Annotated in this window: 57 protein-coding genes, 3 tRNA genes and 1 riboswitch (2 of these 61 cut by a window edge); of the genes, 18 read left to right on the top strand and 42 right to left on the bottom strand. The window is 59.7% G+C overall.

The annotated features are described in order from the left end of the window. Both ETHHA_RS10455 and ETHHA_RS10460 read left to right on the top strand, forming a co-directional pair. A protein-coding gene (locus ETHHA_RS10455) for a chemotaxis protein CheC (RefSeq protein WP_013485949.1) crosses the window boundary here: on the top strand, nucleotides 1–280 show its end. The gene continues 344 nt to the left of window position 1, outside the view; only the last 280 of its 624 coding nucleotides appear in the window; its start codon lies beyond the left edge, outside the window; it ends in the stop codon at nucleotides 278–280. Beyond that, entirely contained in the window at nucleotides 271–747 is a 477-nt protein-coding gene (locus tag ETHHA_RS10460; protein ID WP_041686820.1) for a chemotaxis protein CheD, read from the top strand. The genes ETHHA_RS10455 and ETHHA_RS10460 overlap by 10 nt, the downstream gene beginning before the upstream one ends. A gap of 92 nt (nucleotides 748–839) precedes the next feature. Here the strand turns inward: ETHHA_RS10460 and ETHHA_RS14680 are convergent, their stop codons facing one another. The 13 genes from ETHHA_RS14680 to ETHHA_RS15920 form a co-directional block, all read right to left on the bottom strand. Further along, entirely contained in the window at nucleotides 840–1,925 is a 1,086-nt protein-coding gene (locus tag ETHHA_RS14680) for a polysaccharide deacetylase family protein (protein WP_013485951.1), read from the bottom strand. A 250-nt stretch (nucleotides 1,926–2,175) separates the two neighbouring features. Continuing rightward, nucleotides 2,176–2,757 carry a ribonuclease M5 gene (locus tag ETHHA_RS10475; protein WP_013485952.1) on the bottom strand — a complete coding sequence of 194 codons (582 nt, stop codon included), beginning with the start codon at nucleotides 2,755–2,757 and terminating at the stop codon, nucleotides 2,176–2,178. Further along, nucleotides 2,754–3,791 carry a DNA polymerase III subunit delta gene (gene holA / locus ETHHA_RS10480; protein ID WP_013485953.1) on the bottom strand — a complete coding sequence of 346 codons (1,038 nt, stop codon included), beginning with the start codon at nucleotides 3,789–3,791 and terminating at the stop codon, nucleotides 2,754–2,756. The genes ETHHA_RS10475 and holA overlap by 4 nt, the downstream gene beginning before the upstream one ends. Nucleotides 3,792–3,957: 166 nt before the next feature. Next, a complete protein-coding gene (locus ETHHA_RS10485) occupies nucleotides 3,958–6,177 on the bottom strand; it encodes a ComEC/Rec2 family competence protein (RefSeq protein ID WP_013485954.1) in 2,220 nt (739 codons plus the stop codon). 28 nt (nucleotides 6,178–6,205) lie between these two features. Next, nucleotides 6,206–6,748, bottom strand: coding sequence for a phosphoribosyltransferase family protein (locus ETHHA_RS10490; RefSeq protein WP_013485955.1), 543 nt, complete (start codon nucleotides 6,746–6,748; stop codon nucleotides 6,206–6,208). Nucleotides 6,749–6,791: 43 nt separating this feature from the next. After that, on the bottom strand, nucleotides 6,792–7,130 hold the full coding sequence (locus ETHHA_RS10495; RefSeq protein ID WP_013485956.1) for a histidine triad nucleotide-binding protein: 339 nt from the start codon (nucleotides 7,128–7,130) through the stop codon (nucleotides 6,792–6,794). Nucleotides 7,131–7,174: 44 nt separating this feature from the next. Beyond that, nucleotides 7,175–9,799: an alanine--tRNA ligase gene (alaS, locus tag ETHHA_RS10500; protein WP_013485957.1), complete on the bottom strand. Its 2,625-nt coding sequence runs from the start codon at nucleotides 9,797–9,799 to the stop codon at nucleotides 7,175–7,177. A gap of 201 nt (nucleotides 9,800–10,000) precedes the next feature. Continuing rightward, on the bottom strand, nucleotides 10,001–10,987 hold the full coding sequence (locus ETHHA_RS10505) for an ABC transporter substrate-binding protein (RefSeq protein ID WP_013485958.1): 987 nt from the start codon (nucleotides 10,985–10,987) through the stop codon (nucleotides 10,001–10,003). 36 nt (nucleotides 10,988–11,023) lie between these two features. Beyond that, nucleotides 11,024–12,037, bottom strand: coding sequence for an ABC transporter substrate-binding protein (locus tag ETHHA_RS10510; RefSeq protein WP_013485959.1), 1,014 nt, complete (start codon nucleotides 12,035–12,037; stop codon nucleotides 11,024–11,026). Nucleotides 12,038–12,082: 45 nt separating this feature from the next. Further along, nucleotides 12,083–13,114: an ATP-binding cassette domain-containing protein gene (locus ETHHA_RS10515; protein WP_013485960.1), complete on the bottom strand. Its 1,032-nt coding sequence runs from the start codon at nucleotides 13,112–13,114 to the stop codon at nucleotides 12,083–12,085. Nucleotides 13,115–13,124: 10 nt separating this feature from the next. After that, nucleotides 13,125–13,805: a GTP-binding protein gene (locus ETHHA_RS10520; RefSeq protein WP_013485961.1), complete on the bottom strand. Its 681-nt coding sequence runs from the start codon at nucleotides 13,803–13,805 to the stop codon at nucleotides 13,125–13,127. Nucleotides 13,806–13,983: 178 nt separating this feature from the next. Then, nucleotides 13,984–14,475 carry a superoxide dismutase family protein gene (locus ETHHA_RS10525; RefSeq protein ID WP_013485962.1) on the bottom strand — a complete coding sequence of 164 codons (492 nt, stop codon included), beginning with the start codon at nucleotides 14,473–14,475 and terminating at the stop codon, nucleotides 13,984–13,986. Between the two features lie 56 nt (nucleotides 14,476–14,531). Continuing rightward, entirely contained in the window at nucleotides 14,532–14,915 is a 384-nt protein-coding gene (locus ETHHA_RS15920; protein ID WP_159033370.1) for a hypothetical protein, read from the bottom strand. A gap of 75 nt (nucleotides 14,916–14,990) precedes the next feature. Here ETHHA_RS15920 and ETHHA_RS15925 point away from each other — a divergent pair, with 75 nt between their 5' ends. The 3 genes from ETHHA_RS15925 to ETHHA_RS15625 all read left to right on the top strand — a co-directional run bounded on the left by ETHHA_RS15925 (nucleotide 14,991) and on the right by ETHHA_RS15625 (nucleotide 16,806). Continuing rightward, nucleotides 14,991–15,860, top strand: coding sequence for a polysaccharide deacetylase family protein (locus tag ETHHA_RS15925; protein ID WP_049776603.1), 870 nt, complete (start codon nucleotides 14,991–14,993; stop codon nucleotides 15,858–15,860). Between the two features lie 119 nt (nucleotides 15,861–15,979). Then, nucleotides 15,980–16,501 (top strand): hypothetical protein, encoded by a 522-nt coding sequence (locus ETHHA_RS10535; protein WP_013485964.1) that lies wholly within the window; start codon nucleotides 15,980–15,982, stop codon nucleotides 16,499–16,501. A gap of 110 nt (nucleotides 16,502–16,611) precedes the next feature. Next, nucleotides 16,612–16,806 carry a hypothetical protein gene (locus tag ETHHA_RS15625; protein ID WP_156793976.1) on the top strand — a complete coding sequence of 65 codons (195 nt, stop codon included), beginning with the start codon at nucleotides 16,612–16,614 and terminating at the stop codon, nucleotides 16,804–16,806. Between the two features lie 75 nt (nucleotides 16,807–16,881). Here ETHHA_RS15625 and ETHHA_RS10545 read toward each other — a convergent pair whose 3' ends face one another. After that, nucleotides 16,882–18,180, bottom strand: coding sequence for an MFS transporter (locus ETHHA_RS10545; protein WP_013485966.1), 1,299 nt, complete (start codon nucleotides 18,178–18,180; stop codon nucleotides 16,882–16,884). Nucleotides 18,181–18,468: 288 nt separating this feature from the next. Between ETHHA_RS10545 and folE the strand changes: the two genes are divergently transcribed. Genes folE through ETHHA_RS10570 form a run of 5 tightly spaced genes read left to right on the top strand, consistent with a single transcriptional unit; the run spans nucleotide 18,469 to nucleotide 22,325 of the window. Next, on the top strand, nucleotides 18,469–19,038 hold the full coding sequence (folE, locus tag ETHHA_RS10550) for a GTP cyclohydrolase I FolE (RefSeq protein WP_013485967.1): 570 nt from the start codon (nucleotides 18,469–18,471) through the stop codon (nucleotides 19,036–19,038). Between the two features lie 17 nt (nucleotides 19,039–19,055). Further along, nucleotides 19,056–20,255 (top strand): dihydropteroate synthase, encoded by a 1,200-nt coding sequence (gene folP, locus ETHHA_RS10555; protein WP_013485968.1) that lies wholly within the window; start codon nucleotides 19,056–19,058, stop codon nucleotides 20,253–20,255. Next, a complete protein-coding gene (gene folB, locus ETHHA_RS10560; protein WP_013485969.1) occupies nucleotides 20,248–20,613 on the top strand; it encodes a dihydroneopterin aldolase in 366 nt (121 codons plus the stop codon). The genes folP and folB overlap by 8 nt, the downstream gene beginning before the upstream one ends. Further along, entirely contained in the window at nucleotides 20,582–21,097 is a 516-nt protein-coding gene (folK, locus tag ETHHA_RS10565) for a 2-amino-4-hydroxy-6-hydroxymethyldihydropteridine diphosphokinase (protein ID WP_423219391.1), read from the top strand. The genes folB and folK overlap by 32 nt, the downstream gene beginning before the upstream one ends. A gap of 1 nt (nucleotide 21,098) precedes the next feature. After that, nucleotides 21,099–22,325, top strand: coding sequence for an MFS transporter (locus ETHHA_RS10570; protein WP_423219393.1), 1,227 nt, complete (start codon nucleotides 21,099–21,101; stop codon nucleotides 22,323–22,325). Nucleotides 22,326–22,512: 187 nt separating this feature from the next. Here the strand turns inward: ETHHA_RS10570 and ETHHA_RS15630 are convergent, their stop codons facing one another. The 21 genes from ETHHA_RS15630 to ETHHA_RS10670 form a co-directional block, all read right to left on the bottom strand. Further along, entirely contained in the window at nucleotides 22,513–22,656 is a 144-nt protein-coding gene (locus tag ETHHA_RS15630; protein ID WP_013485972.1) for a hypothetical protein, read from the bottom strand. 240 nt (nucleotides 22,657–22,896) lie between these two features. Further along, a complete protein-coding gene (locus ETHHA_RS10575; RefSeq protein WP_013485973.1) occupies nucleotides 22,897–23,556 on the bottom strand; it encodes a thiamine diphosphokinase in 660 nt (219 codons plus the stop codon). After that, nucleotides 23,553–24,479: a ribosome small subunit-dependent GTPase A gene (gene rsgA, locus ETHHA_RS10580; protein WP_013485974.1), complete on the bottom strand. Its 927-nt coding sequence runs from the start codon at nucleotides 24,477–24,479 to the stop codon at nucleotides 23,553–23,555. Before rsgA ends, ETHHA_RS10575 begins: the two co-directional genes overlap by 4 nt. After that, nucleotides 24,476–26,467, bottom strand: a complete 1,992-nt coding sequence (gene pknB / locus ETHHA_RS10585) for a Stk1 family PASTA domain-containing Ser/Thr kinase (RefSeq protein WP_013485975.1) — start codon at nucleotides 26,465–26,467, stop codon at nucleotides 24,476–24,478. The genes rsgA and pknB overlap by 4 nt, the downstream gene beginning before the upstream one ends. Nucleotides 26,468–26,472: 5 nt before the next feature. Further along, entirely contained in the window at nucleotides 26,473–27,213 is a 741-nt protein-coding gene (locus ETHHA_RS10590) for a Stp1/IreP family PP2C-type Ser/Thr phosphatase (RefSeq protein WP_013485976.1), read from the bottom strand. A gap of 18 nt (nucleotides 27,214–27,231) precedes the next feature. Beyond that, entirely contained in the window at nucleotides 27,232–28,260 is a 1,029-nt protein-coding gene (gene rlmN, locus ETHHA_RS10595) for a dual-specificity RNA methyltransferase RlmN (RefSeq protein ID WP_013485977.1), read from the bottom strand. Nucleotides 28,261–28,291: 31 nt separating this feature from the next. Continuing rightward, nucleotides 28,292–29,602 (bottom strand): 16S rRNA (cytosine(967)-C(5))-methyltransferase RsmB, encoded by a 1,311-nt coding sequence (rsmB, locus tag ETHHA_RS10600; protein ID WP_013485978.1) that lies wholly within the window; start codon nucleotides 29,600–29,602, stop codon nucleotides 28,292–28,294. Between the two features lie 3 nt (nucleotides 29,603–29,605). After that, nucleotides 29,606–30,535 (bottom strand): methionyl-tRNA formyltransferase, encoded by a 930-nt coding sequence (gene fmt, locus ETHHA_RS10605; RefSeq protein WP_013485979.1) that lies wholly within the window; start codon nucleotides 30,533–30,535, stop codon nucleotides 29,606–29,608. Nucleotides 30,536–30,742: 207 nt separating this feature from the next. Beyond that, nucleotides 30,743–31,225 (bottom strand): peptide deformylase, encoded by a 483-nt coding sequence (def, locus tag ETHHA_RS10610; protein WP_013485980.1) that lies wholly within the window; start codon nucleotides 31,223–31,225, stop codon nucleotides 30,743–30,745. Nucleotides 31,226–31,249: 24 nt separating this feature from the next. Then, on the bottom strand, nucleotides 31,250–33,691 hold the full coding sequence (gene priA / locus ETHHA_RS10615; protein ID WP_013485981.1) for a replication restart helicase PriA: 2,442 nt from the start codon (nucleotides 33,689–33,691) through the stop codon (nucleotides 31,250–31,252). Between the two features lie 27 nt (nucleotides 33,692–33,718). Beyond that, on the bottom strand, nucleotides 33,719–34,039 hold the full coding sequence (locus ETHHA_RS15265; RefSeq protein ID WP_013485982.1) for a DNA-directed RNA polymerase subunit omega: 321 nt from the start codon (nucleotides 34,037–34,039) through the stop codon (nucleotides 33,719–33,721). Between the two features lie 119 nt (nucleotides 34,040–34,158). After that, entirely contained in the window at nucleotides 34,159–34,755 is a 597-nt protein-coding gene (gene gmk / locus ETHHA_RS10625) for a guanylate kinase (RefSeq protein WP_013485983.1), read from the bottom strand. Then, nucleotides 34,748–35,044 carry an extracellular matrix/biofilm regulator RemA gene (gene remA, locus ETHHA_RS10630; protein WP_013485984.1) on the bottom strand — a complete coding sequence of 99 codons (297 nt, stop codon included), beginning with the start codon at nucleotides 35,042–35,044 and terminating at the stop codon, nucleotides 34,748–34,750. The genes gmk and remA overlap by 8 nt, the downstream gene beginning before the upstream one ends. Nucleotides 35,045–35,101: 57 nt before the next feature. Further along, on the bottom strand, nucleotides 35,102–35,980 hold the full coding sequence (locus ETHHA_RS10635) for a YicC/YloC family endoribonuclease (RefSeq protein ID WP_013485985.1): 879 nt from the start codon (nucleotides 35,978–35,980) through the stop codon (nucleotides 35,102–35,104). 140 nt (nucleotides 35,981–36,120) lie between these two features. Then, entirely contained in the window at nucleotides 36,121–36,852 is a 732-nt protein-coding gene (locus tag ETHHA_RS10640) for a pseudouridine synthase (RefSeq protein ID WP_013485986.1), read from the bottom strand. Nucleotides 36,853–36,926: 74 nt separating this feature from the next. After that, nucleotides 36,927–38,096 carry a D-alanyl-D-alanine carboxypeptidase family protein gene (locus ETHHA_RS10645; RefSeq protein WP_013485987.1) on the bottom strand — a complete coding sequence of 390 codons (1,170 nt, stop codon included), beginning with the start codon at nucleotides 38,094–38,096 and terminating at the stop codon, nucleotides 36,927–36,929. Between the two features lie 105 nt (nucleotides 38,097–38,201). After that, nucleotides 38,202–38,615, bottom strand: a complete 414-nt coding sequence (ytfJ, locus tag ETHHA_RS10650) for a GerW family sporulation protein (RefSeq protein WP_013485988.1) — start codon at nucleotides 38,613–38,615, stop codon at nucleotides 38,202–38,204. Then, complete coding sequence (locus ETHHA_RS10655) at nucleotides 38,612–39,223, bottom strand: DUF2953 domain-containing protein (protein WP_013485989.1); 612 nt, start codon at nucleotides 39,221–39,223, stop codon at nucleotides 38,612–38,614. Before ETHHA_RS10655 ends, ytfJ begins: the two co-directional genes overlap by 4 nt. Beyond that, nucleotides 39,223–39,771 (bottom strand): SMC-Scp complex subunit ScpB, encoded by a 549-nt coding sequence (scpB, locus tag ETHHA_RS10660; protein WP_013485990.1) that lies wholly within the window; start codon nucleotides 39,769–39,771, stop codon nucleotides 39,223–39,225. The genes ETHHA_RS10655 and scpB overlap by 1 nt, the downstream gene beginning before the upstream one ends. Beyond that, nucleotides 39,762–40,469, bottom strand: coding sequence for a segregation and condensation protein A (locus ETHHA_RS10665; RefSeq protein ID WP_013485991.1), 708 nt, complete (start codon nucleotides 40,467–40,469; stop codon nucleotides 39,762–39,764). Before ETHHA_RS10665 ends, scpB begins: the two co-directional genes overlap by 10 nt. 23 nt (nucleotides 40,470–40,492) lie before the next feature. Then, nucleotides 40,493–41,170, bottom strand: coding sequence for a site-2 protease family protein (locus ETHHA_RS10670; RefSeq protein ID WP_013485992.1), 678 nt, complete (start codon nucleotides 41,168–41,170; stop codon nucleotides 40,493–40,495). A 143-nt stretch (nucleotides 41,171–41,313) separates the two neighbouring features. Here ETHHA_RS10670 and ETHHA_RS10675 point away from each other — a divergent pair, with 143 nt between their 5' ends. Continuing rightward, a complete protein-coding gene (locus tag ETHHA_RS10675; RefSeq protein WP_013485993.1) occupies nucleotides 41,314–42,309 on the top strand; it encodes an SPL family radical SAM protein in 996 nt (331 codons plus the stop codon). A 90-nt stretch (nucleotides 42,310–42,399) separates the two neighbouring features. Here the strand turns inward: ETHHA_RS10675 and ETHHA_RS10680 are convergent, their stop codons facing one another. From ETHHA_RS10680 to ETHHA_RS10690, 3 genes are all read right to left on the bottom strand, one after another. Then, nucleotides 42,400–43,734, bottom strand: a complete 1,335-nt coding sequence (locus tag ETHHA_RS10680; RefSeq protein WP_013485994.1) for a DNA recombination protein RmuC — start codon at nucleotides 43,732–43,734, stop codon at nucleotides 42,400–42,402. A gap of 76 nt (nucleotides 43,735–43,810) precedes the next feature. Further along, nucleotides 43,811–43,885, bottom strand: a tRNA-Cys gene (locus ETHHA_RS10685). A gap of 64 nt (nucleotides 43,886–43,949) precedes the next feature. Then, nucleotides 43,950–44,025, bottom strand: a tRNA-Phe gene (locus ETHHA_RS10690). Between the two features lie 158 nt (nucleotides 44,026–44,183). Here ETHHA_RS10690 and ETHHA_RS10695 point away from each other — a divergent pair. The 3 genes from ETHHA_RS10695 to fliD all read left to right on the top strand — a co-directional run bounded on the left by ETHHA_RS10695 (nucleotide 44,184) and on the right by fliD (nucleotide 45,889). Further along, nucleotides 44,184–44,260 (top strand) — tRNA-Val (locus ETHHA_RS10695). Nucleotides 44,261–44,769: 509 nt separating this feature from the next. Beyond that, the gene (locus ETHHA_RS10700; RefSeq protein ID WP_013485995.1) at nucleotides 44,770–45,108 is read left to right on the top strand and encodes a hypothetical protein; all 339 of its coding nucleotides are present in this window, start codon (nucleotides 44,770–44,772) and stop codon (nucleotides 45,106–45,108) included. A gap of 103 nt (nucleotides 45,109–45,211) precedes the next feature. Further along, nucleotides 45,212–45,889, top strand: coding sequence for a flagellar filament capping protein FliD (gene fliD, locus ETHHA_RS10705; RefSeq protein ID WP_159033371.1), 678 nt, complete (start codon nucleotides 45,212–45,214; stop codon nucleotides 45,887–45,889). A 341-nt stretch (nucleotides 45,890–46,230) separates the two neighbouring features. On the opposite strand, the gene ETHHA_RS10710 is transcribed toward fliD, so the two are convergent. Continuing rightward, the gene (locus ETHHA_RS10710; RefSeq protein WP_013485997.1) at nucleotides 46,231–47,361 is read right to left on the bottom strand and encodes a DUF4317 domain-containing protein; all 1,131 of its coding nucleotides are present in this window, start codon (nucleotides 47,359–47,361) and stop codon (nucleotides 46,231–46,233) included. Between the two features lie 85 nt (nucleotides 47,362–47,446). After that, entirely contained in the window at nucleotides 47,447–47,809 is a 363-nt protein-coding gene (locus ETHHA_RS10715; RefSeq protein ID WP_013485998.1) for a winged helix-turn-helix transcriptional regulator, read from the bottom strand. 333 nt (nucleotides 47,810–48,142) lie between these two features. Here ETHHA_RS10715 and ETHHA_RS10720 point away from each other — a divergent pair, with 333 nt between their 5' ends. Continuing rightward, nucleotides 48,143–48,631, top strand: coding sequence for a YcxB family protein (locus ETHHA_RS10720; RefSeq protein ID WP_013485999.1), 489 nt, complete (start codon nucleotides 48,143–48,145; stop codon nucleotides 48,629–48,631). A gap of 1,132 nt (nucleotides 48,632–49,763) precedes the next feature. Here ETHHA_RS10720 and ETHHA_RS10730 read toward each other — a convergent pair. Continuing rightward, entirely contained in the window at nucleotides 49,764–50,408 is a 645-nt protein-coding gene (locus ETHHA_RS10730) for a hypothetical protein (protein ID WP_013486001.1), read from the bottom strand. Nucleotides 50,409–50,429: 21 nt separating this feature from the next. Continuing rightward, nucleotides 50,430–50,711 (bottom strand): hypothetical protein, encoded by a 282-nt coding sequence (locus tag ETHHA_RS10735; RefSeq protein WP_013486002.1) that lies wholly within the window; start codon nucleotides 50,709–50,711, stop codon nucleotides 50,430–50,432. Between the two features lie 130 nt (nucleotides 50,712–50,841). Between ETHHA_RS10735 and ETHHA_RS10740 the strand changes: the two genes are divergently transcribed. The 3 genes from ETHHA_RS10740 to metE all read left to right on the top strand — a co-directional run. After that, nucleotides 50,842–51,561, top strand: a complete 720-nt coding sequence (locus ETHHA_RS10740; protein ID WP_013486003.1) for a response regulator transcription factor — start codon at nucleotides 50,842–50,844, stop codon at nucleotides 51,559–51,561. Next, nucleotides 51,542–52,963: a sensor histidine kinase gene (locus tag ETHHA_RS14685; protein ID WP_013486004.1), complete on the top strand. Its 1,422-nt coding sequence runs from the start codon at nucleotides 51,542–51,544 to the stop codon at nucleotides 52,961–52,963. Before ETHHA_RS10740 ends, ETHHA_RS14685 begins: the two co-directional genes overlap by 20 nt. Before the next feature lie 222 nt (nucleotides 52,964–53,185). Then, a riboswitch (cobalamin riboswitch) is annotated at nucleotides 53,186–53,370 on the top strand. Between the two features lie 78 nt (nucleotides 53,371–53,448). Beyond that, nucleotides 53,449–55,577, top strand: partial view of a 5-methyltetrahydropteroyltriglutamate--homocysteine S-methyltransferase gene (gene metE / locus ETHHA_RS10750; RefSeq protein ID WP_013486005.1) — the 5' portion only. The gene runs 151 nt beyond the window's last position; 2,129 of the gene's 2,280 nt are visible here — the first part of the coding sequence; it begins with the start codon at nucleotides 53,449–53,451; its stop codon lies off the right edge, out of view.

The raw sequence follows: 55,577 nt of genomic DNA on the forward strand, positions 1-55,577 counted from the left end.
GGAGATCGGCAACATCATGGCCGGCTCGTATGTGAACGCCATCGCCGCATTGACGGGTCTTTCCATTACCATTACACCGCCGCAGATCGCCATCGACATGGCCGGTGCTATCCTGAGCTATCCCGCCGCCCTGTTCGGCGTCATGGGAGACAAGGTGCTCTGCATTGAAGAAGATTTCATGCGGGAAAATGAGCAGATCCGCAGCCATCTCCTCATCATGCCCGATTCGGAATCACTCTCCAATATCTTAAAGCGGCTGGGTGTTACGGAATGGCATTGATCGTGGTAGGCATCTCGGACTATAAGACCGCCAGGCGGCCGGACAGGCTCATCACCTATGCGCTCGGCTCCTGCGTGGGCACCTGCCTGTTCGATGAGCGAAGCGGCGCAGCCGGCCTCTCCCATATCCTGCTGCCAGACTCGACCATCAACAGAACAGACACCAATATCATGAAATACGCCGACACGGCCATTGAGGCGCTGGTGCGCGAAATGGAGCGGCAAGGCATTCGCCGCACACAACTGAAAGCCAAGATTGCGGGCGGCGCAAATATGTTCGCCGCTCAATCCAAAAGCATGAATATCGGGGAACGCAACGTCGCCGCCGTGAAAGAGCATCTGCGGCGCCTGGGCATTCGCCTGCTGGCGGAAGACACCGGGAAAAATTATGGCCGCACTGTGGAATTCGATCCGGAATCCGGTGCGATGTCCGTCAAATCTGTCCTGCACGGCGTGCATGTGTTCTAGGTGCCAAAAGGGACCCGCTTGCGAGTGTGTACTCGCAGGCGGGTCCCTTTTGGGCGTTTTTAGCCGGGATGGCGCTGCACTGTACGGTCATTTTATTTTGATTGTACAATCTGTATGAAATCATTGAGAGTGTTTTTGGCACTCACGTAAGAGCGCGGCACCTCCAGCACCGGGTCGGTCACTTTGGCCGTGCCGCCGTCTTCCAGGAACCCGAGCTTATACCCGATGGCCGTTGCCGCGCGCAGGGTATTCGCATCATAGTCCCCATACGGATAAGCCACATAATCCACGGATTTTCCCGTGATCTGCTCAAGGGCCTTCTTGGAATCCTGCAACTCCGAGACCTGCTGGTCATAGGTCATTTTGCTCAGATAGCCGTGGGTGACCGTGTGATCCTCGATATCAATGCCGTTCTGGCTCATTTCTTTGAGCTGGCTCTCCACCAGATAATTGGACGTACCGATCTTCCCTGAGATGACAAACACGGTCGCTTTCAGCCCATATTTTTTCAAAATGGGGTAGGCATTGCTGTAATTATCGAAATACCCGTCGTCCAGCGTGATAACCGCCGTTTTGTCCGGCAAAGCCGTGTGCGCGTTCATATGCGCATATAACTCATCCATACTCAGTGTGGTGTAGCCGTTGGTATGAAGCCAGTTCATTTCGGAATCAAACAGATCGGGCGGAACACAGAGATTGTTTCCGCTCACCACACTGATGGAATGATACATCAGGATCGGCACTTTCGTGTTTGTCCACGCGGGATTGGAGACGGCCACCGATGCGGATGATGCCGTGGAAGAAGATCCACCGGACTGACTGGTCACGGTGACCGCGCAGTCGGTGCTTTTGCCGCCGCCTGTAACCTTCACGGCTGCCTTCCCGGGCGCGACAGCCTTTACAAGACCGTTTGCGTCCACAGTAGCCACGGCGGTGTTGTCGCTTTCATATGTGAATGTAGTATTCACCGTGGGCGGATCGGCCAGCGGATAAATGGCATAGGTACCGCCCACAGAGAGCGAGACTGCCGTTTTGGGCAGATGGACGGCCGTCACCCCCGTTGCTGTGTGCGGCTTGCTGCAGGAAACAAGCCCCACCAGCATAAACGCCGCCAAAAACAGCAGCAGGAAAAAGCGCGGCCGGATGGCCTTTCCGCCGATGCGTGCAGATTGCTTCATATTTTGTACCTTCCCCGTCGTCAAATTATCCAATTTTATTATAAGCCGGAAAACGGCTGTTGTCCAGCATCGGCATAGCGCCGCCCCGCTACACACGGAGCCTGTCCACGCACGGGAAAAACAGGGATATGCGAGAAAATCTGGTGCAGAGTGATGCAGAGAAGACGGGCATACCGATGTATTCCAACCGCATTGCCACATTGCACCAAATGGCCGCAGCCCCTTCCATGTTTCTTTCAGGAACAGACTCTTATTGTTCCGCGACTGCACGCTTGTATTCTTCATACGAATACATGGCGTTGAGCATATCCAGCAGGCCGTTGGCCGAAAGGCGCTCCGGCAGTTGCAGCTTGCGGAGCAGAGCGCGGCGTTTCTCCGCGCTCTGCTCCCCGCCTGAAAGACCATCGGCAAACAGATCCGCTTTGGTTACGCGCCGCCTGGGCGCTTCGGTCTGCTCGGCCAGCACGCCCGCGCGCGCCAGGCTCTGCACGATCACGTCCGGCGGGATGCCCTCCACGCCCAGCTTTCCTTCTTTGGACGGCGCGGTTTTGCGCTTTTCCTTGCCAAAAATATCCGGCATATACGCGTGCCGGACCTGCCCGGTGGGCAGCGCGCCGCTCAGAAAACCGCGGATCTTAAAACCGGCCGCGTCGCTGTCGGTGAGGATGAGCACCCCGCGTTTCTCCGCCAGGCGGCGGATAAGCGCAAGTTTCTCGGCATCCTTGAAGATGGCAAACCCATCTGTCTCGATAATAACCGCGTCGATCAGGGAGGAAAGTTTAATCTTATCGTATTTTCCTTCCACGATGACGGCTTCCCGGATATGGATCAACCCGCAATCCCCCGCTTTCTCAAATGTGTAAGGTCCACGCAGAGCCGTTCCAGCGCCAGGCGGCTATCGGCGCCGGAGGACTTGAGCTGGTGGTCGGCGGCGAGCAGCCGATCCAGCGCCGCGCGCAGATACCCTTCCGAAAGGCCGCGGCAGTCGCGCAGCGCGTTGCGGATGCGGAATTCCCGCCCCCTGTAGGGAAAATCCGCCGCCAAATCGGCCTGCCCTTTGCCGGCGGAAACAGCGACGGCCGCGCGGTAGAGGTCGCAGAACGCCTGCGACAGGGCGGACAGGATGACGACCGGTTCCTCTTTGCGGTCGAACAATCCCCCCAATGTTTCCAATGCGGCGGGCAGCCGCCCGGCGAGTACCGCGCGGGCCAAGTCATAGATGGAGCACTCGATATTCTTGTGCACCAGCGCATCCACCGCTTCCCGGCCAATCTCCCCGCCCGCCGCATAAGCGGCCAGTTTTTCCATTTCCGCCGCCATGCGGTTCATGTCCGCGCCGCAGGCTTCCGCCAGTGCGTCCGCCGCCGCCGCAGAGATGGACGCGCCCGCCCCGCGCGCGCGTTTGGCCAGCCACTTTTCCAACTCGCGTTTGGTCGGCACGGCAAACTGCTCGGCCACACCGCTCTTTTTGGCCAGCTCGATGAGCGCTTTCCAGTGTGCGCTTTTCTTATCATACGACACATGCGTAAACGCCAGCACCAACACACAGCTTGCCGGAGCATCCGCAAGCAGGGCCAGAAACTCTTTCCACTCTTTGGCTTTCAGCGTGTCGGGGTCGATATCCTGCAAGACCACACAGGTGCGTTCGGCCATCAGCGGCAGGTGCTCCACCGCCGCCGACAATTTGGAAAGATCGAATGTGTCCGCAGAAAAGCGGTGCAGGTTGAATTCCCGCACCGACGGGATGGCACGCTCAGAAAGGGCGCGGGCATAATGCGCCGCCAGATACCCCTCCTCGCCGTACAGCAGGTACAGCCGCGCAAGCTGTCCGCTTTTGATCTGGCTGTCCAGTTCGCGCGTGCTCATTCCATCGCTCCTTTCTACGGTAAACGGACTTTTCGCGGTGACGCCGTTTGGATCTGCACGGCCATCCGGGGAAAACGCTTCCTGCTTTTATCTTACCAAAATGCGTTCGAAACCGCTATTGCTTTTTGCCGGAAATGTGCGCAGACGCACGATCGTTTTTTCACGATCAGGTGACCTGCAGGAACGCGCCGCCGCGCGTGCGCACCAGCAAAGCCTGCCCGCTCACGCCGCGCAACGTGCAGCCGCGTGCGCTCAGTGCACCGCCGGCCGCCGAGCCCGCAGACACGTTCCCGGAAAAAACAGCGGATTGGGGAGAAACATCTTGTATAAAATCATTAGACAGTTCCCCTCCGTAAAACAATTGTCCCGCCGCAAGCGCCCGTTCCGGCAGCATATACGCCGCCGTGTCCGCTCCCGTCCCGCCGGTCAGCAACGCGCGGGCGGTGCCATAACGCATGGCGGTGAGCAGCGTTTTACCGTCGGCAGACGGATACAGCGTCAGCACCGCGCCGCACCAGGACAACGACACAGCGGAAGCGACCGGATGGCCGCCGCCCGGCGCCTGTGCGCGATACGCCCCCGGCAGATAGACCGCGCGCACCGGCACCGTCAGTTCCGACAGGTTGTTCTCCCGTTTCTGGTCCCACACGGGCAGGATAAGTGCATCCACCTGTGCGACGTTGTGCGTTTTCAGCCAGCGCGAGGTCAGATAAGCGGCGTCATACCCGGCCAGATCGACTACCACGGCGTGCCCGCCGTTCAGCAGCACCGTGCAGTTGCCGTCCGACGCCGGCAGGGCGGCGAACTCCAGCACGCCCCATGCGGCGGCGGCATGGCTGGCCATACCTACGGAAAGCGCGAACGCCACGCACAGGGCCGCGGCACGCCAATCCGCCCCCCGCCCCCGCATCCGCCAAAGCAGGAACGCCGCGGCGGCCGCCAGCAGCAGGATCGGATAGATAAACCCATAATCGGTGGAGACCGATGCAAACGGCAAATCGGCCAACAGGTGCGCATAGCCGATCATCGTCGCGCAGCAAAACCGCAGCAGCAGAGCCGCCGGTGTGACCAGCCAGCCAAACGCCCAACCATCGGGCAGCAGCGAGACCATGGCGGAAAGCAGCGTGGCCAGCAGCGAGACCGGCACTTCCAGCACATTGGAGAAAAACGTGACCAGCGAGATCTGCCGGAACGTGACCAGAATCACCGGCAGGGTGCAAAGTGTGGCGCCGGCCGTTTCGCAGAGCACCGCGGCAGGCATGCGCAACAGGCGACCCGCCCTTTCCGGCAGACGCTTCATTCCAACATTGATCCACCTCGTACATCTGCCGGACACCAGCACCAACCCAAGCGTGGCCGCAAAAGAAAGGAGCAGGCCCGTATCCGTAGCGGCAAAAGGGTTGAGCAGGCAGAGCACCAGCACCGACGCCCCCAGCGAATTGAGCGCATCGGCCTCACGCCCCAGTATCAGCCCGCCCAGAAAGAGCAGGGACATCACGCCCGCGCGGCTGACCGACGGGGAAAAACCCGTTACCGCCATGAACCCGAGCACCACGGCGGCCGTGGCCAGGGCGGACAGTCGGCGCGGCAGGCGCAAACAGGCAAACAGCCACAGCAGTGCCTGCATGATGAGCGAAATCTGCGTACCGGAAACCGCCAGAATATGCGAAATGCCGGTGGCGGTGAAATCGCCTTTGACCCACGCGGGCAGGTTGGAAACATCGCCGATGAGGATACCGGACGAGAGCGCGCCCCATACCCCGCCCACACGCGCCTGCAGCCGCGCGGAAAGCAGCTGCCGTACCTGGATGGCCAGCGCATAGGGGTGAAAACCCGCGGCGGCGGAAATCTGCACCGTGCCCTGCGGCGTGGCGAACAGGTAAACGCCTTTGGAACGATAATACTGACGGCTATCAAAGCCGCTTGCTGTCCCGTCGGGCGGCAGTGAAAGCGCGGCGGTAAACGCCACCCTTGAAAACGGTGCGATGCCGCCCTCCTGCGTTTTGACGCGCAGCGTGACCCCCCGCGCCGCCGTTTTGCCATTCACCGTAACCGTGTCCGCTTTCACCAGATAATACACGGTCTGGCCGGACGTAGCGGGCGCGTCGGTCACCACGCCCTGCACCCGCGCCGTTTTCCCCGCCAGCGAAGCCGCCGGCCAATAGGCAAAATGCCACACGGCGGCATAAACAGCAAACGCCGCGCCCGCCGTGCAAAGCACGGTGAGGAGCACGGCGCGCCGCCCAAACGGCCCGAAGCCCAGCAGCACCGCCGCACCGGCGGCACAGAGCAGGGCCAACGCAACGCAGACCGCGGCATCGAGCTGCGCGGCAAGGCATAAAACCGCAAGATATGTAAAACCGATGGCAGCAAGCGGGCGTTTCATCGCCCACCTCTTTCCCGCGCGGAGCGCGTCAGTTTTTCACAAAGATCGGCAGCGGCGCAAGGAACGTGATGTCGTCGCGTTTCTGCGCGTCGCCCTCGGCAAGCACCGCCATACGGCCCACGACGTTGCCGCCCGCCTTACTCACCAGCGCTTCCAGCGCGTTCAGCGATTCGCCGGTGCTGATGACGTCGTCCACAATGAGCACGCGGCGGTCGCGCATCTGGCCCGCGTCGTTCTCGTCGATGTACAGTGTCTGCACCTTGGCGGTGGTGATGGATTTGACCGACACGCTGACGGGGTTGTGCATGTAGACCTTCACGCCCTTGCGCGCGATCAGATAGCCGTTTTCGTTGTTCTGGCGCGCCATCTCATAGGCCAGCGGGATGCCCTTGGCTTCGGCGGTGATGATGACATCGTGCTCCGGAGCGCGCTCAAGCAGATGCCGGGCGCAGTTGACCGTCAGTTCCACGTCGCCGAACATGATGAACGCGGCGATATCCACCGTATTACTCACCGCACAGATGGGCAGTTCACGCACCAAACCCGCGACTTCAAGCGAATATGTTTCCATAACCAAGCTCCATTCTCTTTTGTCCGTGCCACCAAGGCAGCCGTTACGCCATATCCGGATAGAGCGGACGGCCCGCCAGCACATGGAAGTGCAGATGGTGCACCGTCTGCCCCGCGTCCGGACCGCAGTTGGTCACGACCCGGTAGCCGTTTTTCAGCTCAAGCTGTGCTGTCAGTTTGGCAATCACTTCAAAAACACGCGCGACCACGGCGCTGTTTTCGGCTGTAATCTCGCTTGCCGACGCGAAATGCGCTTTCGGGATCACAAGAAAATGCACCGGCGCTTTGGGCTCAATGTCGTAAAATGCCAGCACCTGTTCGTCTTCATACAGTTTTTTGCAGGGAATTTCCCCCGCCGCGATCTTACAAAAAATGCAGTCCATTCCGCCGCCTCCATTTGTCCGATACATTGGACGTCTTGGGCAATTTACTTTTTAACAGCTTCCAAGCCAGCCTCCACGCTCTGGAGAGCTTCCGCGACGCGGGATGCGTCGCGCCCGCCCGCGGTGGCACTATCCGGCCGGCCGCCGCCGCCGCCGCCGGTGATCTTCGCGGCCGTGCGCAAGAGATTGCCCGCGTGCGCGCCGTTTTTCACCGCTTCTTTGCCGCAGGCCGCGGCAAACACCACCTTGCCCCCGGCCATGCCCGCCAGCACGATCACCGCCTGCGGGTCGCTCTCGCGCACCCGGTCGGTAATCATCCGCAGTCCGTCCACATCCATCTCTTTCAAGCTGGCGGTGATAAGGCGGAACACGCCGACCTCTTTGGCCGCCGCAAGCAGCGCATCCATCTGCATGGCCGCGATGCGGCCCCGCAGCGTCTCGATCACGCGATCTTTTTCGCGCAGCTCACCTGCGACCTGCGCCGCCCGCTGCGGCAGTTCGGCAGGCGCGGCTTTCAGAACCTGCGCGGCTTCTTTGATGGCGATGTCCTGCCCGCGCAGGAGTTCGAGCACGTTGGTACCGGTCACGGCCTCGATGCGGCGCACGCCTGCGGACACCGAGGTTTCGGATACGATGCGGAACAGGCCGATCTTGCCGGTGTTATCCACATGGGTGCCGCCGCAAAGTTCCTTTGAAACATCGCCCATCTGCACCACGCGCACCACATCGCCGTATTTCTCGCTGAACAACGCCATGGCGCCGGTTTTTTTTGCTTCTTCCACCGCCATCGTCCGCGTGACGACCGGCAGAGCCGACAGAATGGCGGTATTGACTTCTTTTTCCACAGCGGCAAGCTCGTCCGCCGTGAGAGCCGCGAAATGCGTGAAATCAAAACGCACATGGCGGTCGTTCACAAGCTGCCCGGCCTGTTGGACATGCGTGCCAAGCACGCTGCGCAGTGCCGCTTGCAGCAGATGCGCGGCACTGTGGTTGCGCATGACGGCCCGACGGCGCGGCGCATCTACCTGCGCCTGCATGGTCTCGCCCGCCGAAAGGCTGCCCTCCACCACCTTGCCGATGTGGAGAAAACGCCCGGTGGGGGATTTTCGGCAATCGGTGACCTGCACGCAGACCCCGGCGGCGGTGAGCAGACCGGTGTCGCCCACCTGCCCGCCGCTTTCCGCATAAAACGGGGTGGTATCGAGCACGACGGAGACCGTGCTGCCCTGATCCGCCAGCCCTACGCGCTCACCTTCGGTGATAATAGCCGCGACTTTGGCCGCGCAGCTCAGCTTTTCATAGCCGACAAACCGTGTTTCGGGCGTGTCCTCGTCCTTGGAGTCCTCCCACGCGGCGCCCATCCCGGCGGCGCGGGCGGCACGGGCACGCGCGCGCTGCTCTTTCATCCGCTTCTCGAAACCGTCGGCATCCACCGAAAAGCCGCGCTCCTCGAGGATATCGCTGGTAAGGTCGAGCGGGAAACCAAAGGTATCGTATAATTTGAACGCGTCGTCTCCGGAAAGCACGCCGCCAGCGGGCAGCGCGGCAATGCGCTGCTCAAGCAGTTGAAGCCCCTGGTCGATGGTGGCGGCGAAGCGCTCTTCCTCGGCCTTGATGACACTTTGAATATAGCTCTGTTTTTCCACCAGATCGGGATAGGCGGCGGCGTTTTCATGCACCACCGTCTCCGCGACCTGATAAAGAAAAGGCTCGCGGATGCCGAGCAGACGGCCGTGACGCGCGGCCCGGCGCAACAGGCGGCGCAGCACATAGCCGCGTCCCTCGTTCGAGGGCAGAACGCCGTCGCCCACCAGAAACACGGTGCTGCGGATATGGTCGGTGATGACGCGCAGGGAAATATCGGCCTTTGCGTCCTCCCCATAGGTCACGCCCGCAATCCGCCCGGTGTGCTTCATGATATTCTGGACGGTGTCCACCTCAAAGAGATTGTTCACGTCCTGCATCACGCAGGCAAGGCGCTCCAGCCCCATGCCGGTGTCGATATTCGGCTTGGCCATGGGGGTATAAGTGCCCTTGCCGTCGCTGTCGTACTGCGAGAACACGATGTTCCAGAACTCGACATAGCGGTCGCAGTCGCAGCCCACGCCGCAGGTGGGCTTGCCGCAGCCGTGCTCCTCGCCGCGATCGAAGTAGATCTCCGAGCACGGGCCGCACGGGCCGCTGCCGTGCTCCCAGAAATTGTCCTCTTTGCCCAGACGGACAATGTGCGAGGGGTCTACCCCCACCTCTTTGGTCCAGATGTCGAACGCCTCGTCGTCATCCAGATAGATGGTAACATAGACCTTGTCTTCCGGCAGCTTGACCACTTTGGTAACAAACTCCCAGCCCCATGCGCACGCCTCGTGCTTGAAATAATCGCCGAATGAAAAATTGCCCAGCATCTCAAAATAGGTGCCGTGGCGGTCGTCCTTGCCCACATGCTCGATATCCGGCGTGCGGACGCATTTCTGACAGGTGGTCACCCGCTTGCTCGGCGGCGTGACCTGCCCCAGAAAGTATTTCTTCATCGGTGCCATGCCGGAATTGATGAGCAGCAGGCTGTTGTCCCCCTGCGGCACCAATGGGAAACTCGGCAGGCGCAGATGCCCTTTGCTTTCAAAAAACGCGAGATATTTTTCCCGCAGCTCGTTTAATCCCGTCCACTCCATGAAACGCGACAGCCTCCTGTTGATCGGGTCCCGCTTCGAAAAGCAGCCCCGGATATGCCCACGGCTGTTTCCGCAGGCATATTTCATTATAGCACAGGCAAATTGCAAAGTTCAAGCGCCGAAGCGGCGCCCTTCCGCTTTTCCGCCCGCGCCGGGCAAAACAAAAGGAGCCGGACAAATATCCGGCCCCCTGCGGGCGGTTTACCGATAATATCGGAGAAAAAGCGGGTTGAGCCCGGCAAGCACGTCCCCGATGTCGGGGTTGGAAAGATACTCCCAGCCAATCCAGTGATACGTCCGGTCTTTAAGCAACGTCTGATCCGCTCCCGCACAGGTACTGAACAAACCCGCGCAGTTGAACGCGGCCGCGGTCTCCGGGCCCGTAAGGAACTCAAGAATCTCTTTGTGTTCCCCGGCCTTGCCGGTTTTCACCATCAGGAAGACCGGATTGAGCAGCGCACCCTCTTTCGGCCAGATGATGCGGGCATTCGGGTTCTGCACGGTGCGGGCGTAAAAGTACGGCACCACGTAAACGCTGGGCTGGCCCGGCTTGGGGCGGGTGAGCTGCACGACCGCCTGCGCGGGGTGCATGCCCTCTTGCACCGAGCGGGCCAGACGGCGGATGCCGTCTTCCCCATAGTGCTTGTCAAAATAGGTCAACAGGGCGTCGCAGAACGATTTGCCGTCCCCGCGCACGCCCAACTGCTTCTCCAGCCGCTCGTCCAGCAGGTCGTCCCAGCTCTCCGGCACAAACGGTGCGCGCGTCTCATCCGCCATGATGACCAGCGTGTTCATGGCCAGCAGAGAGTAGTTCCCGCCCGGGTCGCGCAGGCCGTTTTCCAGCAAAGACGGCTCATACGCCAGACAATCGGAGAAAACGCCGGTTCGGACAAAGCGCTGCTGAAAGTTCTTTTCAAAAAACATATTGTAGCCAGGCGCAAGCAGAATGTCCGGCAGCCGGTCCGGGTCCTCCACCGTGTTGAGATAGTCCCGAAACGGCACGTGATGGTTGGCGTTGCCTTCAATATAATACGCCAGCCGCCGCCCCTGCTCCGTAAACGTCCGGCGCGCAAACGTGCGGAAACGGTCCTCAAACGGCACCTTGACCGGGCAGGGCAGCAGGCCGAAGAACGAAAGCCCGCCGACCGCGTAGTCCTCGACCTGCACGGCGGATTGCGTGGAGCTCATACGATTCCTCCTTTATTCAGACAGACACGAACCGGATCAGGCAGTCAGATCGTCAAAAAAGGCTTTGACGGCCGCGATACGGTCTTCCAACGGCGCGGAACGGATAAAATCCCAGCCCAGCCAGTTGAACGCCGCGCCCGCGGGCAGGTCGTTTTCCACCGCGGGGTTGGCCGCCGGATAACAGTGCGCCGCCGAAGCCGCGCCCAGCTCCCTGCCGGTGATGGCATCCACCAGCGGGCGGTACAATTTGCGCTGCCCACGCTGCACCAACAGAAATGTCGGCTCTACCAGCGCGCCGTCCTCCGGCCAGACGATCTCAACATCCGGGCTGGAGCAGGCTTGGGCAAAAAACCACGCCACCACATACACCGCCGGGCCTTTCAGCGTCCTTCCCGCGTCGCGGATCATGTCGGTGGAATGCATGGCGCCGCGCGCCGCGCGCCGAAGCGCAGCCAGCCCTTCTTCGCCATGGTCGCGCAGAAGGGTGAGCGGCAGCAGCGTGGAGACCGCGCCGTGCGCGGCGGGCAGCGCCACATCGCCCGCGAACGCCGGGCCGAGCAGATCGTTCCAGCGGTGCGGCACCGGCCGGTCGCCCAGCATTCTTTTATCCACCAGCATCACGGTGGGCATCACCGAGAAAATGTGAAATTCCCCGTTCGGGTCGCGCAGGCCGGCCTGTTCAAATTCCGGATGCACCGGCAGATCCAGCCGCTCAAAATACCCTTTCCCCGTGAATTTGGAAAGAAAACGGCTGAAAAAATAATCGCCGAATTTGAAAGACATGAGGACGTTCGGCAGCTCATCCGGCGTTTCCACTTCGTTGACAGCATGGATGTTTTCCGCGCCCTTGATGCCGTCACACCCGCAGATAGCGGGCAGATAACTGCGCAGGCTGCGCCCCTGCTCCCGTCGGAAAACAGCGGCGGCCGCGTTGTAACCCTCTCGGAACGCCGGCTTGAGCGCGCAGACAGCTTCCCCGAAAAAATCCAGCTTTCCCGATTCCGGCAGGCTTTCGTCCAGAATTTCGGAAATCATCCGGGTATCGGCCATACAATCGCCTTCCTTTCCACAACGGCTTCTGACAAAACGGACGGTCTATTCAAAAAGCGGATGCAGGTCGAAGTCGATCTTTTCCCCGCGCCGGATGCGCCCGCGCAAGTCCGACAGGCCCGCGTCGATCTTCTCCAGATAGGAAAGGTTCGCGCGCTCCTCTTCGCCGGTTTCCACGATACCGGCGATGCCGCCGTTTTTGATGGCGACCCGCCGGTCCCCCAGCAGCGCGAGGATGGGATCGTGCGTGGACATCATCACGATCTTCTCCTCCCGCACCAGCAGCTGCAACGCCTTCTGCCGGTCGATGCCGGCGTTCTCGATCTCATCAATGAGCACGATGGGTGAGCGGGACAGCAGCGCCGTGCTGGCGATCATCAGCGCACGGGACTGCCCGCCGCTGAGCTGGGTGAGCGCGGTTTGCCCGGAAAACTGCTCGCCCGCCAGGTCGTTGGCGCAATCAAGGATGCGGCGCGCCGCTTCGGCCTCGTCCTGCACCATGCGGCTCTGGGCATGCAGCGCCACAAAGTCCGTCACGCTTAGATCCATCACAAAGTTCATGTTCTGTGAGAGCTGCGCCACCAGTTTATGCTCGATCTCAAAGCGGTATTTTTCTTCCGGCACACCGCCGTTGATGAGAACCTGCCGCCCGGTGGGCGTGTCGCGCTGCGCCATGCATTCAATATCCGCCAGCAGGCGGCTCTTGCCCGCGCCGGTGGGGCCCACAATGCACACCACGTCCCCGCGCGTGAGGGTAAGCGTGCAGTTTTCCGCGCGGCCGGATTTGTCGTGCCCGCCGAGCACCGTGACCGTGCGCACCGCCAGCCGGTCCTCGGCGGCGGTGGTCTCCATCTCCTCGATATATGTGAGCATGTTCTCGGCCATCTGCGCGCGGCTGAGAGCAAAATCCTCGTAGTATTCGTCCGGCACCGAGGTGAGCAGCTCCGCCGCCGTCATGGACGCATCCGGCACGCCGATCTTCACCGAGGCCAGCAGTTCGCCGATATACGGGTATTTCGCCAGCATGTCCCCAATCGGCACCGTCTGCAGCAGCTGCCTGATCTGTTGTTCTTCCATGTTGCCGCCCTCACAGCTTCATTTTTTTTACGTTGCCCATCTGGTACTCGGCCCCGATGCGCGTCTGCCCCAGGCAATAGGAACAGAGCGCGGCAGGCATGGTGAAGCGCAGGCGCTTCTGCTCGAGTGTGTCGGTGCCGGGTGCGGCGGCGAACAGCTTGGCAAGGTCGAAAGCGCCCTGCCCGCTGATGCCGTTGACGAACACGATCCGCGCACGCGGATTGGACTGCCGCACCTTGAACGCGAACACCTCGCGCTCAGCCTGAGACACGATATCCCCTTTCGTCACCACCACGACATCGGCAAACTTGAGCATAGGGCCGATCTTGTGCGGAGTATTCACGCCCGATAGATTGTCGATGACGCAGACGGCCGTGAGGTCGCGGATATGCGGCGAACAGCGGTTGCACAGCCCGGCGCTCTCGCTGATGAGCATGTCCAGCCCCTCGCGGATGCCCCAGTCCAGGCAGTCTTCGATGTTGCTGATGAAAAAGTGATCCGGGCAGAGCCCGCCGGAAAGGCCGACCTTGACCGGCACGCCCCGCTTCTCATACAGTTCGTCGTCGAATGTCGACAGGCAGTCGAATTTGACGACGCCGACCCGGTGCGTATCCCGGAGCAGCTCAATGGTGCGCAGGATCACCGAGGTCTTACCGGATGACGGCGGTCCCGAAACGGTAATGAGTTTCACCGTGCATTCCCCCCTTTGGCAGACCTGTTTGGCAGGTATCCGCAGCCCGAAACGGCCCGCAGATTTAAAAAAAGGGCAAACCCCCGCCGATGCTCCGGGCGGATGTTTGACCTCTTTGTCTCTGTTTTCTGTTGCTTTTTACTCTACCATAAAGCGGGAGAAAATGCAAGCCGGGTGATTACCGCGCGGCGATCACCCCGCAGGCGATCTTCGGCCCGGCGTTGCCCGAAGGCTGCGTGGTGAAATCGTCCGGGTTCAGGTGGATGACTACCGACCGGCCGATGACCTGCCGCACCGTGAAACGGCTGGTGAAAAAGCTGAGGTAGGCGGCGCCGTTCTCCGTTTCGAGCAGCGGCGGAAAATCACCCGCATGAAACGGATGCGGCGTGTTGCCCGGATTGAAATGCCCGCCCGTCTGCGGGAAATAATCCGCCGGGTTGACGCCGGGATTGCCGCAGGGGCCCTCATGCAGGTGGAACGCGAAAAATCCGGTAGGTGTCTTCGGCAGGCCGTGGATGTGCGCATCCACCGCCACGCCTCCGGGCCGTTGCGTAAACTGCACCCTGCCGCGCAGCCCCGCATAAGCCGGCCCGCCCGCCACCATGGCCACGGCCACATCGGGCAGCCGGGGCGCGGCCGCCTGCACCTCCAGATAGGGGTATGTATCCATTCCATCCATCTCCCATTCCAAAATTGCCGCAGGGCGCCCCTGCGTTTGGCCCTTGTTCAAAAAAGAATAACCCAACGGTTTTTCGGGATAAACTGCCGGCCCGCGGGGCAAAAGCGCAGGAACGTTTGCAGCATGCAGGGAGGCATTTCAGCCGAAGCAGAGGAGGCGCTTCTATCTCGCAACAAGACCGGTTCCATACGCTGACAGTCTATGCCATAGAAATCAAAAGGTGCATTTTTCCAAAGAGGGCGGTTGAAAAAAAGAACAGGAAAAAGCAAATGCGATTTTTTCATCGGACAAAACCAAAATCGGCGCCAATCTCCGGCAGGCCCGCAAGGATTTTGGCAAAACCGGATGGCATGAAGCGCCGCAAATTTCAAAACAGCAACTTTTTCAGCACGCCCCAAAGGAAATGCCGCCAGCTTTTGACGCTCATGCATCCGGCAAAACCGCACATGCTAAACGTGGTTCCCCCGACAGGGAATCGACCAATCAGGAAAGCTGGTGCTGCTTTCATGCGGCTGTTTCAAAAAAAAACATGGATGGTCCTGCTCACGGGGCTGGCGGCTTTTTGCCTCTGCACGCTGGGCGGGTACGCCCTTTCCTATAAAAAAAGCGTGCCGGCGCAGCCGCGCGGCGCGGTCGTCCCCATCATCATGTACCATGAGGTGAAAACGAGCAAATTTCACAAACTTGCCGTTTCGCAGGCCGAACTGGCTTCCGACCTCGCCTGGCTGCGCCGGGAAGGCTATACCACCGTGACCATGCAGAATCTCATCCGTTATACGCACGGGGAGGAAGATCTCCCCCCCAAGCCCATCGTGCTCACGTTCGACGACGGGTATCTCAACAACTACGCCTACGCCTTCCCGGTGCTGAAGCAATACGGCGACAAAGCCGTCCTCTCTATCATTGCCAAAAACACCGACGATTTCACCCGTGTGCCCGACCAAAACATGAATTACGCGCATATGACCTGGAATCAGGTGCGGGAGGTTCAGGACGCGGGTGTATTCGAGATCCAGAACCATACCTATGACCTGCACGCCATGGGCAAAAAACGGTTCGGCTGCAAAAAACTGCCCGGCGAATCGCTGGAAGCCTACACGCGCGTGCTCACCGAGGATCTTACCAGATGTCAGGATGAAATCACCGCGCAGACGGGCGCGACGCCGACGACCTTCACCTACCCATACGGCAATGTCAGCAAAGAATCGCTGCCCATCATCCGCGCGATGGGATTTCAGGCCAGCCTGTCCTGCGACTACGGCATCAACGTACTGCCGCGCGACACCGAAAGCCTGTTCGTGCTCAAGCGTGTTTCCCGTTTCCACAACGTAAGCCTGCAAAAAACGCTTGCGAAAGCCCTGAAAACGCTCAAATAGCGCTTCTCTCCGGCATACGCACTCTTCAACAGTCATATATCCGGCGGCATACCCATAAACATGCGACGGTATCCTTTTTACCATGTGCGCGATCTATGACATCAGGAAAGGCGGTCATTATGCCCCAACCCCCAAAACACGTCTCTGTTCTCAAACACATCGGTTCGGTCATCACGGACACCCTGCTGGGAAAAATCGTAACCGTTGCCATCGCCGGCGGTGTGGCGGCCATCGGCGGCGTGCTGGCTTCCCATAACGGAAAAACGACATCCACTGCCGCTTCCGCTTCGTTGTTTTCCTCCGCATCCGCTATTTCCTCTTCTTTTTCCTCTCCGTCCTCATCTGTGTACGGGAGCGAACGCGCAACAGCAGGAAACGGCGGCAGGCAAACGGCCGACGATGACACCTCTTCGGCATCGTACGGCGGCACCTCCGATAATGGGCTTGATGCCGCGTCCGGGATGCCGGACGGCACGTCTTACGCGGGCAACGCCGCATCCGGGAACGGTGTGAGCAGCCGAATGGAAAGTTCCGCCTTTTCTTCCGAAACCGGGCCGTCTTCTTCCGGCGCGGCGGAAACCGCCGGCGTTTCATCCGCAGATTCCGGTTCTGTGTCCGGCGCGTCGTCCGTCGTTTCCTGATGTACGCAGCCCTTGAACAAATCACCCCCGCAGGCCGGAAACCGGCCTGCGGGGGTGATGCGGTCCATATAAAAAATCCGAATATCACGGTCTCGGCGGATGCGGCGGCCGTGGTGGATACGGCGGTCTTGGGGAGCCAGGCGGATGCGGCGGCCGTGGTGGATACGGCGGTCTTGGGGAGCCAGGCGGATGCGGCGGCCGTGGTGGATACGGCGGTCTCGGGGGGCCGGGCGGATGCGGCGGCATGGGCGGGCGCGGCCGGGCAGGCGGCCACGGGCGGTGTGGCGGGAACCACCACCAGATAAATGGTCTGCGCATAGTCATACACCTCTGCTATATCCTATGCGCGACCAAACGGAATGGACAAAGGCCGGCGGGGATTATTCCGCTTCCGTGGGTACCGGGGCGGCCTGCACGCCGGTCGTTTTTCCTTTTGACGCCGTATCGATGTTGGGAACGAAACGCAACAGGAGGATAAACCCGACGGCGAAGAGCACGTCGATGCTGGCCACGCCGTAGCGCGAGCTGCCGGTGAGCAACGTGAACAGGGAGAGCATCAGCGGGCCAAGGATGGCCGAATACCGTGCCAGCACGTTAAAAAAGCCGAAATACTCGTTGTTGCGGTTTTTGTCCGGGATCATCCGCCCGAAATAGGACCGGGAGAGCGCCTGGATGGTACCCAGCACCAGGCCGGTGGCGATGGCCATCACCCAGAACTGCCATGCGGACTTCAGAAACAGCGCGTAGGTGCAGATGGCGGTGAACACGCCGATAGCGATGAGCAGCACGTTCTTGGTGGTCACCCGTCTTGCAATCCGCTCAAACAGCAGCACCGACGGCGCCGCGATGATCTGCGTGACCAGAAGCGCCAGCGCCATGGTCGTCACCGAGATACCCACGTCATATCCGAAGTCCGACGTCATGGAGATCATGGTGTTCACGCCGTCGATGTAGAAGAAATAGGCCAGCAGGAAAAAGCCCATGTTTTTTTCCCGCACGATCTTTTTCAGCGTGGCCCAGATGCTGCCGAACGACTGGGAAACCAGATGGGCGGGCCGGTCCTCTCGCCCGTAAAGCTGCCGCACGTTGCGCAGAAACGGGATAGTAAACACCAGCCACCACACCAGCGTGATGCCGATGGAGATCTTGATGGCCGTGATGGCGGTGATGCCAAACGGCAGCGTGCCATACAGTACGATGCCCACGAGATACGGCAGGCAGCGCCCCGCATAGCCCACGGCAAAGCCCATTGAGGAAAGCAGGTTCATTTTTTCATTGGTCGTCACGTCCACCAGATAGGCGTCGTAGACGATGTTGGTGCCGGAATAGCCGATGGCGCAGAGAAAGTTGACCAGCAGCAGGATGGTGTAATTGTTGGTGAGCAGCATGGCCCCCAGCGAACAAAGCGCCACCACAAAGAAAAAGATGAACATCTGCCGTTTCTTCCCTTTAAAATCGGCGATGGCGCCCAGCACCGGCGCCAGCAACGCCAGCGCCAGTGTGGAAAAGGACTGCAAATAACCCCAGTGGGCGGTCGTCAGCGCGTTGCTCAGTCCGTCCGGTTTTCCCGCCAGTTTCATCAGGATGGGCAAAAACGCCGTGGACAAGATCGCAAACGCCGAAAACGCCACGTCATAAAGCGCCCAGCTCCATTCCACCTTATTCAGTTTCTGTTTCATCGTCCGAATCGCTCCCGTTCTCCTGCAATAGTCATCCGCTATATTCCACATATTTTTTTCAATATACAATACATCCGGCCGCGGCACCATCATATTCTTGTAAAAAATAAAAGGCTTTTTTCGCCGTGCCGGGTCACAGGAAGGCGGATTTTCGCCTTTTTACGGCATTTCCGTCGGTATTTTCCCTTGAAATGTAGGCATAGACGGGTTAAAATGACAGGAGCGGCCGCATATGCAGATGGGGCAGCCCGCCTGATGACGCGGTCAAAACGATTTGGAGCAGGATACATGGTAGATAAAGAAAGAGCCGCGCGAGCCATTCGGGAGCTGCTGGCGGCGGTGGGCGAAAACCCCGACCGTCCCGGCCTGCAAGAGACCCCCGAACGGGTCGCGCGGATGTATGAGGAACTGTTCGCGGGTTTGGAACGCGACCCGCTTGAGGATGTCAAACTGTTCGGGGAGGGACTGCCCGACGAGCTGGTCGTGGTGCGGGACATCCCCTTTTATTCGATGTGCGAGCATCATCTGCTCCCGTTCTACGGCCAGGCACACATCGCCTATCTGCCGCGGGACGGGCGCATCCTCGGCCTAAGCAAGCTGGCGCGCATCGTGGACACGCTGGCGCGCAAACCCCAGTTGCAGGAGCGGCTGACCACCGAGATCGCCGACGCCGTGGAACGCGCCGCCACGACGCGCGGCGTGGCGGTGGTGGTGGTAGCGGAACACCTGTGCATGACCATGCGCGGCATCAAAAAGCCGGGTGCCAAAACCGTCACCTCCCGGTCCATCGGCGAGCTGAAAACGGACGCTGCCCTGCGCGCTGAAGCCGCCGCATTGCTCAAGCCATACACCAGATAAAGGGAGGCGCGCAGACCATGTGGAATGCCCGGATCGTCCCCATCCGCTCAATGTGCGAGGCGGTGGAGGAAGTAAAAAAAATCAACGTGCACAGCGCGGCGGTGGAACTGCTCGCCGTCAAAGCGCTGCACCTTTGCGTCCGGCTCGAACACGTCACGCCGTTCGCAGCCAACATCCTCAAGCAGGAAATGCTCGGCAAAGGCGGCGACGCCGCCGTGAGCAAGGGCGTGGCCGATTTCAAAGACGAATACTCCGACGTGCTGCTGATGGGCACTGCGGCGCAGTTCCGCCGCCTGCTCGTCAAGCTGGAAATGCAGCAGGGCTCACTGGCCGAAATCGGTCGCGAGGTCGGCGCAGTGCTCACGCATGCTCTTACGCGCGAACCTCGCACGTTTCACTGCCGGGGCTACGACCTGCCGCTCGGGCAAAAGACCTATGTGATGGGCATTCTGAACGTCACGCCCGACTCTTTTTCGGACGGCGGTTCCTATGCCGACGCGGACGAAGCGGTGGATCGCGCCTGTCAGATGATTAAGGACGGGGCGGACATCATCGACATCGGCGGCGAATCCTCCCGCCCGGGCTACGCGCCCGTTCCCGCCGAAGAAGAGGCCGCGCGCGTGCTGCCGGTCATCCGGCGGCTGAAAGCCTCGGTGAGCGTTCCCGTTTCCATCGACACCATGAAGGCCGCCGTGGCCCGGCAGGCGCTGGAAGCGGGCGCAGATATCGTCAACGACATCTGGGGCTTCCAGCGCGACCCGGATATGGCGCGCACGGCCGCCGCATACGACGCGGGCGCGGTGCTCATGCACAACCAGGACGGCACCGCCTACCGTGACTTCATGGGCGACATGCTCACCTTCCTGCGCGAAAGCATCCGGCTGGCCAAAAATGCCGGCCTGCCGGACGCGAACCTCTCGGTAGACCCGGGCATCGGCTTTGGCAAGGACCTTGCGCAGAACATCGAATCCATGCGCAGGCTGCCGGAGTTGCAGGCGCTTGGCTATCCGGTGCTGCTCGGCACCTCGCGCAAATCGCTCATTGGCAAAACATTGGACCTGCCGGCGGACGAGCGGGTGGAAGGCACGGCGGCCACCGTTGCGTTCGGCATCGAACGGGGCGTGGATTTCGTGCGGGTGCATGACGTAAAGGAGATGGCGCGGGTCTGCAAAATGACCGACGCGCTGGTGCGCACGCCGGAGGAGATACATGGATAAAATTCTGCTGCAGGGCGTGGAAATATCCGGCCGGCACGGTGTAAACCCTGAGGAAAAGGCCGCCGAACAGCCATTCCTTTTTGATGTGGAGCTGGCGGCCGACCTTTCCGCCGCCTGCCGCACCGACGACCTCGCGGACACGGTGAGCTACGCCGCCGTCAACAAGCTGTTGATCCGCATCGTGCGGGAGCAGTCGTTTGATCTCATCGAGCGGCTGGCAGAGGTGCTTTGCGGGGCCATTCTGGAATATTTTCCCATGGTACAGTCGGTGCGGCTGCGTGTGAAAAAGCCGCGGGCCCCCATGCGGGGCACATTCGAATGGGTAGGTGTGGAGATTGAACGTTCCCGTCGCGCATGACGTATACATCGCGCTCGGCTCCAACATGGGTGACCGCGCCGGGTATCTGGAAGCCGCCAGGAAAAAAATAGCAGAATCCGGTATCCGGCTGACTGCGGTGTCCGGCATCTACGAGACCGCCCCCGTGGGCTACACCGAGCAGCCGGCGTTTCTCAACCAGGTCTGCCGGGCATGCACCGCGCTGGAACCGCAGTCCTTGCTCGAAACCTTGCAGCGGATCGAAACCGCGCTGGCAAGACGGCGCATCGTCCACTGGGGGCCGCGCACCATCGACCTTGACCTGCTGCTGTATGACGATTTGCACATGCAAACCGAAACGCTGACCCTCCCGCACCCGCGCATGTTTGAGCGGGCGTTCGTGCTTGTGCCGCTGCGGGACGTCTGGCCCGCGGCAGAAATCGCGGGCAAACCGCCGGCGGAATGGATCGCGTCCTGCGCGGACAAAAACGGCGTGCGGCCTTACGCGCCGCCGTCCAAAAAGTGAGATGACAGATTTGCAGTACATACAAATCGGGACAAAAGAGGCGCAGCGCGCTTCGTTGGGCGTGCTGGTGGGCAGCACCATCACCTATGCCGTGATGTACAGCCCACAGCCGCTTATCAGTCTGTATTCAAAAGAATACCATATCCCGCCCGCCACAGCCAGCCTGTCCATTTCGCTCACGTCGGTCGCGCTTGCGGTCAGCCTGCTGTTCATCACCATGTTCGCGGGGGGATTCGACCGCAAGCGCTTCATGAGCGTTTCATTGCTGCTCACGTCGGGCATGACGGTCGCCGCCGCATTTTTGCAGAATTTTTCGGCCTTTCTGGTCGTGCGTCTTTTAGAAGGGATTTCCATCGCCGGGTTCCCGTCCATTGCCATGGCTTATCTGAACGAAGAATTTTCTCCGCGCGACATCGGCAGGGTCATCGGCTACTACGTGGCGGGCACGGCGACGGGCGGCCTGATCGGCCGGCTCATCATCGGTATCCTTACCGAACACACCAACTGGCACATCGCATTCGGGATACAGGGCGCGGTCAGCTTGGCGGGCGCGGTGTGGTTCTGGCGGTTTTTGCCGGATTCGCGTAATTTCAAAAAACAGTGTATCTCGATTTCCAACTGGCTGGCCAGCGTGAAAAAGACCCTCTGCAACCTCCACCTTTGGCCCATGTATATCGCCGCGTTTCTGCTGATGGGCGGATACACCGCCGTGCTCGACTACATCGGCTATCCGCTCATGCACGCGCCCTACAACCTCAGCCAGACGGCGTTTGGCTTTCTGTTCGTCGTCAATCTGTGCGGCATTTTCAGTTCGGTGCTGTTCGGGCAGATGGCAGACCGCTATTCGCGCCGCAATGTGCTGGCGCTGGCCATCGGCGTCTTTATCGCGGGCGTGCTGCTCACCCTCTACCCCAACCTGGTCGTCAAGATCGCCGGGGTGGCGCTGGTCTCGTTTGGCTTTATGGCGGGGCATTCGGTCGCAAGCGGCTGGACCGGCCTGCTGGCGGAACACAGCTGCAAAGGGCAGGCCGCCTCGTTTTATCTGCTGTTCTATTACATCGGTGCCAGCCTGGTGGGATGGTCGGGCGGATTTTTCCTTGACCGCAGCGGATGGCAGGGCCTGTGCGGCTATATCACCCTGCTGCTCCTTGCCGCTTTTTGTGCCGCGTGTCGGCCGTGGCGCTGGATACACCGCGCGAACGGATCGGCTTTCCACCGGCACGCCTGACTCAACCGCACACGTCACAAAGGCCGGGGCCCCTTTGGGGGCCCCGGCCTTTGTGACGCACTATATGTACTCACTCGCCCTGCCGAATACCAAACAAAAGGCGCAGCAGCCCTTTGAGGAAGCGCGGGCTCTTCCAAACGACAACTTTCATATCCAATCCCTCCGTATCTGCCGGTGCCGCGCGGCATCAGCATTTGCTGCAAAAAACGCCCACCACGATCAAGGCGACCGCCAGCAAAACGACCGTCAGCTCCACGGGCAGGACAAAGGCCATCAGCACACCGACCCCGAGAAAAACCGCCCCAAGGGCTTTTTGGCACCGTCTGTTCATGTGTCTCCCACTCAATCAGACGGCATATGGTATGGCATGATTGCATTGCGGCTATGCCCTGCCGTCACCACCACTATATGTTCCGGACAGGAAAGGCGTGCATATCAACCGGATGGTTTTTCTACGGTTCTCCATAAAAGAGGAAACCAAGATTCGCACGAATCTTTTGGACCTATAAGGATGAGAAGGAAAGTAGGCTGCTCCGTTCCCGATGACAGCGAGGATGCGGAGGACGGGAAATCAACCAAGATGTCTGCTATTCAGCGGGAGACCGCAGGATTTGGGGCAGAGCATGATGAGCAGCGCTCCGCGTTTCACCGAGATCACGGCCTGCTCGTCGCGAAATTCATTGCTCACACCCAGCGGATCGGCGGTGCGCAGGCAGGCGTCCGTCAGTCCATATTTCATTCCGGTTTCGTTCACGCCATCCGCCGGCCCGTCAAACGGAAAGACCGACACATAATAGTCCTCGCGCTTTTTCAGGCGCAGCGAGCCGTTTTTCACCACATGGATTTCCACGCCGCCGTCCGCAATCGTACCGGAAGCGCCGTGCTCGGCCAGATAGAGCAGCGCGCACAGATTGGCATAGGCATGATCCGGGCGGCCACCCCATGCGCCAAGCAGCAAAAAAGAACGATACCCCATTACCAGCGCGCGCTTGACGGCCAGCATGGTGTCGGTATCGTCCTTTTCAGGCGGAAAACGTTCCGCCGGCACGCCCTCCGGAAGACGCTCCACGGAATCCAGATCGCCCAGCACCCGCTGCGGGCGCACGCCCAACCGACGGGCGTTATCGGCACCGCCGTCCGCACAGAGGATATAATCGTCCGGCCGCACCAGGCGCCGGAGCGCGGGGATATCCTGCATCGGCCCTGCGGCGATCAAGAGGCATCTGCTCATTTTTTCAATTCCCAGTCCTTGATGTCTTTCACCGCTTCGTACATCGCGCAATAGCTTGCGTGGCGGGATGCGGCGATCTCCCCCCGCTCCACGGCCGCGCGCACCGCGCAACCGTCCTCGCGCACATGCGCGCACCCACGGTAGCGGCAGCCATCCAGATACGGCGCAAACTCCCGGAAGGCAAAAGGCAACTGCTCCTTGCGGATGAGCACCGCGCCCGCCACGTCCAGCGCCGAGAAGCCCGGCGTATCGGCCATATACCCCTCTTGGGAGATACCGTAATCCGCCATGCGGAACAGCTCCACCGTGCGGGTAGTGTGGCGGCCGCGCCCCAGCCTGCGGCTGACATCACCCACCTGCAACGACAGAGCCGGTGCGATACGGTTGAGCAGGCTGGACTTGCCCACCCCGGAATTGCCCGTGAACGCACAGACGCCTTGCAGCGCGTCGCGCACCGCGGTCACGCCCTGCCCCGTCATGCTGGACACCACAAAGGCGGCAAAGCCCGCCTTGCGGTAAATATCCGCCAGCTCGTCCACCGGCGCAAGGTCGCACTTGGTAAAGATGAACGCCGGCTCGATCCCGGCCGTTTCGGCCAGCGCCGAGAGTTTATCAATGGCAAACGTATCCGACTGCGGCGACGCCGCAGCCGACACGATGAACAGCCGGTCCAGATTGGCGAGCGGCGGGCGCACCAGCGCGTTGCGGCGCGGCAGGATTTCTTCAACCGTGCCCTCGCCCGCCTGTTCGTCCTGCACGGAAAACCGCACCCGGTCGCCCACCAGAGGCGTCATCTTCTCCTTGCGAAAAATGCCGCGCGCACGGCAGGCCACCGTGTGCTTCGCATCCCGCACGTAATAGAACCCGCCCGTCGCGCGGACGATCAGACCTTCGTAGAGTTCTATAGCGGCATTTTCCATCATTTGCGCCCACGGGAGGAATGATAGGTGTTTGTCGTGGTGGTTGTCGTACTGGTTGTCGTGCTGGATGTGCTGGACGTACTAGCTGTGCTGGACGTACTAGATACACTGCTCGTTGCCGGACCGAGGCTCACCACTAAATCCACATGCTTGTTGTCCGATTCCGTTTGTTGGCTGATGACATCTCCCTGCGCCACCGTGCTGTTATTGGCATATGTCACATTGCCAAGCGAGTATCCATTATTCTGAAGATCACTCGTTGCTTTGCTTATCGATTCACCGACCACATTCGGGGCCGATGGTGTACCGCTGCTCACCACCAGATTGACCGCCGTGTTCTGCGGAATCTGCGTGTTGGCCTTCTGGTCCTGCGAGATAACGGTGCCGGCGGCAACCGTCGAACTGCTCTGCTGTGTCACATTGCCCAGCTTCAACCCGGCGTTTTCCAGCGCGGTCTTGGCCGCATCCTGCGTCATGCCCACCACGTTCGGCACCGTCTCATTGACGACGACCGGCCCGAGGCTGATATAGAGCGTGACACTCGAGCCGGAATTGACCTGCGTGCCCGCCACCGGGTCGGTCTTGACGACCGAGCCTTTTGCCACGCTGTCGTCATTAATCGACTGGATGGTGTATTGCAGCCCGTTCGCGGTGAGCTGCGCCACCGCGTCGGCCTGGGCCAAATTGGTCACATCCGGCACGGTGACCTGCTTCGGCCCCAGGCTGACCACCACCGAGACCTGCGCGTTTTTCTTCACGTCTGCATTGGCTTTCGGGTTTTGAGACAGAATCTGCCCGGCCGGTGCGGTGTTGTCGTACTGCGTGTTGGACTTGACGATCTGCAGCTCTTTGCCATACTGCTGCACCACCGTATCGTACTGCTGGCCCACGAGATTGGGCACCTTGACATCCGGGGTGGCGCTATGCGGAAAGATACCGAACACATACATCATGATGCCGATGATGACCGCCGCGATGAGGATAAACACGATGGCGATCTTGGACAGCAGACTGATATAGGATTTATTCTTTTTGGCCGCCTCTTTTTTGGGAGCGACTTCCGGCTGTTTTTCCGGCTCCGGTTCCCCCTTGACCTTTTTCACTGCGTCATAATACCGGGTGGGGCTGTCGTCCACAAAATATTTATATGCAAAATGGATGCTGGGGTTTTGCTTGAACGCGTTGATATCAGCCAGCATGGCCGCCGCGGAGACATACCGCCTGGCGGGCTCCTTCTGCATGGCGCGCAGCGTGATCTCCTCCAGCCCCTCCGGGATATCGGGGTTGAGCTCGCGCGGGCGGCGGGGATCGGTCTGCATCTGCATGATGGCGACCGACACGGCGTTTTCCGAGTCAAACGGCAGCTTGCCGGTGAGCATCTCATACAGCATGACGCCCAGCGAGTAGATGTCGGATTTTTCATCCGTGCGACTGCCGCTGGCCTGCTCCGGGCTGATGTAATGCACCGAGCCGATGGCTTTGTCGGTCATGGTGCGGGTTTCACTGTTGGCCATGCGCGCGATGCCGAAATCGGCCACCTTGATGGTGCCGTCCTCCAGCATCATGATGTTCTGCGGCTTGATGTCCCGGTGCACGATGCCCTTTTCATGCGCATGCTGCAGCGCGCGCAGAATCTGCACGGTAAAATGCACGGCCTCTTTCCAGGTGAGCACATGCTGCTGGTCGATGTATTCCTTGAGGGTGATGCCGTCTACATATTCCATGACGATGTACTGCAGGCGCTCATCCAGGCTGACATCGTACACCTTCACGATGTTTGGGTGAGACAGCATGGCAATGGCCTTGGATTCGTTCTTGAACCGGCGTTTGAAATCCTCGTTGGAGAGATATTCGTCTTTGAGCACCTTGACGGCGACCACGCGGTCGTCGATCTCGTCGTAGGCTTTGTAGACAATGGCCATGCCGCCCACGCCGATGACTTCCTGTATGGCGTATCTGCCGTCCAGCTTTCTGCCGATCATGTTTTCCATCCGTTTCACTCCTGGTCGTTCCGGTTGACGATCATAACCACCGTGATATTGTCCGTGCCTCCGTTCTCGTTGGCAAGGGCCGTGAGTTTTTCGGCTGCTGTTTCAGAATCTTCCCGCATGGCCTGCACGAACGATTCGCTTTCCACCAGATTGGAAAGCCCGTCGGAGCAGAGCAGCACACCCGCGCCTTTTGGGAATGGATGGGCGCCGAAGTCAATCTTCAGCGCGGGCTCCACGCCCAGTGCACGTGTGATGATATTTTTATTGGGATGATTACGCGCTTCTTCCGCGGTGATCTCGCCGCTGTCCACCATTTCCTGCACGACGGAGTGGTCGCGCGTGAGTTGTGTGGCCTCCCGGTCGAGCAGATAGGCGCGGCTGTCGCCGGCATGGGCCACAAACAGCAAATCGGCGGTCGCAATGCAGGCGACCACCGTGGTACCCATGCCATACAGGGAAACGTCCTGCCCGGCGCGTGCATACACCTGGGCGTTGGCGTCCATCAGAGCGGAAAAAAGCAGAGCGCGCACCGCTTCGTCGTCCGTCCGGCCATCATACCGGCTTTGGATGCTGTGCTCGATCGAACGCACCGCCATGCTGCTGGCCACGCTGCCGCCGTTCGCGCCGCCCATACCGTCGCAGACAACGGCCCAAACCGCGCCGCCAGGCAGTTGCCCATAGGCATAATCATCCTGATTGGTTTTCCGCACTTTCCCGACATCCGTTTTGCCGATGAGTTGCAACAAAGGTGTCCCTCCCTTTTGTCACCGCGCCGCCTGCCTGAGCTGCCCGCAGGAAGCCTGGATATCCGCGCCCAGCGTGCGCCGCACGGTGACTGTCAGCCCGAATCCCGCCAGGAGGCGGCGAAACCGCTCCACTTTTTCAGCCGGGCTTTTCTGATAGCTTCTTTCTTTCACGGGATTGGCCGGGATGAGGTTGACGTGGCAGAGCATTCCGCGCAGGCGCGCCGCTAGTTCTTTGGCGCACGCGGGCGTATCGTTCACCCCGTCAATCATGGCATACTCAAACGAAATACGCCGACCGGTCGCTTCTATATAATCCCGACAGGCGGCCAGGAGCGTGTTCACGCCCCATTTCCGGTTCACCGGCATGATGGAGGAACGGATCGCGTCGTTCGGCGCGTGCAGCGACACCGAAAGCGTCAACTGCAGTTTTTCCTCCATCAGGCGGCGGATACCGTCCACCAGCCCGCAGGTTGAGAGGGACACATGCCGCAGACTCATGTTGAGCCCGCCTTTGCATGAAAGCAGGTGCAGAAATTTTACAACATTCTCATAATTGTCGAGCGGCTCGCCGATGCCCATCAGCACCACATGCGACACCTTGCGCCCCGTATCCTTCGTGACGGCCAGAATCTGGTCGAGCATTTCGGAGGGTGCAAGCGAGCGGTGCAGCCCGCCGAGGGTGGAGGCGCAAAACCCGCAGCCCATCCGGCAGCCCGCCTGCGTGGAGATGCAGACGGAATCGCCGTAGGAATAGCGCATCATCACCGTTTCGACACATTCGCCGTCCGAAAGGGCGAACAGGTACTTCACGGTGCCGTCGAGCACAGATTCCAGCCTGCGCACAGTCTGCACGCGGGTGATGAGCGCATGCTCCTCCAGCACGGCGCGGAACGCCTTGGACTGGTCGGTCATTTCATCAAACGAACCGACCCCGCGGTGCAGCCAGGCAAACACCTGCTTCGCCTTGTAGGCAGGCGCGCCCAGCGCGCGGAAAAACGCGCCGAGTTCTTCGATATCCATTGATTTGAGGTCACGTTTTTCATCCATCGGTTTCGCCTTTATCCGGGTCGCCCAACCGTTACGAACGGCGGAGCAGCTTTGCGATGAAGAAGCCATCCGTCCCATCCGCCTGCGGGAACAGCGTTGCGTTGCCCGCGGGCGCACTGGGGAACGGCACCGGCTCAAACCCGGCGTGCCCGTCCAGAAAACGGCGGACCACCGCTTCGTTTTCGGCGGGGTTAAGCGCGCAGGTGGAATAGACCAGCACGCCCCCCGGTTTGAGGTTCGCTGCGCCATCACAAAGTATATGATACTGTAAATCGGGCAGTCCGTCAAATATTTTGGGGTTTTTGTAGCGGATTTCCGGTTTTCGGCGGATCACGCCCAGCCCGGAGCAGGGCACATCACAGAGCACGCGGTCGGCAGGCGGGAGTGGTTCGCCGCCTGTCGCGTCCCGCACAGACGCTTGCACGATGCCCGAAAGGCCCAGCCACCCAGCGCCTTCCTCAATGAGCCGGACGCGGTGCGCATGCAGGTCGAATGCCCGCACCATTCCCTGCCCGCGCATGTGCAGCGCCAACGTGAAGCTCTTGCCACCCGGCGCGGCGCACAGGTCATACACCGTTTCACCCGGCTGTGGATCGAGCGCGGCGCAGGCCATCTGCGAAGCGATGTCCTGCACAAAAAAACACCCTTCCGTGAACGCGGGCAGCGTGCGCAGATCAGCGGAGTGGGAAAGCAGCAACGCGTCCGGCACCGACGCGTCCGGTGCGGCCTCGATGCCCGCCTCCGCCAGTTCCGCCCGGAGTGCGTCCGGTGTGGTGCGCAGCGTGTTCACCCGCACGGCCAGCGGCGGCACGGCGTTGAGCTGCTCCAGAATCTCCCGTGTCCGCTCCGGCCCATAGGCCTGCCGCCAGAGTGCGATGAGCGCACGCGGGCAGGAATACCGCACCTCCCACGCGCGCAGCACGTCGGCTTCTTCCGAAGGAAACGGCAGTGCACCACGTTTCCTGTCCAGCCCGCGCAGTACACCGTTGACAAACCCGGATGCGTGCCCCAGATGCCGCTTCTTTGCAAGCTGCACGGCTTCGTTCACCGCGGCCCTTGCGGGTATTTTATCCAGATAGCAAAGCTGGTACGCACCCAGCCGCAAAATTGCGCGCAGCACGGGCTGCATCTTCTGCACCGGCCGGCCGGACGCCGTTTCCAGCAAATAGTCCAATGTGATGCGGCGCGCAACCACGCCGTAGACCAACGCGGTGGCAAGCGCCGCGTCCCGTCTGGAAAGCGCCGCCTTTTCCAGTTCGGCGTCCAGCAGCAGGTTGGAATAGGAATCGTCCTGCTCCATACGCAGCAACACCGAAAGCGCGACTTCGCGCGCCTGCGCCACGCCTTACACCCCCATCCGCTCGCCGGGAAGCGGGTGGTGACCGCGCAGGTAGAGTGCGACGTCCATCCGTTTGCCGCCCTGCTCCTGCACCTCCAGCAGACGCACACAGCACCCGTCGCCGCAAAGCACTTCCAGTGTTTCCCCGTCGGGAAACACCGTGCCGGGCACGCCGTTCCGCACGCCGGACAACCGGGTGCTCCACACCTTCAACCCTTTGCCGCGGAAATTTGTATACGCTCCGGGAGCGGGCGAAAGGCCGCGCACCAAGTTATGCGCCGCCGCTGCGGACTTTGCAAAGTCCAGCAGGCCCGTCTCATGCGTGATGCGGGGCGCATAGGTGGCCAGCGCGTCGTCCTGCTTTTCGCGCGGGGCGTTGCCGCTCTCGAGCAGCGGCAGGGTCTCGGACACAAGCCGTGCGCCCACACGCATGAGTTTGTCGTGCAGTTCGCCATAGGTTTCGTCTTCGCCGATGGGCACGGTCCTTTTGAGGATCATGTCGCCGGTATCCAGCCCTTTGGCCATGTGCATCGTGGTCACACCCGTTTCCCGTTCCCCGTTGATGACGGCCCACTGAATGGGCGCGGCCCCGCGGTAGTGCGGCAGAAGCGACGCATGCAGGTTGATGCAGCCGAGCTTCGGGATGTTCAGCACCTTTTCGGGCAAAATCTGCCCATAGGCCACCACCACGATCACCTGCGGCGCCAAATTGAAAATAGTGCGCTGGACGGCCGGGTCTTTGAGTGTGGCGGGCTGAAAAACCGGCGCTCCGATTTCCTCGGCCGCCAGCTTGACGGGCGGGGGCGTCAGGCGCATTTTCCGCCCCTGCGGTTTGTCCGGCTGGGTAAACACGCCGCCGATCTCATGGCCGTCCGCCACGATGCGCCGGAATGTTTCCACAGCAAACGCCGGTGTACCCATAAATACGATACGCATGACAAATCCTCCGTTTTGACAACATCCTCTACCCAACAGAATCCGATGCTTTTGTGGTATAGAGAACCCCCGGCTAACCTCCCTGGCGCATGCAAAACGCCGCGATGGCCACGCATATGCGCCGAGCAGAACACCATGTGCAAAGTGGCCGTGTGGGCTGCGGCATGCACTGCGTTACAAATGCGATGCGGCAAGATTGGGCGCCGCTTATCTCCGCTTCTCCTCTTTTTCCAACTCTTCCGGCGTGAGGATGCGGAGAGCGTGATCGGTGTAGAGCACGCCGTCGAGGTGATCGGTTTCATGACAGAAAGCGCGGGCAAGCAGGCCTTCGCCGGTTTTTTCAAAAAAGTTGCCGTTTCGGTCCTGCGCCCGAATGGTCACTTTGGCGGGGCGCTTGGTAATGCCCCATTTGCCGGGGATGGACAGGCATCCTTCCAGCTCCTGCTGTTCACCCTCGGCAGCGATGATCTCGGGGTTGACAAAATCCACGAACTCGTCACCGATGCGGATGACCACCGCACGCTTCAGGATACCCACCTGCGGCGCGGCCAGGCCGAGTCCGTCGGCCTGCAGCAACGTGTCCCGCATATCGTCCAGCAAAAGATGCAGTTTCTGGTCAAACACCGTGACCACGCGGCTTTTCTTGCGGAGCACATCGTCCCCCACGGTCACGATCTTACGGATCGCCATAGCAGTTTCCTCCCATCAGCCGGGTCACGCGCCGCCCAGCGGATTGATATCCGCAAAGACGGCCATGCCCTGCGCCGGTTTCTGTTTTCCGAATTCAATCAAAAGACCGGACACCAGCGCGCGCAGGCGCCGGTCGTTTTTACACTTGATGATGATCTTATAGCGGTAGCGGTTCTTGACCTTGACCACCGCCGCGGGCGACGGCCCCAGCACCCGCACCGGCATGCCCGAGGCAGGCAGCGCCCGGTGCAACCGCTCTAAGAACGCCCGCGCCAGCACCTGCACCGCGGATTCGTCCCCGCCCGAAAACCCGATCTCGCAGATATCGCAGAACGGCGGGTAGAGCAGCGACTGCCGCAGGGCCATCTCATGCAGATAAAACGCCCCGTAATCCTGCGCGGCGGCCAGCCGGATGGTCTCGTTCTCGGGCGTTTGCGTCTGGATGACCGCCCGGCCGGAAAGCCGCCCCCTGCCCGCCCGGCCCACTACCTGCGTGAGCAGCGAAAACGTGCGCTCAGCCGCGCGGTAATCCCCCGAATAGAGCGACTGGTCGGCCGAGAGCACACCCACCAGCGTGACATTGGGGAAATCTAGCCCTTTGGCCACCATCTGCGTGCCCACGAGCATATCATATTCCCCGCGCCCGAACGCGTCGAACAGGCGCTCGTGCGCAAAACGGCCGGCAGTGGTATCCATGTCCATCCGCAGGATGCGCGCCTGTGGGAAGACCTCCTCCAGCAGGTGCTCGGCCTTCTGCGTGCCCGCACCGGCAAAACGCACCGTGGATGCGCCGCAGGACGGGCAGGACGTGGGGCGCGGCGCGCTGTAGCCGCAGTAGTGGCACATCATCCGCCCGTTGGCGCTGTGGTAGGTGAGCGCAATGCTGCAGTGCGGACAGGTAAACACATGCCCGCAGGACGGGCAGGAAACGAACGTGTTGAAGCCGCGCCGGTTGAGCAGCAATATGGACTGCTCGCCGTTTTCGAGGTTGCGGCGCAGTTCCTGCACCAGCGTGCGGCTGAGCGGGCCGTCGTTGCCTTCCTGCAGTTCCGTTTTCATGTCCACGACCAGCACCGGCGGCATCTGCCCGCCGCCGTAACGCCCCGGCAATTCGAACAGCGCATACCGCCCCGTGCGCGCGGCATAAAAACTCTCGCAGGACGGCGTGGCCGACGCGAGCAACAGCAGCGCCCCGCTCTTGGCACAGCGGAAACGCGCCACATCCCGTGCATGGTAGCGCGGGGAAGACTCGGATTTGTAAGTGTGCTCCTGCTCCTCGTCCATGATGACGGCACCCAGGTGCGCCACCGGAGCGAACACCGCCGATCGCGTGCCCACCACTACATGCGCCTTGCCGTCTTTCACGCGCTGCCATTCGTCCATGCGCTCCCCGGCGGAAAGGCCGCTGTGCAGCACGGCGATGTCTCCGCCGAAGCGGGCGTAAAATCGGGCCACGGCCTGCGGCGTGAGCGCGATCTCCGGCACCAGCACGATCACGTCACGCCCGTCGGCGCGCACGTCTTCGATCAGCCGCAGGAACACCTGTGTTTTTCCGCTTCCGGTCACGCCGTAAAGCAGCGCCGCCGACGCACCCTGCCGGTAGCGCGCCAGCAATCCCTCGTAAGCCCGCTGCTGCGCTTCCGAAAGCACGGGGCGGGCGGCATGCGGCGCGGTCTGCCGCAGCGGGCTGCGGAACACCCGCCGCTCATACACCGCCGCCACGCCCTGTTTTTCGAGGGCACGCACCACCGCACGTGTCACCCCCGCCTGATAACAGAGCGCATGCACCGGCATCTCGCCCGCATCCAGCAACGCCCGGAGCACCGCGCGGCGCTTGGCGGTGAGCATTTTGCCGTCCAGCAAGGCTTTTGCTTCATCCGGTGAAACGGCCAGACGCGCCATCTGTTCTCCGGCGCCCGCAGACTGCGCGGTGCCGTCCTCAGCGAGCAGCAGGCCGCGCTGCACCAGTTCTTCGGGCAGTGCGGCATTCGGCAGGCCCGCTTTCTCCAGCAGTCTGGCCTGCTCCATCGGGCCGCCCGCCAGCAAGGTAAACACCCGCTGCTCCTCGGGCAGGAGCATGGCCAGCGTCTCGGGCGGCAAGGCGGCGGCGCGGTAGGTACGTGTCATCTGCACCTCCGCTCCCACCGGCAGCATCAGCCGCAGCGCCTCGTAGAGCGTGCAGAACGTCTGCGCTTTGATGAAGGCCGCGAGCTCCAGATTCTGCGTATCCAACAGCGGTGCCGGATCGGGCACCGCGAACAGCGCCTTGAGCCGTCCGCCGTCCTGCTGCGCAAGCGATACGATCACGCCACGACGACGGCGGTTCCCCCTGCCGAACGGGACGACCACACGCGCGCCGGGCAGCGCCGCAGCGCGCAGCCCATCCGGCACCGCGTAGGAGAACAGTTTGTCAAAATGGTATGCCACCCCCTCCACGGCAACAAGGGCGACCGTTTGGGTCTGCATGGCACACCTCCCAACTGCGGACGTGGATCAGGACTGCTGTCCGTCCGCCCCATTCTTATCCTGCCGTGCTTCTTCCGCGCGCAGTTTGGCAATAGCATCCTCTTCGGCGCGCAGTTTGGCTTCTTCCTCCGCGTCCGCTTCAGCTTCGGCGTTCAGGTCCGGCTGGAGAATATGGAACTTGCCTTCCATAAATTCCTCCACCGCCATGTCCACCGGGCGTTCATCCGGAATGGTCCCTTCATCGCGCTGTTCCTCCGCGATCTGGCGGGCGCGCTTGGACACCGCGACCACAAACGAATAACAGTTTTCATTGTTGCGGACAATGTCATTGACCGATAACTTCAGCATAAAAAAGCCCCTTCTTTCCCTATATGTCGGATGGGCCGCTGCCGCCCACGGCGGCCGACCCATCTCTTTCTTCATTTTACGGCATGTACCCGCCGGATATGCGAAGGTCCATGCGGTTTTTATGCCAGAAACCCGCCTGTGTAGCGCTGCGAGCGCAGCTTTTCGGCGGTGATGATGCAATCCACATCGCGCGCGGCGCGCTCCACCTCGTCGTTGAGCACGATATAATCGTAGGCGCTCGCCGTCTGGATTTCCGCCTTGGAGGTCTCCAACCGCCTGCGCACCACGTCCTCACTTTCAGTGCCGCGCCCGCGCAGGCGTTTGGCCAGTTCCTCAATGGACGGTGGCATGATGAAGACCAGCGTAGCGTCGGCGCAGTTGTGGCGGACCTTCATGGCGCCCTGCACCTCGATTTCAAGGATCACATCCAGCCCCTGCGCACGTTTGTCTTCCACCGGGCCGCGCGGCGAACCGTAATAATTCTCGCAGTAACGCGCATATTCCAGCATATTGTCCTGCGCGATTTCCTGTTCGAATTCCTCTTTGGAAAGGAAATAATACTGCTCGCCGTCCACTTCGCCCGGACGGGGGGCGCGCGTGGTGGCCGAAATGGAGTAGAACAGACCGGCGCGGCGCCGGAAAAGCTCCTCAATCACCGTGCCTTTTCCGGCGCCGGACGGTCCGGAAACCACAAGCAGCAGCCCGCGTTCAGGCATTTTCATCCTGCTCCCCTTCCGCCGCGTCGGTTTCGGGCGCATCGGCGCCGCCGCGCTCTTCGGAAAGCCGGTTGGCTACCGTTTCGGGCTGCACGGCCGACAGGATGACATGGTCGCTGTCGGTGATGATGACAGCGCGCGTGCGGCGGCCGTAGGTGGCGTCGATAAGCGAGCCGCGCTTGCGCGCATCCTGCACGATGCGCTTGACGGGAGCCGACTCGGGACTGACGATCGCCACCAGGCGGCTGGCCGATACCATGTTGCCGAAACCGATATTGATGAGTTTCATTCCATACCCTCCACATTTCCGCGCACCGAACCGTACGGCGGCGGATTCTCCCCGCCTTTATTCGATGTTCTGGATCTGCTCGCGGATCTTTTCCAATTCGGCCTTGATCTCGACCACCACGCGGGCGGTCTCCACGTCCGAAGCTTTTGAACCGATGGTGTTGGCTTCGCGGTTCATTTCCTGCATAAGGAAATCGAGCTTGCGCCCCACCGGTTCGCCGCCTTCCAGCATAGCGGCGAACTGGGCGAGATGGCTTTTGAGACGCACCGTTTCCTCCGCCACCGAGACCTTGTCCGCATAGATGGCGGCCTCAAGCAAAATACGGTTTTCATCCAGCTTGGCATCCGCCAGCACGTCGCGCATATGTGTGGAGAGCCTGGCCCGGTATTCGGCTACCGTCTGGGGAGAACGCTGCTCCACCTGCTCCACCAGCGAGCGGATGCGTTCCGCGCGCGCGGTGATGTCCGCCTGCAGGCGCGCGCCTTCGGCTTCACGCATCCGCACCAGCCCCTCAAGTGCCGTGTCTGCCGCCTCACGCACGGCCTCCCAGACATCTTCCTCGTTTTCCGGCGCTTTTTCCACCGAGAACAGATCCGCATACCGCGCCACGGTGGAAACCGAAAGATCGTCCTGGAGGTTGAAACGCGCCTGCAGCTCGCGCAACGCGTTTATGTAGCTCGCGGCCAAACGTGTGTTGAGCATCACACTGGTCTGCGCGCCGTTTTCCGGCTCCACGGTGAGCACCGCTTCCACTTTCCCGCGCGTGAGGAACCGCTGCACATAGGTGCGCAGCTTTTCTTCCAGATAGCCGTACAGTCTGGGCACACGAGCGGAAAATTCAAAGAAACGGTGGTTGACCGCCTTGATCTCCAACAGGATTCGGTAGCCGCGCACCGTCTGCTGGACACGGCCGTACCCGGTCATGCTCCGGATCATAACATCACACTTTCACTCTGATAACAACCGGCGGCCACGCGGGCCGCACGGGGGGATCGTACCTTATATTGTAACTTTTTGGCGGCGGCTTGTCAACCAAAACGGTCCAAATCCGGCATTGCGGCCGCTGCGGCCGGGGTTCAATCCCGCAGGCCGGCGGCGCGTTCGAGCGCGCGCACTTCTTTGTCCGTCAGCTCGCGCCACTGGCCGCTGCGCAGTCCCCCCAGCTTCACCGTGCCCACCGCCACGCGGGAAAGCCTGGCGACCTCCAGCCCCAGCGCCTCGCACATGCGGCGGATCTGACGGTTGCGCCCCTCATAGAGCACCAGTTCCAGCACCGAACGGTCGCTGCCGCTGCGCAGCACCGTGACCTTGGCGGGCGCGGTCATACGGCCGTCCAGCTCGATGCCGTTTTGCAGCCTGGCGACCTGCTCCTCCGTCACGCGCGGGCGCACCGACACATGGTAGATTTTCGGCACATGATGACGCGGATGGGTAAGGGCATTAGCAAAGGCGCCGTCGTCGGTGAGCAGCAGCAGGCCCTCGCTGTCCCGATCCAGCCGCCCAATGGGGTAGACACGTGTTTCCACGCCTTTGAGCAGATCGGTGACGCAGCGCCTGTCCAATTCGTCATGCAGCGTGGTCACATACCCGCGCGGCTTGTTTAGCGCTATGTAGACCTTAGGGCTGGGCGCCACGGCGCGGCCGTCCACCGTCACAAGATCTTTGGAGGGGTGCACGCTCTGCCCCAGACGGGCCGGACGGCCGTTGACCTGCACCCGGCCGGCGGTGATCCATATTTCCGCCTTGCGGCGCGAGGTCTCCCCGCATTCCGAAAGGTATTTCTGCAGTCTCATTTCTTTTGCACTCATCCGGCATAACTCCTCGTCGGGCGGGCAGGGCCCGCATATCAACCGTTCTGTAAAGCCGCTTCCTCCGGTGCACATCAGGCCCGGGAAGCGACGCTTTTTTGATTTTTTTGCCCGAACAGCCGCGCAAAAAACGCGCCAACACCCCGGAAAAATGAAACAAACGGATTGGGTCTGGGCGGCGCTTTTGCTACGGCGGCAACCGCCAACAGGTCGCCGTGCGCGATCTCCGCGCCGTCGAGCGTAAAGCGCAGTTCCCCGATCTTCTGCCCGGCGCGAACGGGTGCTTCCACCTTGCCGGGCAGACGCACCTGCATAGCAACCTGACCGGTTTCCTCCGCGCGCAAGGCGGCGGAAACCGCGGGGTCGCACCGCACGGCAACGGTATCCCGCGCTCCGTCCGTCACCCGCACACGGCGCTCCACAGGCGCGGCGAGCAGCGGCCGCGCCTGCAGCTCCGAAAACCCCTGGTCGAGCAGGGCGGCATGGTCGCGCCAGTCGTCCGGGTCGTTCAGCGTGGCCAGCACCAGGGTGACACCGCCGCGTCTGGCGCAGGAAACCAGACAGCGCCCGCTTTTTTTCGTAAAACCGGTCTTGATGCCGATCTCCCCGTCATAGCTGCCCAGCAGACGGTTGTGGTTGATGAGCGTGCGGGCGTTGGCGATGCCGTTATAAGAGACCGTAGCGCGCCTGGTGCCCACGATCTGCGCGAAATCGGGATTTTTCATCGCATATGCGCCCAGCCGAGCCAGGTCGAGCGCGGTGGTATAATGGCCGTCCGCCCCCAGACCGGAGGGATTTGCAAAATGCGTATCATTCAGATGCAGTGCACGCGCCTTGGCGTTCATCTGCGCGGCAAAGCCCTCGACGGAACCGCCCAACAGCATGGCGATGCTGTTGGCCGCGTCGTTGCCGCTCTCGAGCAGCAGGCCGTAGACCAGCGCACGCAGGGTGATGGATTCGTCCGGCTGCAGACCCATGGAGGACCCTTCCACCGTGAGCGCCTCGGGCGGCACGGTGAACGTTTTGTCCAGTTCGCCCGATTCGCAGGCCAGCAGCCCGGTCATGATCTTGGTCGTGCTGGCCATCGGCAGCCGCTCGCCCATATCGGCGCCTGCGATCACGCGGCCGGTCGTCTGCTCCACCAGCGCATACGCCCGCGCCGACACCGCCGCCGCGCGGGCGGACGGCCCGACCGTAACGAACAGCAGCACCGCCGCCAGACAAGCCGCCCATTTCCGCACCACCGCATCCATCCCCCGTTTCTACCGTTGCATGGCGGATATCTTCTCCTAACCATATGCGGCGAAGGGACGGGAAATGAACCGGCTTGGGGAAAAACGGCGGATGCTTCAGATGCCGGCGGCTGTCTGGTCGGCGTCGGGGTCCTGGTCTTTCTTCTTGTCTTTTTTAAACAGCGCCGCGATCTTGTCGATCAATTCCGGCACCATGCTGATGGCATTGTCGGCCATCGAGGAATTCTGGGTGATCTGCAACAGCTTGACCTGCCCCTGCGACACCACGATGAAAGCCACCGGGTTGATGGTCGCGCCCGCACCGCCGCCGCCGCCGAACAGTTCCTTTTCCGTTTTGGCCGGAAGGTCGGAACCGCCCGAGGCAAAGCCCAGCGACACTTTGGATACGGGGATGATGACCGTGCCGTCGGACGTAACGATCTGCTGGCCGATGATCGTGTTGACGTCCACCAGATTGCGGATGTTCTGCAAAGTCGAGTCCAGCAGGCCCTTGATCGGATGTTCACTCATGATACAGCACCATCTTTCTGCATAGTCGTGCCCTTTGCGGAGCGCAAAAAGGACAGCATCATTCTGATAACGGCCGCCCCCTGTGTGACAGCCAGCGTGAGGACGGAAAACACGCGGATGGAAAGCGCGGCGCTGAACGCCGCCGACGCCTCGCCCTCTTCAAAAAGCGGCGCCACGCGGATATCGTGCCTGCGCACGCGCAAGGCGCTCCCCAGAAAACCGGTTGCCGTGTACACCAGCGCGCAGGCCTGACCGTAGCGGATGGCGGTGGACGCCGCGTCGTCCTCATGGATGCGCAGGTCGAGATACAGCCTGTCCACCACCAGGCGGCGGCCGGTAGCGGCCACCAGTTTCTTCGCCAGATCGAACAATTCGGAGAAATGTTCGAGGAAAAAGGACGGATCGGGCTTGAACGCAGCTTTGTCTTTGGCAGGTTTTTCCTTCCCGGGTTTGACCTTTTTGGCGCCGGGCTGCCCGGGCAGGCGCAGGCGAAAAAACCAGAAGCGCACATCGAACCGGAACGCCCCGTCATAAGACACCAGCAGCCGCACGCGCGACAGCCCGACGAGCACCAGCACGGCGGCGATGCCCGCAAGCACCCATCCCATCACGTTTCCCCCCGCAGGCTCCACTGCAACTGATCGGACGACTCCCCCTGCCCGCCCGTCTGCGGCAGATCGTCCAGCGAGGAAAGCCCGAAGCAGCGCAGGAAATTGGCAGTGGTGCCGTAAAGGATGGGGCGGCCGGGCACTTCCAGCCGTCCGCACTCATCAAGCAGCCCTTTGGCGGTAAGGCTGGAGAGGACGCCGCCGCAGTCCACGCCGCGCACCTGCTCGATATAGCTTTTGGTGACCGGCTGCCGGTAGGCCACCACAGCCAGCACCTCCATGGCGGCGGAGGAAAGCGGCGTGTCCCGCCGCATGTCCAGCGCCTTGTGCACCGCCTCGGCACATTCCGCGCGGGTAGCCAACTGCAGGCTGTCTTCCAGCCGCAACAGGCAAACACCCGACTTGGCCAGCGCCTTCTCAAGCGCGTCCGCCAGCTTCCACACGGCGGGCACGTCCGCTTCCAGCGCGGCGGCAAGCCTCGCCACCGGCACCGGCTCGCCGCTGGCGAACAGGACGGCTTCCAGCTTTGCCAGATCTGTCACTCCCATTTCACTGTCCCCCTCCTGAGCAGCAGAATCTCGTCGTCCCCCTCCGCCGTGGCCTGCACACGCCCCGCGCGCACCAGCTCCAGCACGGCGAGAAAGGTCGCCACCGCCTCGGAGCGGCTGCTCACATCCGCAAACACAGTGCGAAAACGCTGCCCGCCGCCCCGCGCCAGCCGCCGCATCACATGCAGCACCCGGGTGGTGACCGACGCCGCCGCCCGCACCACCACGCCGGAAAACGTGTCGGCAGTGGGCGGCTGTTTGGCTTTCGCTTTGCCCCGCGCCAGCACAAACGCCTCCGCCAACTCTGCGGGGCGGTGGCGCAGCCGGTAGGTCTGCGCGCGCGGGAGCGGCTGCGGCGCGCGCACGAAATGCTCCTGCCGCCGGACGGCCAGCAGCGCAGCCAGTGTCTTGCAGGTCTGGTAGGCCAGCAGGGCCGTCACCAGTTCCTCGCGGGGGTCTTTCTCCTGCTTGGGCAGCAGCATGGCCGATTTCATCTGCACCAGGCGGGACGCCATCTCCAGAAACGCGCTGGTGAACTCCATGTCCATCCGGCTGGCTTCGTCAAGATAGGCCATATACTGTTCAAGCAGCTCCGCGATGGGGATGTCGCAGATATCCAGCTTATGCTTGGAAATCAGATGCAGAAGCAGATCGAGCGGCCCCTCGAACACCGGGAGCTTAAATGTAAGTCTTTCCATATATTGCCCCTATTATGCAGCCGTCAGGGGAGCAGCGACCATATGCCGTTCAGTACCGCCTGCTCCGCGGTGATGAGCGGCGTGGTGAGGAACCCCAGAAACAGCGCGCCCATCAGCACCAGTTGGATCATGCCTTCGTACCGGTAGAGCATGGCTTCCGCACCGCGCGAAAGGAAGAGCATCAGCACGCGGGAACCGTCCAGCGGCGGGATGGGGATGAGGTTGAACAGGAACAGGCCGGTGTTGATCTCGGCGGAAACCGTCAACAGTTGCACCAGGATGGTCACCAGCGTGGCGGCCGCGCCGGTAGCGCTCTGCATGGCCGGCGCGACCTGCACGGCCCGCAGCAGTGCCAGCGAGACAAACGCCATCAGCAGATTGGAAAGCGGCCCGGCAATAGCTGTGAGCGCCATGCCGACGCGCGGATTTTTGAAATTGTTCGGATTGACCGGCACCGGCTTGGCCCAGCCGAAGCGGAATAAAATCAGGCAGATGGTGCCCATCAGATCCAAATGCTTGAGCGGGTCGAGTGTCAGGCGGCCCTGCCATTTGGCCGTGCGGTCACCCAGCGCATACGCCACGAGGGCGTGGGCGCATTCGTGCACCGGGAACGCGATGAACAGGACAGGCAGCGTGTATAGATAACCGAGCAGATACGACTGGACCGTTTGCGTGTCCATATGCAGCAGTGACTGGATCATATGTTGCACCTCATGGTTTTCGAAAAAACAGCAATAGGCAACCGCTTGCGCGGAGCTTATGCTAAGTATACGCGATTGGCGCGCTTCGCGCAAGCCATCCGGCGGCGCGGCCGGGCATACTAGTCCCGTAAGGAGGCGGTTCCATGAAACCGGACGCGGTCTATTATGAGCCTGCGGCGCTGGATTATCCGCTGGGCCGGCGGCTGCGGGCACAGTTCGCGGATGTGCCGTGGCTGCCCGTGGAGAACCACAACAACATCGCATCGCTGCGGCAGAACCCCAACAGCGCATTCGTGCCCATGAAACGGCATCTCGTCGTGGGTGTGCGCAAAACGCTGCGCTACACTCCCAACCGCAAGGTATCCGATTTTCTCGTGCCATATACGTCCTCGGGCTGCACGGCCATGTGTCTGTATTGCTACCTGGTCTGCCATTACAACAAATGCGCCTACCTGCGGCTGTTCGTCAACCGCGAGGAGATGATGGAGAAGCTCGTGCGCACCGCCGCGCGTTCCGACCGGGAGCTGGTGTTTGAGATCGGCAGCAACAGCGACCTGGTGCTGGAAAACACCATCACCGGCAACCTGCCCTGGACCATTGAGGAATTTGCCGGAAGCTCCAAAGGCCGGCTTACCTTTCCCACCAAATTCGACATGGTGGAGCCGCTGCTCCCGCTGGCGCACCGCGGGCGGGTCATCGTGCGGATGAGCGTCAACCCCCAGCCCATCATCCGGGAGATCGAGCGGGGCACGGCCGCGCTCGGGCGGCGCATTGCGGCCATGAACCGCCTCTGCGGCGCGGGCTACCGGGTGGGCATGCTGCTCGCGCCGGTCATTTTGGTGGAAAACTGGCACGCGCTCTATGCTGAGCTGCTCGACCAGTTGGCGGACGAACTCAGCCGGGCGGTGAAGAAGCAACTATTCATCGAAATCATTTTCATGACCTACAGCTATGTGCACCGCGCCATCAACCGCGAGGCGTTTCCCGATGCCGCCGAGCTCTATGACCCGGCACAGATGACCGGGCGCGGGCGCGGCAGATACTGCTACCGCGACGCCCTGCGCGCGGAGGGCGAAGCCTGGCTGCGGGAACAGCTCGGGCGGAAGCTGCCGGGCGTGCCGATCCTGTATGTGGTATGAACGCACGGACGGCTCGCCGGTTTGTTTCCATATTATATTACAAACCGGGCGGGCGGTCTCCTGCAGGGTTTTCGGAAAACCGTCCGCATATCATTCCGATTCGGCGGGCGTATCGTCCATCTGTGCACGGCTCTGCACGTCCGGCAGGGCAGCCACATCTTTGAGTTTGCGCCGGATCTGCCGGGTGCGCACGCCCACCAGCTGGTCCAGCTCATGGTTGGCCTGCTCCAGCCGCTGCTGGGTATTGGCGAGGACGCCCGCGAACTTCTCAAACTCGGTCTTGACGGCGCCCAGCACCTGCCAGACTTCCCCCGAACGCTTCTGGATGGCCAGCGTGCGGAAACCCATCTGCAGGCTGTTGAGCAGCGCGGCCATGGTGGCCGGACCCGCCACCGTGACCTTATAGGTACGCTGAAGGGTTTCGAGCAGACCGCGCCGCACCACTTCGGCGTACAGCCCCTCAAACGGCAAAAACATCACGCCGAATTCGGTTGTCTGCGGCGGCTCGATGTATTTGTCATGGATGTCTTTGGCAAACAGTTTGACGCGCTGCTCCAGTTCCGTGCCCGCCTGCGCGATCAGCGCCTTGTCGCCCGTATCATAGGCATCGCACAGCCTGGCATACGCGTCGGCGGGAAATTTGGCGTCCACCGGCAGCCAGACCGTGCCGGTGTCCGCTCCCGGCAGCCGGATGGCGTATTCCACCACATTCGCGCTGCCCGGTCGGGTGGCCACGTTGGCTGCATACTGCTCGGGCGGCAGGATTTCCTGCAGGATCGCACCCAGTTGCACTTCCCCCAGCACGCCGCGCGTTTTCACATTGGAAAGCACTTTTTTCAGATCGCCCACGCCGGCTGCGATGGTCTGCATCTCACCCAGGCCCTTATACACCTGCTCCAACCGCTCATTGACCAGCTTAAACGACTGCCCGACGCGTTCGGTCAGCGTTTTTTCAAGCTTTTCATCCACCGTCTGGCGCATACGGTCAAGCTGCCTGGCGTTGTCCTCGCGCATGGCGGAAAGCCGGCTTTCCATCATGGCGCGCATCCCTTCCAGCTTCAGCTCGTTCTGCACCGCGAAGTCGGCCATCCGCTTGTCCAGCGTCGTGACAAGACTATTCACGCTCTTTTGCAGCGCATCCTGCCGCAGCGAGAGCTGCCCGCTCATCTGCGTGAAGCGCTGGTTTTCTGCCGCTGCGGCCTGCGTCTGCATCCCCGCCAGGAGTTCGCTCAGGTTTTTAATGCTGCTCTGGATGGACTCGCTCGTTTCGCCGCGCGCGGCGCGCAGCTGCTCAAGCACATCCTGCCGCAGCGCCTCGATGCGCCGCACATCCACGCTCTGCCCGGGGATGAGCAATACCCGCACAAGCGTGACGGCCGAAAGCAAAACAGCAAGCCCCGACACGATCAAAACGGCAGTCAACATGCGATCACCTTTCCTTGCTGCTATAAACCGGCAATAAAAAACAGCCATGGAAACCATGGCTGCCCGCTGGGAACATTGGAGGCGCCACCCAGAATCGAACTGGGGAATGAAGGTTTTGCAGACCTTTGCCTTACCGCTTGGCTATGGCGCCGCAATGGGGGAAAACAACTCTGTGCAGGCCCACCGCATGGGCTCTTCACATTCATGGTTTTCACTGGTGCCTCCGGGCGGAATCGAACCACCGACACGGGGATTTTCAGTCCCCTGCTCTACCGACTGAGCTACAGAGGCATGTTTGCACACACACTTTTACAAAGTATGTACCCTATTATACCAATCCTCCGGCATGTGTCAAGGATTTTCTTCGGAGGCACCGGATGGAATTGACTTTTTGCCGCCGTTATAGTAAAATGTACTCCGTCGCGGTTCACGATGCGCTTTCCTCGCACGGGAGCATAGCTCAGCTGGTCAGAGCACCTGCCTTACAAGCAGGGGGTCACAGGTTCGAGCCCTGTTGTTCCCACCAATGGCGAGTCGCCGCAGACAAAACGCGCCCACAGCTTTGTGGGCGCGTTTGCTTTGTGCCCATGTTTTTACCGTGCATCTTTTTGGCCGGACTTTCTAAAAGAAAACCGCTTGCCCCGGACATTTGTCGGCTGTAGCAAGCGGTTTTTCGTGCCTGCATTTCTCTTTGCCTGTTAATTTTCGCACCTTTTCCGCAAAGCGGGGGCTAGAAATTCGGCAAAGCAGTGCAAAGCACGGCACGTTTTCAGCCGCTCGCAAAATCTTCACCCCTGCTTCACATGGTGTTCACAAGCCGCCGCTACAATAAAACCATGCTTTTTTTCATTCTTTTTCTCCTCTCTTCAATAATCTGTTCTTATCTGATTTTGCCCCCGGTGCCATCCGGGGGATTTTTATGAAACTTTATAAATTATCACATATCCATCACAATACAGTGCTATATTCAGTACAGTATTCGATGCCGTATATATATATTCTGATGTGCCCCGGACCGGAAAGGAACGATTTGTTATGTCTGTTTTATCCATCAGTCAAGCGCAAAGCAACGTGCTCACGTCTTCGTCCTCTCGGAATTTATCGAAAAGCCAGTCCAGCACGAACTCCACAAGCAACACCAGCTCAACCTCCAGTTCGTCCAGCACCAGCGAACTGGAGCAGGAAAAGGAAAAGCTCGAAGAACAAATTGAGCAACTGGAGCGTGAAAACGGAGACCAAAAGCAAATCGCGCAGTTGCAACAGCAGTTACAACAAATTGAGCAGGAAATTACATCTGCACAAGCGTCGTCATCCTCCAGCAGCGCGACAAGCCTCAATGGAAGCGTCGGCGGCACGCTGGATGTCAATGTCTAACCTGCTTATCGCACTGTATTCGCACGGATTCTGATCTGGAAAAGAGGTTCGTATGGGCACAATTGACAGTTTGAGTTCTATTATTACGCAGTATGAGTCAATTATGTCTGGAAGCAATGCGAGCAGCACAAGCAGCTCGTCTACGCTCATTTCCACGCTTGAATCAAAGAGTTCTTCGGCCGAGAACACATCCGCCAGCCTGCTTGATGAGTTGACCGGAAGCAGCTCCTCGTCCAGCTCCTCGTCGGCGGAAAGTGCTTTCGAATCACTTCTATTCAGTAAAACCAACGCACTTTCCACGCTTTATACGAACGCAAAAAGTTTTTCTTCCTCGGCATCCTTGCTGGCCACAGCGGCGAGCAACTCGTCCACATTGAGCTGTGATGATGTTTCCAGCTATGTTTCAGCCTACAATTCACTTATCACCGCAGCCAGCACCAGTGGAACATTTGCCGGAGAGGAGGACCTTTCGACCTTGCGTCAGAATATGACGGACGCATCGGATTCGCTTTCGTCGATTGGTATCACGATCAACTCCAACGGTACCCTTACGGTAAATGAAGACACGCTGGAATCCGCTCTGTCCAGCGACGCGTCTTCGGTGGCCTCCACGCTGAGCGGCCTTGCCTCCACTACAAAAGCGTCGGCGTCTGGGCTGGTTTCCGGAACACTCACACAATATACCGAGAGCTTTAAACAGTCTATGAGTTCCTACACAAAACTCAACCAGGACGAATCCGGCTTGGAATTGATCGGACTGCTATTTGATTCAAAATCCTGATTTACCACACATGTTCAACTTTTGTTCCAGTATGTAAAATTCAGGCCGGAATCACTTGAACGCAACATAGAACGGCGAACAATGGTGGGGGTCCGGCCTCTCAGGCCGCTCTTGCCGATCAGGTTGCGAGCCTTATTGAACAGAAAACAAAAAGCTGCCTTTGCCGCTTTGTCTATAGACAAGTGGGCAGAGCAGCTTTTTGCGTTTCGGATAGGCCCGGGTTTGAAGAGCGGGAATATTTTGCATCAAACGGTTTTCTTCCGTTGCCGAAATGGCTTGCATGCAGCGTCCGGTGCATCTTATGAGATGTCCGCGAGAAACGTGGTATTTCTTTTATCTGATCAGGAAATGTGGATGTTTACTCCGTTTACTTCAACACCTTCCTCCACGCGTATGAGAATGTACTTTGCGCCGTCGATCATGCGTGTTTCCACCAGGTCGCTGCGATCCGGGTTTACGTGGATGGTCACATCCGGAGTGCGGACTTCGAATTTCTTTGTATCCACGATATTGCGCGGGCTGAGCTCGGTATCGGCGCCAAACTCGGCATCGTATTTTTCATCAAACGCGGACACGGTCGCATCCGAAACACCGCAAGACTGCAGCACATCCTTAACGGCACCTTTGCAGACCACCAAAGGCTCGGTCTCTTTGTTGGCCTTATGCTCCTCGATCATGCCGCACAACTGCTCGTGGACCGACTGCACCACGTCATACCGGCATTCTTCAGCCAGAGCATCTCCCAGCACGGACTGAAAGATTTCCTTCTGCTCCGCGGCTGGCATGGGGACATCGGTCTTGAATACGGCTTCGACGAATTCGGCATGGTTTTCCTCAATGTTGCGTGTGTAATAAAGCGCGTTGTAAATGTTGGCGCTACGGTCGTCAAAGGCCGGGAACAGAAAGCCAAGCTCCGGCGCCGAAACGAGCCAGTTTTCCTGGCAATTATGAAATACATTTTCAACGGCAAAGTAACTCAGCTCGGGTTTGGTCTGTTTGATGGCGCAGATGCTGCACAGAATGTATGGAAACACTTCAGAGGAAGCGTCGTCCTGTCTGTCCCCGTCATGGGAATGGTAAGGAATATCGTATGTATCATGTGCCAGCAGGATCAGATAATTACCTTCCATAGAAACCGCCTGGATCACTCGCTGGAAAAAAGTCTGCACGGCGTCCTCGTTTTTCAGGGACGAATTTTTAAGCTCCATCAAAAGCTGATGTTCTTCCCCATCCACTACCTGCTGCGTATCGAACGAGATATCGATCAGATTTTTTCCAAGAGTTCCGGACAGTGTCCGCTTGATAATGGCCAGAAATTTCTCCGATTCTTCCTGCGACATCGAAAGCAGGGATTGATCGAATTCCGAAACGATCTCACGCTGATCGTTGACAAAGCACCCTCTTATGTGTGTGATATTGCTTGTTTCCTGCCGGAAACGGCGGCGTATCTCCGCAACTTCCTTTTCGTTCATACATTACCTCGTCTGCCGGGATGGTTCGTTTGATTTGTTTGATACGACGGGCGCCGCCGACACTCCTCGGATCGCACCCGTCCATTCAATTTGACGCGGGGTTTCCCGTCTGATCCACCCGCTTTTGGTAATTCGTCCCCCAATCGCACATGGACTGAATGATGGGCTTCATGGATTTGCCAAGATCGGTCAGTGCATACTCCACGCGGGGCGGCACCTCCGCATAGACGGTGCGCTCCACAATCCCGTCCTGTTCCATCTGCCGCAGTTGCAGCGTCAACGTGCGGAAGGTGATGGCGGGTATGATTTTTTTCAGCTCACCAAAGCGCTTTTTCCCGCTGAGCAGGCGGTAAAGAATGATGCCCTTCCACTTTCCGCTGATCAGGTTCAGCGTGGTTTCCACCGGACAAACGCCGCCCGTGCAATCCGGCGTCAAGGGATAATGCACCGCACCCGCCTCCGAATATATCAAAAGTATAGTTATAGACCATGATGTGTATTATACATCAATGTTTTGCGTGCTTCAAGAACCGCCCGCCATATGTGGAGATTTTTCAGCGGGCAACACAGTCCTTTCGCGGCCGGCAGCATGTGTCATTCCGCGCACCCCTGTCGAACGCGCTGAAGAAGATTAGCCACGGCATTGACCCCTGATCTCCCTGCCCGGTCTGTATAGGCTCGTCGTCGGTTATTGACGGCGCATTCCGAGCATGGTAAAATATTGGTGTGTTGACAGATGGAGGCAAGGCCTTCTTTGTGAGACCGAGAGGAGAATGACCGGGTGGAACTGCAATACAGGTTAACGGAAAAGGATTTCGGAACGTGCTTGTACATGCTCAAAAAGAAAACATACCTGATTACTACATTGGTTGGCGGATTGGCCGTTTTGATCGCAACCATTTTTTCCATGTGGAGCGTACTTCCTGAAACCTGGTTTATTGCGGCTGCAACGACCGTTGTTTTTACCGTTGTACTTTATTTCGTATTGAAATGGTTGCACACCTTGTCTGTGAAACATTTCGTTAGAAAAATCGGAAAAGCATCGTTTGAAGGCCTACAGACGCTTTCTTTAACAGAAGAAGGGCTTCTTGATCACAGCAGCTTACAGGACACAAAGATACCATATACTTCCATTAAAAGCATGGAAGAAAACAACGGTTATATTGTGATAAAAAGCAGCATCTCCTTGATATTCGTGCCCATCAAGGGGATTGAAAATCCGGAAGATACGGTTCGTTTTCTGGCAACACTCAAATCCAAGATCGGATAATCCAGGCGCTGGGAATCCATCATATCGGGCACAGAAAAACCGCTCAGGTTTGCCACATCGGGCTTGCCTGAGCGGTTTGTAATGAACACACCCGCCGTCATTCGGACGGAAAATCAGACGTGCCTTCTCTTTCGGAGGATCATCGCCGCCGGCACAGTGCCGATCGGCGAGGCGTAATCGTATTTCGTGTACTATTTTATGCCCCTGCGCATTTCGTGCTCTGATATTCTGTCTGCCCGGCCGGCTACCACGCAGCAACAGTATAACAACAGCATATCCGCTGCTAATAAAGAGGCAAGCAAAAGGACTAGCATGTCCAATATAATTTTCATCATGAACGCACCCGCTTTCATATAAATTTTAGCCGGTATTTCAAAAATAATGTGTCGAGATGATGAAAATGATTTTTGCAAAACTTCAGCGGTTATTAGCAGTATGTGCCAACCACGTTTATAAAACGCAATATGTTTGAAAAAATTGTAAATTATTTGAAAAAAGAATCGAACAAACAGAAATGATATAGAAATTTTTTAGAAACTATTTACTTTGCTATGATATTATGAAATATACATTGTAATCCAGTTGTTTTATCCAGAAAGGATTTGGGGATGATGACAGATTTTGCTGTTGGAAACATCGTAAAAACAGATATGTATTACAATACACAGCCATATCCTCACAAGCCAATCAAAAAGGGCACTATATTAGAAATTCAAAGTCTTTCAAACATTCAGGTGGCTCTTGTAAGAAATGAGCGTGGGCACCTGATTGAGATTCCAACCAATCACCTTATAAAAGTAAAATAACGAGTGCACACTCTGAAAGGCTGAAAATTTTAAAAGTATATGAAAAGACAACACCCCCACCCGCCGAAAACCGGCGGATCGGGGTGTTCAATTATGCGTATTTTTCAAGAGCCAATGGGCTGCGCCGGTCCGCCACGAATATTCCGCACAGGCACACCCAACGGCTGCGTTCGACCTCTAAATCCCGCCGCGGGCAGGAAACGGGTATGCGCATAAAAATTTAGCTCGGGCATGCGATCTATTGGCGGAACTTACCGAATACCAACTATACGAACGATACGGTCCGCAGCGTGCGCAGAGTATATGGCAGAATGGAGGGAACGCCATCATGCGCTTGTGCCGGACGCGCTGGAATTGGACGAAGCCGACGAAACGGCATTGGAAAGCAGGCTGTTGATGTCGCCCAAAGCGCTGTTGATGTCGGCCAGCTTGCTGTTACGGGTCTGCTGGACGGCTTCTGCCTGCTGAAAAGCCGCGTCGATGGCCTGCTCGTTTTGGCTTTTGATGTTGGCTTTGTTCTGCCCCAGGATCGTTTTGATCTGACCCTGCGTTTGTTTGATGGCGGCCAAATCGGCTTTGACGCGCTGGTTGTCCGTCTGGACGGCGCTTAAAGTCGTCTGCGGTATTTGGATGCCGTTTTCCTTGATGGTTTTCAGGCTGTTTGCGATGCTTAGACGCAGCTTGGTGTTATCGTCAACCAACTGCAAATTTTTGGATTCATTGCTCCATAACGCGGTGCGGTCCTGATCCAGCGCCTGCCGGAGTGCGCTGCGCGAGCTGGCTGCGGACGAAATGGCTTCCGTGCGCGAAGAAACGGCGGATTCCCGGCTTTCCACTTTTTGTTCCCGGCTTTGCAGAGCCGAAATGCGCGAGTCTATTTTGGACGTGTCGGCTGTTGCGGCAAATGCGGTGGTGCCCAGCATAGCGATTACGCAGATGACGGACACGGCGGCTATGGTTTTTTTCTTCATTGAAATCACTGCTCCCTCTGTTCAGGCATCCGGCAAAGATACGTCGCCGGAAGAAACATGGTCTAATCCGTTTAGTGTTCCGCTCAGATCACTCATTGTTTTTTCGACGCCGTTCAGATCGGAAGACTGTCCGGATAAAACAGTCTGCTGTCTGCCGGACGCGGCGGAAAGAGCTTGCTGCGCGCCCGCGTCCGACGAAGAACGCCCGCTCCGCCTGTTTTCGCCGGCACAGGCCGTGAACAAACCCGCCGCCAGCAGGCAGACGAACAGGACTGCCGGAATTCTCCGCATGGGCTTTTGCATATGCATCATCCTCCTACGTGCATATTGTACGACGGACGCCTCACGCAAAACAACGGAGAAACTGCGGCAAAATTGCGTCAAATCTTTCTCTGCGCCCGCAAAACCGGTACAATAGCAGTGGGTGAAGCATATGAAACACTTGGTTTATATCGCAGACGATGAGATCCATATCCGCAACCTGATCGAGATGTTTTTTCAAAGCGGCGGCTATGACACGGCGACGTTTGACAGCGGCGACGCGCTGCTGCAGGCATTTGAGCAGCGGCCAGCAGAACTGGTGGTGCTGGATGTGATGATGCCGGGGACGGACGGTCTGGCCGTCTGTACGCGTCTACGTCAGATCAGTGACACGTTTATCATCATCGTGTCGGCGCGGGACAGCGAATTTGACCGCATCACCGGGCTGACGCTCGGTTCGGACGATTACCTCACCAAGCCCTTTTCTCCCATGGAACTGGTGGCCCGTGCCAACGCCCTCTTCCGGCGCCGGGAAAGCGCAAACCTACAAGCGGATGCCGATACGCTTTCTTATGCCGGCCTGCTGCTTCGCCTGAACGCGCGGGAGGCCACCTTGAACGGCGTGCCGCTTGACCTGACGCCCACGGAATACGATCTAATGGTTTACATGGCGCGCAACAGGGAAAAGGCCATCTCCCGCACGGAACTGCTCCGGCATGTGTGGCGATACGGGAGCGGTACGGAAGTGGATACACGGGCGACCGACGATACGGTCAAGCGGCTGCGTAAAAAGCTGGTAAAGGCAGGCGCATCGTTTTCCATCGACTCCGTGTGGGGCTTTGGGTTCAAATTGACGCAGAAAGGACCGCACGATGAAGACCCTCCGACGTAAAATTCTGACGCCTACCCTGCTGCTCATCATTCTCATTCCATTGCTCACATTGATTATTTTCAACGTGTTTCTGCGTATTTATGTTCAAAAAAATGCGCGCGCCGATTTGCAAACGGAAGCGCAGGCCATGCATGCGGCAGCCGTTCAATTGTTGGACAGTGATCCGTCGGCGTTTCAGGGGCAGGCACTGGACGAAACGATGCGGAAACTGTCTGGTTCGCTACATGGCGGAGAGCTGTCCACGAACGGCGCGGATGTGTTGGTGTTCGACAGTGGGAAACAGCTTCTTTTCCCTAAAAACACCGACCCCCTCAGCGCGGCCTCGTTGTGGCGAGTGGAACGCCGCTTGTCCGTTAAAACCGTAAAAAACCGTGTCACCGAGATCCGGCTGGGCGGAAACAGCTATCTGCTGTATATGGACACACTTGCCGTTCCGGGCAATACGGTGTATCTGGTGCTGCTGGCTCATCTGGATCTGGCCAACCGCCTTTTGAGCATGGCCAATTTGCTGCTCATCTGCATTATGGTCGGCGGCATTCTGATCGGCGTGCTGGTGGCGCGCCGCATTGCCGCGCGTTTCTCCAAAACAGTTGGGCAGGTCTGCCAAACTGCCGAACAAATCGGATCGGGCAAATTTGCCACACCGACAGATTTGCCTACCGATATTCTGGAGTTCCGCGTACTGATGCAGAGCATCGCACGGATGGCCGAGCGGCTGGGAGCGTATGACCGCGCCCAGAAAACATTTCTGCAAAACGCGTCCCATGAACTGCGCACTCCATTGATGTCAATACAGGGTTACGCGGAGGGAATCGCACAGGGCGTTGTGCCCGATACCAAAGCCGCGGCCGAGATCATCGCAGGGGAAAGCACGCGGATAACGGGACTGGTGGAAGAACTGCTCACGCTTTCCCGGTTGGACAGCGGGACATACGACGTTCGGCCGGTTCCCATCGATCTATGCAAAGCGCTGCCCGCAAGCGCCAAACGGCTGGGCGGACTGGTTTTGCAGAGCGGGCGGGAGATACGGCTCCGTCTGCCGCCCGATCCCGCTGTGGTGATGGGGGATGAACACCTGCTTGCCCAAAGTGTGGAAAACATCCTTTCCAATGGCTTGCGGTACGCACGCACGTCGGTCACGGTTTCGCTGCGGATGGAGGCCGGGTATTCAACGATTTCCATCGCGGATGACGGTCCAGGTATTTCGCCGGATGCCCTGCCCCATTTGTTTGAGCGCTTTTATAAAGGCACGAACGGCTGTTTTGGCTTGGGGTTGGCCATCGCGCAGGCGGCTGTTCGGCTGATGGGCGGAGACGTGGAGGCCGAAAATGCGGATGGGGGCGGCGCCGTGTTCCGTGTTCGGCTGCCTGACGCGATATCGCCTGGACAGGCGCCGTCATAAGCATGATTGACAAGGCCGAAGACCGTTCCCGGCGAGCGCCGCTCGCCTCGCCTTGGGTCACCGGCAGGTATCGTAGAAAACCGGCCGGCATGCGCACGGAGGTGTCGGCCGAAGCCGCTATAGCCTTTTTAAATGACGAACCATAGATTTTTCGTTTGCCGAAATAGGACGCAAACAGCGGAAACAAGATTGACGTTGTTTGTTCTCCGGGACTACAATAAAAACAGGCAAAGACGATTCGGTGCCTCTGCCTGCCGGAGGAGAATAGGGAACCGTGTGAAAATCGCGGGCAGCGCCCACTACTGTAACCTGTGTCCGCAGCCGCACAGTGCCACTGCCGTTCCGGCGGGAAGGCGCGGCCGCGCAGTGCAGAAAGCCAGGAGACCTGCCGGATCGTTTGCTCTCATCTCTGGGAATGGAGATAGGGACAATTTTTGTGCAAAAAGTTGTGTCTATTTCCTCCTGCATCATTCGGAGGAAGAAACATGAAACAAACATCGGTGACCGGGTATCCGCGCATCGGAGCGGACCGGGAACTCAAAAAATGGACGGAAGCGTATTTCCGTCACGAGCTGGACCGGCCCGCACTGCTTCAGCACGCCGCAGAGCTGCGTCGGCGGCAGTGGCATAGGCAGCGGGAGACGGGCGTGAACTTCATTCCGTCCAACGACTTTTCGCTCTACGACACGGTGCTCGATACGGCTGTCCTGTTCGGCGCAGTGCCGCAGCGTTACCATGACCTGGGGCTGAACGCACTGGACACGTATTTTGCCATGGCGAAAGGCTATCAAGGCACGCACGGGGATGTGCACGCCCTGCCCATGCGCAAATGGTTCAACACCAACTACCATTACATCGTGCCGGAGATCGACGGTGAAACCGTCTTTGCCTGCGGCTCGGAGAAACCCTTCGCGGAGTTTACGGAGGCGCTGGAGGCCGGTGTGCGTACCCGGCCGGTGCTGGTCGGGCCGTTTACCTTCTTGCGGTTGGCAGAAAATCGCTCGGACAAGCCGCTGCGCATGCTCGCGGAGGAACTGCTGCCCGTGTGCCGCAGCGTGCTCCTGCGGTTGGAAAAGCTGGGAGCGGAGTGGGTGCAGCTCGACGAGCCTTTCCTCGTGACCGACCTGACGGAGGACGACCTCGCGCTGTTCCGCACCCTCTACGACGGCCTTCTGGCCACGCCGGGCCGCCCGCGCGTGCTTCTGCAGACCTATTTCGGCGATGTGCGCGACAGCTACACGCAGCTCACCGGTATGGATTTCGACGCGATCGGGCTGGATTTCATCGAGGGTACGGAAAATCTGCGGCTTGTGGAGCAGCATGGATTTCCAGAAGGCAAAACGCTGGTTGCCGGCGTGGTCAACGGAAAAAACATCTGGGTGAACCATTATGAGCAGACGCTGGCGCTGATCCACCGGCTGGAGCAAGCAGTGGAGCCGGGCAAACTTGTGCTGGGCACCTCCTGTTCGCTGCTGCACGTACCCTACACCGTGCATAACGAACCGGACCTTGCGGAAACCTTCCGCGAGCATTTCGCCTTCGCCGAGGAAAAACTGGAGGAACTGGCTGAGCTGGCGCGCCTGTCGGATGACGCTGCGTGGGCGACGGACGCGGCATTCCTGCGCAACCGGGCCATTCTCGCGCGCAAGCAGGATGCGGCGTTCCGTTTCAACGACGTGCGCGCAGCTGTGTCCAGCCTGCGGGAGAATGATTTCATCCGCCGCCCGGCATTCGAAGAGCGGCGCGCCATCCAAAAGGCGGCGCTGAAACTGCCGCTGCTGCCCACCACAACCATCGGCTCCTTCCCGCAGACAAGCGAGGTGCGCGCCCTGCGCCGGGACTATAAAGCCGGCCGGATCACGGCGGAAACATATCATGCGGCCATCCGGCAGAAAATCGCGGATGTGATCGCCCTGCAGGAGGAAATCGGACTGGATGTATTGGTACATGGTGAGTTCGAGCGCAACGACATGGTGGAATACTTCGGTGAGAAGCTCGACGGGTTCCTCTTTACAAAAAACGCGTGGGTGCAGTCATATGGCACGCGCTGTGTGAAGCCGCCCGTTATCTTCGGCGACGTGCGGCGGCCCGGCCCGATGACCGTGGACACCATCGCTTACGCGCAAAGCCTGACCGACCGACCGGTGAAGGGCATGCTAACCGGGCCGGTGACCATTCTGAACTGGTCGTTCCCGCGCGAAGATCTGCCGCGCCGGGAGATTGCGTTCCAGATTGCGCTGGCCATCAAGGCCGAGGTGGCCGACCTGGAAGCGCGCGGCATCCGGATCATCCAGATCGACGAGGCCGCCCTGCGCGAAAAACTGCCGCTGCGCAAATGCGACTGGCACGCACAGTACCTGGACTGGGCCATCCCGGCGTTCCGTCTGGTGCACGCGTCCGTCCGGTCGGAAACGCAGATTCACACGCATATGTGCTACAGCCGATTCGAGGACATCATCCGGGACATTGACGACATGGATGCCGACGTGATCACCTTCGAAGCAGCCAAGTCCGACCTGTCGCTGCTCGATGTATTGAAAGCCGGCCATTTCAAAACCGAGGTTGGCCCCGGCGTTTACGACATCCACTCGCCCCGCGTGCCCGAGCGAGCAGA

The sequence above is a fragment of the Ethanoligenens harbinense YUAN-3 genome (genome assembly GCF_000178115.2).
Lineage (GTDB): Bacteria > Bacillota > Clostridia > Oscillospirales > Ethanoligenentaceae > Ethanoligenens > Ethanoligenens harbinense.

What these genes read in the sequence shown, in the direction of transcription:
- ETHHA_RS10460 (WP_041686820.1), top strand. Translation starts at nt 271, where the DNA reads ATGGCATTGATCGTGGTAGGCATCTCGGACTATAAGACCGCCAGGCGG.
- ETHHA_RS14680 (WP_013485951.1), bottom strand. Translation starts at nt 1,925, where the DNA reads ATGAAGCAATCTGCACGCATCGGCGGAAAGGCCATCCGGCCGCGCTTT.
- holA (WP_013485953.1), bottom strand. Translation starts at nt 3,791, where the DNA reads ATGAGCACGCGCGAACTGGACAGCCAGATCAAAAGCGGACAGCTTGCG.
- ETHHA_RS10485 (WP_013485954.1), bottom strand. Translation starts at nt 6,177, where the DNA reads ATGAAACGCCCGCTTGCTGCCATCGGTTTTACATATCTTGCGGTTTTA.
- ETHHA_RS10490 (WP_013485955.1), bottom strand. Translation starts at nt 6,748, where the DNA reads ATGGAAACATATTCGCTTGAAGTCGCGGGTTTGGTGCGTGAACTGCCC.
- ETHHA_RS10495 (WP_013485956.1), bottom strand. Translation starts at nt 7,130, where the DNA reads ATGGACTGCATTTTTTGTAAGATCGCGGCGGGGGAAATTCCCTGCAAA.
- alaS (WP_013485957.1), bottom strand. Translation starts at nt 9,799, where the DNA reads ATGGAGTGGACGGGATTAAACGAGCTGCGGGAAAAATATCTCGCGTTT.
- ETHHA_RS10505 (WP_013485958.1), bottom strand. Translation starts at nt 10,987, where the DNA reads ATGAGCTCCACGCAATCCGCCGTGCAGGTCGAGGACTACGCGGTCGGC.
- ETHHA_RS10510 (WP_013485959.1), bottom strand. Translation starts at nt 12,037, where the DNA reads ATGGCCGATACCCGGATGATTTCCGAAATTCTGGACGAAAGCCTGCCG.
- ETHHA_RS10515 (WP_013485960.1), bottom strand. Translation starts at nt 13,114, where the DNA reads ATGGAAGAACAACAGATCAGGCAGCTGCTGCAGACGGTGCCGATTGGG.
- ETHHA_RS10525 (WP_013485962.1), bottom strand. Translation starts at nt 14,475, where the DNA reads ATGGATACATACCCCTATCTGGAGGTGCAGGCGGCCGCGCCCCGGCTG.
- ETHHA_RS15920 (WP_159033370.1), bottom strand. Translation starts at nt 14,915, where the DNA reads ATGCATGAGCGTCAAAAGCTGGCGGCATTTCCTTTGGGGCGTGCTGAA.
- ETHHA_RS15925 (WP_049776603.1), top strand. Translation starts at nt 14,991, where the DNA reads ATGCGGCTGTTTCAAAAAAAAACATGGATGGTCCTGCTCACGGGGCTG.
- ETHHA_RS10535 (WP_013485964.1), top strand. Translation starts at nt 15,980, where the DNA reads ATGCCCCAACCCCCAAAACACGTCTCTGTTCTCAAACACATCGGTTCG.
- ETHHA_RS10545 (WP_013485966.1), bottom strand. Translation starts at nt 18,180, where the DNA reads ATGAAACAGAAACTGAATAAGGTGGAATGGAGCTGGGCGCTTTATGAC.
- folE (WP_013485967.1), top strand. Translation starts at nt 18,469, where the DNA reads ATGGTAGATAAAGAAAGAGCCGCGCGAGCCATTCGGGAGCTGCTGGCG.
- folP (WP_013485968.1), top strand. Translation starts at nt 19,056, where the DNA reads ATGTGGAATGCCCGGATCGTCCCCATCCGCTCAATGTGCGAGGCGGTG.
- folB (WP_013485969.1), top strand. Translation starts at nt 20,248, where the DNA reads ATGGATAAAATTCTGCTGCAGGGCGTGGAAATATCCGGCCGGCACGGT.
- ETHHA_RS10570 (WP_423219393.1), top strand. Translation starts at nt 21,099, where the DNA reads ATGACAGATTTGCAGTACATACAAATCGGGACAAAAGAGGCGCAGCGC.
- ETHHA_RS15630 (WP_013485972.1), bottom strand. Translation starts at nt 22,656, where the DNA reads ATGAACAGACGGTGCCAAAAAGCCCTTGGGGCGGTTTTTCTCGGGGTC.
- ETHHA_RS10575 (WP_013485973.1), bottom strand. Translation starts at nt 23,556, where the DNA reads ATGAGCAGATGCCTCTTGATCGCCGCAGGGCCGATGCAGGATATCCCC.
- rsgA (WP_013485974.1), bottom strand. Translation starts at nt 24,479, where the DNA reads ATGATGGAAAATGCCGCTATAGAACTCTACGAAGGTCTGATCGTCCGC.
- pknB (WP_013485975.1), bottom strand. Translation starts at nt 26,467, where the DNA reads ATGGAAAACATGATCGGCAGAAAGCTGGACGGCAGATACGCCATACAG.
- rlmN (WP_013485977.1), bottom strand. Translation starts at nt 28,260, where the DNA reads ATGGATGAAAAACGTGACCTCAAATCAATGGATATCGAAGAACTCGGC.
- fmt (WP_013485979.1), bottom strand. Translation starts at nt 30,535, where the DNA reads ATGCGTATCGTATTTATGGGTACACCGGCGTTTGCTGTGGAAACATTC.
- def (WP_013485980.1), bottom strand. Translation starts at nt 31,225, where the DNA reads ATGGCGATCCGTAAGATCGTGACCGTGGGGGACGATGTGCTCCGCAAG.
- priA (WP_013485981.1), bottom strand. Translation starts at nt 33,691, where the DNA reads ATGCAGACCCAAACGGTCGCCCTTGTTGCCGTGGAGGGGGTGGCATAC.
- ETHHA_RS15265 (WP_013485982.1), bottom strand. Translation starts at nt 34,039, where the DNA reads ATGCTGAAGTTATCGGTCAATGACATTGTCCGCAACAATGAAAACTGT.
- gmk (WP_013485983.1), bottom strand. Translation starts at nt 34,755, where the DNA reads ATGCCTGAACGCGGGCTGCTGCTTGTGGTTTCCGGACCGTCCGGCGCC.
- remA (WP_013485984.1), bottom strand. Translation starts at nt 35,044, where the DNA reads ATGAAACTCATCAATATCGGTTTCGGCAACATGGTATCGGCCAGCCGC.
- ETHHA_RS10635 (WP_013485985.1), bottom strand. Translation starts at nt 35,980, where the DNA reads ATGATCCGGAGCATGACCGGGTACGGCCGTGTCCAGCAGACGGTGCGC.
- ETHHA_RS10640 (WP_013485986.1), bottom strand. Translation starts at nt 36,852, where the DNA reads ATGAGTGCAAAAGAAATGAGACTGCAGAAATACCTTTCGGAATGCGGG.
- ytfJ (WP_013485988.1), bottom strand. Translation starts at nt 38,615, where the DNA reads ATGAGTGAACATCCGATCAAGGGCCTGCTGGACTCGACTTTGCAGAAC.
- ETHHA_RS10655 (WP_013485989.1), bottom strand. Translation starts at nt 39,223, where the DNA reads ATGGGATGGGTGCTTGCGGGCATCGCCGCCGTGCTGGTGCTCGTCGGG.
- scpB (WP_013485990.1), bottom strand. Translation starts at nt 39,771, where the DNA reads ATGGGAGTGACAGATCTGGCAAAGCTGGAAGCCGTCCTGTTCGCCAGC.
- ETHHA_RS10665 (WP_013485991.1), bottom strand. Translation starts at nt 40,469, where the DNA reads ATGGAAAGACTTACATTTAAGCTCCCGGTGTTCGAGGGGCCGCTCGAT.
- ETHHA_RS10670 (WP_013485992.1), bottom strand. Translation starts at nt 41,170, where the DNA reads ATGATCCAGTCACTGCTGCATATGGACACGCAAACGGTCCAGTCGTAT.
- ETHHA_RS10675 (WP_013485993.1), top strand. Translation starts at nt 41,314, where the DNA reads ATGAAACCGGACGCGGTCTATTATGAGCCTGCGGCGCTGGATTATCCG.
- ETHHA_RS10680 (WP_013485994.1), bottom strand. Translation starts at nt 43,734, where the DNA reads ATGTTGACTGCCGTTTTGATCGTGTCGGGGCTTGCTGTTTTGCTTTCG.
- ETHHA_RS10700 (WP_013485995.1), top strand. Translation starts at nt 44,770, where the DNA reads ATGTCTGTTTTATCCATCAGTCAAGCGCAAAGCAACGTGCTCACGTCT.
- fliD (WP_159033371.1), top strand. Translation starts at nt 45,212, where the DNA reads ATGTCTGGAAGCAATGCGAGCAGCACAAGCAGCTCGTCTACGCTCATT.
- ETHHA_RS10710 (WP_013485997.1), bottom strand. Translation starts at nt 47,361, where the DNA reads ATGAACGAAAAGGAAGTTGCGGAGATACGCCGCCGTTTCCGGCAGGAA.
- ETHHA_RS10730 (WP_013486001.1), bottom strand. Translation starts at nt 50,408, where the DNA reads ATGAAGAAAAAAACCATAGCCGCCGTGTCCGTCATCTGCGTAATCGCT.
- ETHHA_RS10735 (WP_013486002.1), bottom strand. Translation starts at nt 50,711, where the DNA reads ATGCAAAAGCCCATGCGGAGAATTCCGGCAGTCCTGTTCGTCTGCCTG.
- ETHHA_RS10740 (WP_013486003.1), top strand. Translation starts at nt 50,842, where the DNA reads ATGAAACACTTGGTTTATATCGCAGACGATGAGATCCATATCCGCAAC.
- ETHHA_RS14685 (WP_013486004.1), top strand. Translation starts at nt 51,542, where the DNA reads ATGAAGACCCTCCGACGTAAAATTCTGACGCCTACCCTGCTGCTCATC.